This window comes from Mycobacterium arosiense ATCC BAA-1401 = DSM 45069, assembly GCF_002086125.1.
GTDB classification, from domain to species: domain Bacteria; phylum Actinomycetota; class Actinomycetes; order Mycobacteriales; family Mycobacteriaceae; genus Mycobacterium; species Mycobacterium arosiense.
In genome coordinates this window covers 1-56,318 of record NZ_MVHG01000024.1, presented here as the reverse complement: position 1 = coordinate 56,318, position 56,318 = coordinate 1, and the positions used below count along the sequence as shown (strand labels likewise).

General features: G+C 64.2%; 52 protein-coding genes and 4 pseudogenes (1 of these 56 running past the window's edge). 18 read left to right on the top strand and 38 right to left on the bottom strand.

The features are described 5' to 3' along the window. Positions 1 to 1,603, bottom strand: partial view of a fatty-acid--CoA ligase FadD5 gene (gene fadD5 / locus BST14_RS12430; protein WP_062887883.1) — the 5' portion only. The gene continues 2 nt to the left of window position 1, outside the view; only the first 1,603 of its 1,605 coding nucleotides appear in the window; its start codon is at positions 1,601 to 1,603; the stop codon is cut by the window's left edge — 1 of its three bases falls inside, at position 1. A 182-nt stretch (positions 1,604 to 1,785) separates the two neighbouring features. On the opposite strand from fadD5, the gene BST14_RS12425 reads away from it, so the two are divergent. Next, positions 1,786 to 2,469 carry a GntR family transcriptional regulator gene (locus tag BST14_RS12425; RefSeq protein ID WP_196760402.1) on the top strand — a complete coding sequence of 228 codons (684 nt, stop codon included), beginning with the start codon at positions 1,786 to 1,788 and terminating at the stop codon, positions 2,467 to 2,469. 87 nt (positions 2,470 to 2,556) lie between these two features. On the opposite strand, the gene BST14_RS12420 is transcribed toward BST14_RS12425, so the two are convergent. After that, positions 2,557 to 2,997, bottom strand: a complete 441-nt coding sequence (locus tag BST14_RS12420) for an SRPBCC family protein (RefSeq protein WP_062887872.1) — start codon at positions 2,995 to 2,997, stop codon at positions 2,557 to 2,559. Between the two features lie 30 nt (positions 2,998 to 3,027). Continuing rightward, positions 3,028 to 3,510 (bottom strand): acyl-CoA thioesterase, encoded by a 483-nt coding sequence (locus tag BST14_RS12415; RefSeq protein ID WP_142279380.1) that lies wholly within the window; start codon positions 3,508 to 3,510, stop codon positions 3,028 to 3,030. Positions 3,511 to 3,524: 14 nt separating this feature from the next. Here BST14_RS12415 and BST14_RS12410 point away from each other — a divergent pair, with 14 nt between their 5' ends. After that, a complete protein-coding gene (locus BST14_RS12410) occupies positions 3,525 to 4,637 on the top strand; it encodes an alcohol dehydrogenase catalytic domain-containing protein (RefSeq protein ID WP_062887881.1) in 1,113 nt (370 codons plus the stop codon). Here the strand turns inward: BST14_RS12410 and BST14_RS12405 are convergent. From BST14_RS12405 to BST14_RS29500, 6 genes and pseudogenes are all read right to left on the bottom strand, one after another. Beyond that, entirely contained in the window at positions 4,634 to 5,572 is a 939-nt protein-coding gene (locus BST14_RS12405) for an alpha/beta hydrolase (protein WP_062887871.1), read from the bottom strand. The two genes, BST14_RS12410 and BST14_RS12405, sit on opposite strands and share 4 nt — an antisense overlap. Further along, a pseudogene (locus BST14_RS12400) lies at positions 5,569 to 5,805 on the bottom strand (NAD(P)/FAD-dependent oxidoreductase); the annotation flags it as partial. The gene BST14_RS12405 and the pseudogene BST14_RS12400, both read right to left, overlap by 4 nt. 191 nt (positions 5,806 to 5,996) lie before the next feature. Then, complete coding sequence (locus BST14_RS12395) at positions 5,997 to 7,544, bottom strand: APC family permease (protein ID WP_231102971.1); 1,548 nt, start codon at positions 7,542 to 7,544, stop codon at positions 5,997 to 5,999. A 125-nt stretch (positions 7,545 to 7,669) separates the two neighbouring features. After that, a complete protein-coding gene (locus tag BST14_RS31420) occupies positions 7,670 to 9,067 on the bottom strand; it encodes a PPE family protein (protein ID WP_083064760.1) in 1,398 nt (465 codons plus the stop codon). Then, positions 9,064 to 10,446 (bottom strand): PPE family protein, encoded by a 1,383-nt coding sequence (locus BST14_RS12385; protein ID WP_081248234.1) that lies wholly within the window; start codon positions 10,444 to 10,446, stop codon positions 9,064 to 9,066. Before BST14_RS12385 ends, BST14_RS31420 begins: the two co-directional genes overlap by 4 nt. Before the next feature lie 183 nt (positions 10,447 to 10,629). Further along, positions 10,630 to 10,833 carry a hypothetical protein gene (locus BST14_RS29500; protein WP_142279379.1) on the bottom strand — a complete coding sequence of 68 codons (204 nt, stop codon included), beginning with the start codon at positions 10,831 to 10,833 and terminating at the stop codon, positions 10,630 to 10,632. A 462-nt stretch (positions 10,834 to 11,295) separates the two neighbouring features. Between BST14_RS29500 and BST14_RS12380 the strand changes: the two genes are divergently transcribed. After that, entirely contained in the window at positions 11,296 to 12,018 is a 723-nt protein-coding gene (locus tag BST14_RS12380; RefSeq protein ID WP_231103001.1) for a TetR/AcrR family transcriptional regulator, read from the top strand. Here the strand turns inward: BST14_RS12380 and atzF are convergent. From atzF to BST14_RS12315, 13 genes and pseudogenes are all read right to left on the bottom strand, one after another. Beyond that, on the bottom strand, positions 12,015 to 13,799 hold the full coding sequence (gene atzF / locus BST14_RS12375) for an allophanate hydrolase (protein WP_062888148.1): 1,785 nt from the start codon (positions 13,797 to 13,799) through the stop codon (positions 12,015 to 12,017). The genes BST14_RS12380 and atzF overlap by 4 nt on opposite strands. Next, positions 13,796 to 17,482: an urea carboxylase gene (gene uca / locus BST14_RS12370; protein WP_062888150.1), complete on the bottom strand. Its 3,687-nt coding sequence runs from the start codon at positions 17,480 to 17,482 to the stop codon at positions 13,796 to 13,798. Before uca ends, atzF begins: the two co-directional genes overlap by 4 nt. Beyond that, positions 17,479 to 18,132 carry an urea amidolyase associated protein UAAP2 gene (locus tag BST14_RS12365; RefSeq protein ID WP_062888152.1) on the bottom strand — a complete coding sequence of 218 codons (654 nt, stop codon included), beginning with the start codon at positions 18,130 to 18,132 and terminating at the stop codon, positions 17,479 to 17,481. The genes uca and BST14_RS12365 overlap by 4 nt, the downstream gene beginning before the upstream one ends. Continuing rightward, positions 18,129 to 19,004, bottom strand: a complete 876-nt coding sequence (locus BST14_RS12360) for an urea amidolyase associated protein UAAP1 (RefSeq protein ID WP_062888153.1) — start codon at positions 19,002 to 19,004, stop codon at positions 18,129 to 18,131. Before BST14_RS12360 ends, BST14_RS12365 begins: the two co-directional genes overlap by 4 nt. A 97-nt stretch (positions 19,005 to 19,101) precedes the next feature. Beyond that, a pseudogene (locus BST14_RS12355) lies at positions 19,102 to 19,233 on the bottom strand (NAD(P)-binding protein); the annotation flags it as partial. Further along, on the bottom strand, positions 19,230 to 19,958 hold the full coding sequence (locus tag BST14_RS12350) for an SDR family NAD(P)-dependent oxidoreductase (RefSeq protein ID WP_062888156.1): 729 nt from the start codon (positions 19,956 to 19,958) through the stop codon (positions 19,230 to 19,232). The pseudogene BST14_RS12355 and the gene BST14_RS12350, both read right to left, overlap by 4 nt. Further along, positions 19,955 to 20,356 (bottom strand): nuclear transport factor 2 family protein, encoded by a 402-nt coding sequence (locus tag BST14_RS12345; protein WP_062888158.1) that lies wholly within the window; start codon positions 20,354 to 20,356, stop codon positions 19,955 to 19,957. Before BST14_RS12345 ends, BST14_RS12350 begins: the two co-directional genes overlap by 4 nt. After that, complete coding sequence (locus BST14_RS12340) at positions 20,353 to 21,111, bottom strand: HpcH/HpaI aldolase family protein (RefSeq protein WP_062888160.1); 759 nt, start codon at positions 21,109 to 21,111, stop codon at positions 20,353 to 20,355. The genes BST14_RS12345 and BST14_RS12340 overlap by 4 nt, the downstream gene beginning before the upstream one ends. A 7-nt stretch (positions 21,112 to 21,118) precedes the next feature. Next, positions 21,119 to 22,087: a zinc-binding dehydrogenase gene (locus BST14_RS12335; protein WP_062888162.1), complete on the bottom strand. Its 969-nt coding sequence runs from the start codon at positions 22,085 to 22,087 to the stop codon at positions 21,119 to 21,121. Position 22,088: 1 nt separating this feature from the next. Next, positions 22,089 to 23,264: a cytochrome P450 gene (locus tag BST14_RS12330; RefSeq protein WP_062888172.1), complete on the bottom strand. Its 1,176-nt coding sequence runs from the start codon at positions 23,262 to 23,264 to the stop codon at positions 22,089 to 22,091. A 62-nt stretch (positions 23,265 to 23,326) separates the two neighbouring features. Next, complete coding sequence (locus tag BST14_RS12325) at positions 23,327 to 24,031, bottom strand: hypothetical protein (RefSeq protein ID WP_062888164.1); 705 nt, start codon at positions 24,029 to 24,031, stop codon at positions 23,327 to 23,329. Positions 24,032 to 24,034: 3 nt separating this feature from the next. After that, entirely contained in the window at positions 24,035 to 24,595 is a 561-nt protein-coding gene (locus tag BST14_RS12320; protein WP_062888166.1) for a hypothetical protein, read from the bottom strand. Positions 24,596 to 24,752: 157 nt separating this feature from the next. Further along, positions 24,753 to 25,931 (bottom strand): CaiB/BaiF CoA transferase family protein, encoded by a 1,179-nt coding sequence (locus tag BST14_RS12315; protein ID WP_083064759.1) that lies wholly within the window; start codon positions 25,929 to 25,931, stop codon positions 24,753 to 24,755. A gap of 96 nt (positions 25,932 to 26,027) precedes the next feature. Here BST14_RS12315 and BST14_RS12310 point away from each other — a divergent pair, with 96 nt between their 5' ends. Further along, a complete protein-coding gene (locus BST14_RS12310) occupies positions 26,028 to 26,714 on the top strand; it encodes a DUF427 domain-containing protein (protein WP_083064758.1) in 687 nt (228 codons plus the stop codon). On the opposite strand, the gene BST14_RS12305 is transcribed toward BST14_RS12310, so the two are convergent. Genes BST14_RS12305 through BST14_RS12295 form a run of 3 tightly spaced genes read right to left on the bottom strand, consistent with a single transcriptional unit; the run spans position 26,698 to position 29,713 of the window. After that, positions 26,698 to 27,879: an acyl-CoA dehydrogenase family protein gene (locus tag BST14_RS12305; protein ID WP_083064757.1), complete on the bottom strand. Its 1,182-nt coding sequence runs from the start codon at positions 27,877 to 27,879 to the stop codon at positions 26,698 to 26,700. The genes BST14_RS12310 and BST14_RS12305 overlap by 17 nt on opposite strands. A gap of 18 nt (positions 27,880 to 27,897) precedes the next feature. Further along, on the bottom strand, positions 27,898 to 28,818 hold the full coding sequence (locus tag BST14_RS12300) for an LLM class F420-dependent oxidoreductase (RefSeq protein WP_083064756.1): 921 nt from the start codon (positions 28,816 to 28,818) through the stop codon (positions 27,898 to 27,900). Positions 28,819 to 28,822: 4 nt separating this feature from the next. Further along, positions 28,823 to 29,713 carry an acyl-CoA thioesterase gene (locus tag BST14_RS12295; protein WP_083064755.1) on the bottom strand — a complete coding sequence of 297 codons (891 nt, stop codon included), beginning with the start codon at positions 29,711 to 29,713 and terminating at the stop codon, positions 28,823 to 28,825. A 564-nt stretch (positions 29,714 to 30,277) separates the two neighbouring features. On the opposite strand from BST14_RS12295, the gene BST14_RS31685 reads away from it, so the two are divergent. Further along, on the top strand, positions 30,278 to 30,511 hold the full coding sequence (locus BST14_RS31685) for a hypothetical protein (RefSeq protein ID WP_368731251.1): 234 nt from the start codon (positions 30,278 to 30,280) through the stop codon (positions 30,509 to 30,511). Between the two features lie 167 nt (positions 30,512 to 30,678). Here BST14_RS31685 and BST14_RS12280 read toward each other — a convergent pair whose 3' ends face one another. Next, the gene (locus BST14_RS12280; RefSeq protein WP_083064752.1) at positions 30,679 to 31,548 is read right to left on the bottom strand and encodes an amidohydrolase family protein; all 870 of its coding nucleotides are present in this window, start codon (positions 31,546 to 31,548) and stop codon (positions 30,679 to 30,681) included. Positions 31,549 to 31,745: 197 nt separating this feature from the next. After that, complete coding sequence (locus BST14_RS12275; RefSeq protein ID WP_083064751.1) at positions 31,746 to 32,516, bottom strand: IclR family transcriptional regulator; 771 nt, start codon at positions 32,514 to 32,516, stop codon at positions 31,746 to 31,748. A gap of 495 nt (positions 32,517 to 33,011) precedes the next feature. Between BST14_RS12275 and BST14_RS12270 the strand changes: the two genes are divergently transcribed. The 3 genes from BST14_RS12270 to BST14_RS31575 are packed head-to-tail and all read left to right on the top strand — an operon-like array spanning position 33,012 to position 35,772. Beyond that, complete coding sequence (locus BST14_RS12270) at positions 33,012 to 33,902, top strand: hypothetical protein (protein ID WP_211280715.1); 891 nt, start codon at positions 33,012 to 33,014, stop codon at positions 33,900 to 33,902. Continuing rightward, positions 33,899 to 35,107: a fumarylacetoacetate hydrolase family protein gene (locus tag BST14_RS12265; protein ID WP_083064749.1), complete on the top strand. Its 1,209-nt coding sequence runs from the start codon at positions 33,899 to 33,901 to the stop codon at positions 35,105 to 35,107. Before BST14_RS12270 ends, BST14_RS12265 begins: the two co-directional genes overlap by 4 nt. Then, positions 35,104 to 35,772, top strand: a complete 669-nt coding sequence (locus BST14_RS31575; protein ID WP_083064748.1) for an IclR family transcriptional regulator — start codon at positions 35,104 to 35,106, stop codon at positions 35,770 to 35,772. The genes BST14_RS12265 and BST14_RS31575 overlap by 4 nt, the downstream gene beginning before the upstream one ends. A gap of 194 nt (positions 35,773 to 35,966) precedes the next feature. On the opposite strand, the pseudogene BST14_RS32640 reads toward BST14_RS31575, so the two are convergent. The 5 genes and pseudogenes from BST14_RS32640 to BST14_RS12240 all read right to left on the bottom strand — a co-directional run. Beyond that, positions 35,967 to 36,142 (bottom strand): annotated as a pseudogene (locus tag BST14_RS32640) (IS481 family transposase); the annotation flags it as partial. Positions 36,143 to 36,239: 97 nt separating this feature from the next. Further along, positions 36,240 to 37,445, bottom strand: coding sequence for a 4-hydroxyphenylpyruvate dioxygenase (gene hppD, locus BST14_RS12255; RefSeq protein ID WP_083064747.1), 1,206 nt, complete (start codon positions 37,443 to 37,445; stop codon positions 36,240 to 36,242). Positions 37,446 to 37,508: 63 nt separating this feature from the next. Continuing rightward, positions 37,509 to 38,444 carry an NADP-dependent oxidoreductase gene (locus tag BST14_RS12250; RefSeq protein WP_083064746.1) on the bottom strand — a complete coding sequence of 312 codons (936 nt, stop codon included), beginning with the start codon at positions 38,442 to 38,444 and terminating at the stop codon, positions 37,509 to 37,511. A gap of 105 nt (positions 38,445 to 38,549) precedes the next feature. Next, positions 38,550 to 39,893, bottom strand: a complete 1,344-nt coding sequence (locus BST14_RS12245) for a phenylacetate--CoA ligase family protein (protein WP_083064745.1) — start codon at positions 39,891 to 39,893, stop codon at positions 38,550 to 38,552. 122 nt (positions 39,894 to 40,015) lie between these two features. Further along, on the bottom strand, positions 40,016 to 40,951 hold the full coding sequence (locus BST14_RS12240) for a LysR substrate-binding domain-containing protein (protein ID WP_083064744.1): 936 nt from the start codon (positions 40,949 to 40,951) through the stop codon (positions 40,016 to 40,018). Between the two features lie 492 nt (positions 40,952 to 41,443). Between BST14_RS12240 and BST14_RS12235 the strand changes: the two genes are divergently transcribed. From BST14_RS12235 to BST14_RS12225, 3 genes are all read left to right on the top strand, one after another. After that, on the top strand, positions 41,444 to 41,962 hold the full coding sequence (locus BST14_RS12235) for a VOC family protein (RefSeq protein ID WP_083064743.1): 519 nt from the start codon (positions 41,444 to 41,446) through the stop codon (positions 41,960 to 41,962). Positions 41,963 to 42,364: 402 nt separating this feature from the next. Next, entirely contained in the window at positions 42,365 to 43,303 is a 939-nt protein-coding gene (locus BST14_RS12230; RefSeq protein ID WP_083064742.1) for a fumarylacetoacetate hydrolase family protein, read from the top strand. A 163-nt stretch (positions 43,304 to 43,466) separates the two neighbouring features. Next, on the top strand, positions 43,467 to 44,657 hold the full coding sequence (locus tag BST14_RS12225; RefSeq protein WP_083064741.1) for a 4-hydroxybenzoate 3-monooxygenase: 1,191 nt from the start codon (positions 43,467 to 43,469) through the stop codon (positions 44,655 to 44,657). A gap of 28 nt (positions 44,658 to 44,685) precedes the next feature. Here the strand turns inward: BST14_RS12225 and BST14_RS12220 are convergent. The 3 genes and pseudogenes from BST14_RS12220 to BST14_RS30930 form a co-directional block, all read right to left on the bottom strand. Further along, positions 44,686 to 45,313, bottom strand: a pseudogene (locus BST14_RS12220) (MBL fold metallo-hydrolase). Positions 45,314 to 45,336: 23 nt separating this feature from the next. After that, on the bottom strand, positions 45,337 to 46,422 hold the full coding sequence (locus tag BST14_RS12215) for an S-(hydroxymethyl)mycothiol dehydrogenase (RefSeq protein WP_083064740.1): 1,086 nt from the start codon (positions 46,420 to 46,422) through the stop codon (positions 45,337 to 45,339). Positions 46,423 to 46,555: 133 nt separating this feature from the next. Continuing rightward, a complete protein-coding gene (locus BST14_RS30930) occupies positions 46,556 to 47,302 on the bottom strand; it encodes an IclR family transcriptional regulator (protein WP_083064739.1) in 747 nt (248 codons plus the stop codon). A gap of 84 nt (positions 47,303 to 47,386) precedes the next feature. Here BST14_RS30930 and pcaH point away from each other — a divergent pair, with 84 nt between their 5' ends. The 4 genes from pcaH to pcaC all read left to right on the top strand — a co-directional run bounded on the left by pcaH (position 47,387) and on the right by pcaC (position 50,398). Further along, positions 47,387 to 48,163 (top strand): protocatechuate 3,4-dioxygenase subunit beta, encoded by a 777-nt coding sequence (gene pcaH, locus BST14_RS12205; RefSeq protein WP_438502153.1) that lies wholly within the window; start codon positions 47,387 to 47,389, stop codon positions 48,161 to 48,163. After that, entirely contained in the window at positions 48,156 to 48,713 is a 558-nt protein-coding gene (gene pcaG / locus BST14_RS12200; protein WP_142279378.1) for a protocatechuate 3,4-dioxygenase subunit alpha, read from the top strand. The genes pcaH and pcaG overlap by 8 nt, the downstream gene beginning before the upstream one ends. Further along, a complete protein-coding gene (locus tag BST14_RS12195; RefSeq protein WP_083064737.1) occupies positions 48,710 to 49,939 on the top strand; it encodes a lyase family protein in 1,230 nt (409 codons plus the stop codon). Before pcaG ends, BST14_RS12195 begins: the two co-directional genes overlap by 4 nt. A gap of 69 nt (positions 49,940 to 50,008) precedes the next feature. After that, on the top strand, positions 50,009 to 50,398 hold the full coding sequence (gene pcaC / locus BST14_RS12190) for a 4-carboxymuconolactone decarboxylase (RefSeq protein WP_083064736.1): 390 nt from the start codon (positions 50,009 to 50,011) through the stop codon (positions 50,396 to 50,398). A gap of 223 nt (positions 50,399 to 50,621) precedes the next feature. Here the strand turns inward: pcaC and BST14_RS12185 are convergent, their stop codons facing one another. The 3 genes from BST14_RS12185 to BST14_RS12175 all read right to left on the bottom strand — a co-directional run bounded on the left by BST14_RS12185 (position 50,622) and on the right by BST14_RS12175 (position 53,877). Further along, complete coding sequence (locus BST14_RS12185) at positions 50,622 to 51,566, bottom strand: PDR/VanB family oxidoreductase (protein WP_083064735.1); 945 nt, start codon at positions 51,564 to 51,566, stop codon at positions 50,622 to 50,624. An 88-nt stretch (positions 51,567 to 51,654) separates the two neighbouring features. Then, a complete protein-coding gene (locus tag BST14_RS12180) occupies positions 51,655 to 52,761 on the bottom strand; it encodes a Rieske 2Fe-2S domain-containing protein (RefSeq protein WP_158085867.1) in 1,107 nt (368 codons plus the stop codon). A gap of 213 nt (positions 52,762 to 52,974) precedes the next feature. Then, complete coding sequence (locus BST14_RS12175) at positions 52,975 to 53,877, bottom strand: LysR substrate-binding domain-containing protein (protein WP_083064733.1); 903 nt, start codon at positions 53,875 to 53,877, stop codon at positions 52,975 to 52,977. 279 nt (positions 53,878 to 54,156) lie between these two features. Here BST14_RS12175 and pcaD point away from each other — a divergent pair, with 279 nt between their 5' ends. The 3 genes from pcaD to BST14_RS12160 are packed head-to-tail and all read left to right on the top strand — an operon-like array spanning position 54,157 to position 56,257. Next, on the top strand, positions 54,157 to 54,927 hold the full coding sequence (gene pcaD, locus BST14_RS12170; protein ID WP_083064732.1) for a 3-oxoadipate enol-lactonase: 771 nt from the start codon (positions 54,157 to 54,159) through the stop codon (positions 54,925 to 54,927). Continuing rightward, entirely contained in the window at positions 54,924 to 55,697 is a 774-nt protein-coding gene (locus BST14_RS12165; RefSeq protein ID WP_083064731.1) for a CoA transferase subunit A, read from the top strand. The genes pcaD and BST14_RS12165 overlap by 4 nt, the downstream gene beginning before the upstream one ends. Beyond that, complete coding sequence (locus BST14_RS12160) at positions 55,697 to 56,257, top strand: 3-oxoacid CoA-transferase subunit B (RefSeq protein WP_083064730.1); 561 nt, start codon at positions 55,697 to 55,699, stop codon at positions 56,255 to 56,257. Before BST14_RS12165 ends, BST14_RS12160 begins: the two co-directional genes overlap by 1 nt. Positions 56,258 to 56,318: the final 61 nt, after the last annotated feature.

Genomic DNA, 56,318 nt, shown 5'->3' with positions numbered 1-56,318 from the left:
AATCGATTTCTCCGACCCCGTAGCGAACTCGCAGTTCAGTCTTGAGCACCTTGCCGGCCGGGTTGCGCGGCAGCGCATCGACGATCTCGAGCGCCTTGGGGTGCTTGTAGCGCGCCAGCCGTTCGGTCAGGAATTCGTCCAGCTCTTCGAGCGTCAAATTGTCGCCCGTGACGGCGGCGACCGCGATCGGCACCTCACCCCACTTCTTGTGGGCCCTGCCGATCACGGCCACCTCGACGATGCTGGGGTGGCCGGCGAGAACGTTTTCCACCTCGGCGCAGTAAATGTTCTCGCCACCGGAGATGATCATGTCCTTCTTGCGGTCGACCACCCACACGTAGCCGTCGGCGTCCATGCGGACGAGGTCGCCGGAGTGAAACCACCCGCCCGCGAACGCTTCCGCCGTGGCTTCCGGGTTGTTCCAGTAGCCGCTCATCAAAGTTGGTGCGCGGTAGACGATTTCACCGACCTCACCGATCGGCACGTCATTCATGTTCTCGTCGACGACGCGGGCGGCCACGGTGGGTATCACCTTGCCGACCGACCCACGTTTGCGAATGGCGTCCTCGCCCAAGAGCATGCACGTCACCGGCGACATCTCCGTCTGGCCGAACGCGGCCAGTATCTGGGCGCCGGGGAACCTCGCCGACATCTCGCGCAGCAGCGCGTCGGGTGCCGGTGCGGCGCCCCAGGAGATCACCCGCAACTTCAGGTCGCGCGGGCGAGCGTGTTGTTCGGCGCAGACCGCCTGCCACTGGGCGGGGACCAAGAAGATTCCCGTGACCCTTTCCGCGGCGAGCACGTCGAGCAGTTGCCCGGGCTCGAACGCGCCCAGCGGATAGATCACCGTCGGGGTGCCCAGCAGCACCCCGGTGAGCAGGTTGCCGATGCCGGCGATGTGGAAGAACGGCACCCCGATGAACCCGACATCGTTGTTGATGTCGGCACCGTTGGTGTACAGCCCGGTCATGGTCTGGCCGGTCAGATTCGTGTGGGTCAGCACGGCGCCCTTCGGCCGCCCGGTGGTGCCCGAGGTGTACATGATCAACGCCGGCGAGTCGTTCGGGATGTCGACGGGTTGGTGTTCCGGGCCGGGCTCGTCGATCAGGTCTTCGTAGCCGAGCACGCCCGCCGCGTCATCGTGAGTTGAGCCGCCCGCCACCACGATCGTGCCCAGCATCGACTCGATGTCGCGGACCCCGATGGCCACCGGGGCCAGCACCGGTTCGGTGATGATCACGCGCGCTTCGCAATCCTGGACCAGGAACGCGATTTCGGCCGGGGTGAGCCGGAAGTTCAGCGGGACCGCGATGGCGCCGAGCATGTTGACCGCCAGCACCGATTCGACGAACTCGGTGCGGTTGAGCATCAAGATCATCACCCGGTCGCCGAAGCCGACACCCCGGCGGCTCAGCGCATCGGCCAGCGCCGCCACCCGCCGGCGCAGGTCACCCCACGTCAGGCTGTTGCCCAGGAACCGCAGCGCGGTCGCGTTGGGCTGCATCAGCGCGTGCCGTTCGAGTTGGTTCACCCAGTTCTGTCGCCGGGCCAGGTACGGCTGCTCGTTCGCCCGTGTCAAATGGTTCGCTAATTGCGCGGTCAAACTCGACACTTCCTTTCACTCGCGCACCGCTTGCGCCAGGTTGATATTTGATAAAACTTAGTGTTGTGTGGGTCACACTATGGCGTTGACGGTCCACTGACAAGTCCCCGTTAACACCCGTCAAAACATAAACCCCATCCCGCCAAGTCCACGAAAGCCCTGGCAGCCCCGTGAACGCACCGATGTCAATGCAGAAGAGGAGTCGGCGGCCGCTGCGCCGGGCGCAGTTGTCCGACGAGGTGGCGGGGCACCTGCGGGCGGCGATCATGTCCGGTTCGCTGCGGCCGGGGACGTTCATCCGGCTGGACGAGACCGCGGCCGAGCTCGGAGTCAGCGTCACCCCGGTGCGCGAAGCGCTGCTCAAGCTGCGCGGTGAGGGCATGGTGCAGCTCGAACCGCACCGCGGCCACGTCGTGCTGCCGCTGACCCGCCAAGACATCGAGGACATCTTCTGGCTGCAGGCATCGATCGCCCGCGAGTTGGCGGCGGCGGCCACCGACCACATCACCGACGCCGAGATCAACGAGCTGGACCGGATCAACGACTCGCTGGCCGCGGCGGTCGGGTCCGGCGACGCCGAAACCATCGCCGGCATCGAGTTCGCTTTCCATCGCGTCTTCAACCAGGCGAGCGGCCGGATCAAGCTGGCCTGGTTCCTGCTCAACGCCGCGCGCTACATGCCGGTGGTGGTCTATGCGGCCGATCCGCAGTGGGGTGAGGCCGCCGTGGACAACCACCGCCAGCTGATCGCGGCGCTGCGCCGGCGCGATACCGCCGCGGTGATCGAGCACACCGTGTGGCAGTTCACCGATGCGGCGACCCGGCTGACCGACATGCGCGACCGCACCGGGCTCAGCGCTTCCTAGGAGTCGCGAGCGTAAGCACGCCGCGAATTCGGGGGCCTTTTTTCGCAGTGGGCTTCCGCTCGCGGCGAGAACGGGGTACCGCGGGAGCTAGTTCGCGGCCAGCTGCTCGGCGCGCTGCTTGAGGCTTTCGGCCAGGTGGTCCAGCACGTTGTTGAGTAGTTGCTTCACCATGGGCGCCGGGACCGGCATCGAGGTCTCGACGTCCAGGTCGACGGTCAGCAGGCTCGAGGCTCCCATCGACACCACCGAGAACAGCTGTTCCTGCTTGGTGAACAGGTCGCCCTGCTGCAGGACGGTCTGGATCTGATTTTCGCCCGGGTAGTACACGGCCTGGATGAACATGCTCTGCATGCCTTGGTAGTCGGTGTCGAGCCGCAGCTGGCTGGGGCGCCCGTCGTCGTAGCGTGCCAGCACCCAGAGGCCTTTGATCTCCTCGTTCCACTGCGGGTAGGCCTCGAAGTCGCCGACGATCTTCATGATCAATGCGGCGTCGGCGTCCACTTCGACGGTCTTGCTCATCACTGGCATGCGCGAAGCATATCGGGGGCTTTTGAGCCCCTATCGGTCCACGGCAGCCGTCGCCAGCAGCGCTCGGACGGCGTCCGGAATCGGGACGGACTTGCGAGTTTTTCGGTCGACGTAGACGTGTACCCAATGCCCCAGCGCGGTGATCGACCGCGCCTGGTTGCCGGCCGGCCCGTTCTCGGCCCGGAACACGCCCAGCCGGTAGGTGACGCTGCTGCGGCCCAGCCGAGTGACGGCCAGACCCACCACCAGGCTTTGCGGGAACTGCAGTTCGGAGAAGTAGCGACAACCCGATTCGGCGACGATGCCCAGCGCGGGCGTGGCGGTCGGGTCCAGCCCGGTGCTGGTGTTGATCCAGGCGTTGATCGCGGTGTCGAAGAGTTGGTAGTACACGGCGTTGTTGAGGTGGCCGAACATGTCGTTGTCGGCCCACCGGGTTCCGACCGGCCACAGCACCGGAAAGTCGTTGCTGGTCAGCCCGTCCGGTGCGGGCGGAACCACGGAAGCCGACGCCATGGTTGTATTCCAACATGTCTGGAATTCGGGGCGCGGTCCTGGAGCGCATCGGGTCGCCCCGGCCCTACGCGCAGTCGCGGCCGATCGCCATCACCGACCTCGACCTCGCGCCCCCGGGCCGCGACGAAGTGCTGGTCCGCGTCGAGGCGGCCGGCATCTGCCACTCCGACCTGTCGGTGGTCGACGGCAACCGGGTGCGGCCGGTGCCGATGCTGCTCGGCCACGAGGCCGCCGGGATCGTCGAGCGGGTCGGCGAGGGCGTCGACGACCTCGCCGTGGGTCAGCGGGTGGTGCTTGTCTTCCTGCCGCGGTGCGGTCATTGCGCCGCGTGCGCGACCCAGGGCCTGACGCCGTGTGAACCGGGCAGCGCGGCCAACGGCGCCGGCACCTTGCTCGGCGGCGACATTCGGCTCAGCCGGGCCGGCCACCCGGTGTATCACCACCTCGGGGTCTCGGGTTTCGCGACGCGCGCGGTCGTCGACCGGGCCAGCGCCGTCCCGGTGCCGTCCGACGTGCCACCCGATGTCGCGGCGCTGCTGGGCTGCGCCGTGCTCACCGGGGGTGGCGCGGTGCTCAACGTGGGCCATCCGCGGCCGGGCCAGACGGTCAGCGTGGTCGGGCTGGGCGGTGTCGGGATGGCGGCGCTGCTCACCGCGCTCACCTACGACGACGTGCGGGTGGTCGCCGTCGACCAGCTGCCGGAGAAGTTGGCCGCCGCCCGCCGGCTGGGCGCCCACGACACCTACACGCCGCAGCAGGCCGCCGACGCCGGGGTGAAGGCGGCGGTGGTGGTCGAGGCCGTCGGCCATCCCGCCGCACTGGAGACCGCGATCGGGTTGACCGCACCCGGCGGGCGCACCATCACGGTCGGGCTGCCTCCGCCGGCGGCACGAATCAGCGTGTCGCCATTGGGGTTTGTCGCCGAAGGGCGGTCGTTGATCGGCAGTTACCTCGGCTCGGCGGTGCCCAGCCGGGACATCCCGCGGTTCGTCGAGCTGTGGCACTCGGGCCGGCTGCCGGTGGAATCGCTGGTGTCCTCGACCATTGCCTTGGAGGACATCAACGCCGCGATGGACAATCTGGCCGACGGTACCGCGGTGCGGCAGCTGATCAGATTCGACGGTTAGTCGCCGTGAAACGCGCTGGACAGGACGTGGCCTTGCAGCGCGAACAATTGTTGCGAGACCGGCCACTCGGGCAGCAGCGAATCGAATCCGTGGCAGGTGCGGGCGAAGACATGCAGTTCGGCCGAGACTCCCGCGCGCAGCAACCGCAGCGCGTAGTCGACCGCCTCGTCGCGGAACGGGTCGATCTCGGCGCAGGTGATCAAAGCCGGTGGCAGGCCGGCGAATTCGCCTCGGCGCGCGGGCACCGTGGCTGCCGATGCGGCAGCCGGCCCCAGATAGTAGCCCCACATCAACTCGGCGGCCTCGCCGTCGAACGCCGGACTGGTGCGAAATTCCGCCTTCGATCCGGTGACCCGGTCGTCGAGCACCGGTTGGTGCAGCAACTGGAACGCCACCGGCGGCAGTGCCCCGTCAGCGGCGCGCTGCGCCAGGCATGCGGCCAGGGTGGCGCCGGCGCTGCTGCCGGCGACGGCCAGGAGTGCCGGATCGACGCCGAGTTTCCCCGCGTTCGTGGCCACCCACCGCACCACGGTACCGGCGTCCTCCAGGGCGGCCGGATACGGGTGTTCGGGCGCCAGCCGGTAGTCCACCGAGACCACCGTGCAGCGCCCGCGGCGCGAAAGCTCCACGCACTGGTGGTGATCGGTGTCGAGGTTGCCCAGCGCGAAGCCGCCGGCGTGGCAGTACACCACTACCGGTGCCCGGTCGGAAGGCGCGCCGCGAAAGATGCGCACCCGAACGTCGCCGTCGTCGCCCGGCACGACCTCCTCGCCGATCCGGACGCCGTGTGCGTCGGTCTGTTCGGCGGCCAGGCGGCGGCGCTCGTCGAACGGCGCCCGGGTGAGTTCGATTGCGCTCAGGGAGAAGTCGGTTCGCGTTGTCGCGACGGCACGCAGTGCGGGATCGAGACGGTCGGCGCCGTCCAGCCGCGTCATCGGATACCCAGCTCGGGCACGGTGCATACCTCAGGCTTACAGGTGGCGGGCGCGGCGAAGCAAAAGTCGGCCGGCCTGAACCTGCGCGTCATGCCCCAGAAGGCCCGCGTGCTACGCGGCCAATGGGTGACGACCCGTCCGTTGGGAACGCGGAAGTAGTTGCTGCACTGGGCAATCCAGACGGTGCCCACCATCCACCGGTCGATCTTGGCGACGATGTCGGCCAGCGCTGCGCGAAAAGGCGATCGGATTCGACCCACGCGGTCGTCGAACGTCTCGCGCCATGGTTGGACCGACACCTGACAAATTATCCGACAGAACATAGGCGACTGGTCCGCAGCAACGCCATCTAGTACCTCCTACACCGCGCCCGCCGAGCCAAACAACTACTCAGCAACGCCGGGAAAGCACGCGTTCGGCGGGATCAACCTGACTCCGACGGTACGGCGTCAGCGTATGGAGCGTCGCTGTTGGCGTAAGCCCGGCTGCAAACCATGTACAGGATACCGAGGCCGACAACGGTCACGGACATCAGCAGGATGATGTAGTCGTCATACCAGGGTTGGTGGGAGTCGCGAGGCCAGGATAGGTTCACGATGGCTGCGACTCCGTAGATCAGCGCACCGATGTTCACGGGCAGGCCCCACCGGCCGAGCCTGTATTTGCCCTTCGGCACCCAGCCTTTGATCCGCGCGCGCAGGGCGGCCAACACCACCATCTGGAATGCGATGTAGACCCCGATCGAGCCGAAGCTGACGAGTTTGGTGAGCGCGTCGCTCGAGATGAGCGAACCGACGATCAGGAACGCCGGGATAACGACCGCAATCAGCAAAGAGTAGGGCGGCACGTGGCGTTTGTGGTCGAAGCGTGCCAGCAGTTTCGAACCGACGATCATGTCGTCACGGCCGTAGGCGTAGATGAGCCGGCTTGCCGCGGCCTGCAGGCTCAGCGCGCACGAGACGAATGAGATCAACACGATGCACAGCACGACCTTGGCCCCGAGCCTGCCGAACGCGGTCTTCAGGATGTTGTCGATCGGGTCGGCATCCTTGCCGCTGATCACCGCGCCGAAGTCCGTGACCGACAGGATCAGGCTCAAGCAGACGAAGGTAGCTGCCGAGCCTCCGATGTAGATGGTGCGGCGCATCGCCTTGGGAATTTGCACGCCGGGGTTACGGACCTCTTCGGCGACGTCGCCGCAGGCTTCGAATCCGAAGAACTGATACAGCGCGATCAGGCTGGCGGCCAGGAAGGCGTACATATAGCTGTGGTGACCTTGGGCGCCGAACCCGTGGAACAGCACTCGGAGATTGTGGTGGCGCTGGGTGCACAGCAGCCAGACGCCGACCACGATGGCGCCGATCAGCTCGGCACTGAAGCCGAAGATGGCGAAGTACCCCAGCATCTTTGTGCCGGTCAGGTTGATGGCGGTGGCGAGCGCCAACATGACGAGCGCGCACAGCACCGTGGAGCGCGGCGAAGGCCTGAAGCCAAACACGTCGGCCACGTATGGGCCCGCACCATAAGCCGCGTCGGCCAGCAGGGCCAGCAGCGTGAACATGTAGACCCACCCGGTCATCCACGCCCATTTTCGGCCCCACAACCGTCGCGCCCAGGGGTAGACGCCGCCGGCCACCGGGAACTGCGCGACCACCTCACTGAACACCAAGGCGACCAACATCTGTCCGGCGCCGGCAATAACCAGACTCCAGATCATCGGCGGCCCGGCGGCGGCGAACGCGAAAGCGAACACCGTGTAGATGCCGACCACGGGTGACAGGTAGGTGAATCCGAGCGAGAAGTTCGCCCACGGGCTCATGTCCCGCTTGAAGTCGGAGTGGAAGCCGAGGGCCTCGAGCTGGGCCTGGTCCTCGTCCTCGAGCGTGGCGATCCTGCCGACGCGGGCGTGGGTCTGGGGCTGGGCGTTTTCCTGGAGTGTTTCTGCGGTTCCATATGTCGTGTTGATAACCAAAGCTCCTTCCTCACTTCTCAAGTCGCGTGGACGGCCATCGGCTGACGTCCATCGCATGTCACAACTCACACCCAGGGGCTGTTGCGGTTCCTGAGGCGCGATGGGCGCGATACGCGACAGGGCTGTTATTTGTTCGTCGCCTCCTTGATCAACTTCGCGGCCGTGCGCTTCAGAACGTCTCGTTGCCGACGTACGTCGGCGATCGCCTTGCGCAGTTGTTTGAGCTCATCGCGTTCGCTCACGGCGGCGTCTTCGTCCGCATCGGCGCTCGACTTGACCCATCGGCCCGCGGGGTCGTCGTGCATGCCGGTCTCGGGGGCCAGTCCCGGAATCACCTTGTGGCGTGCGCCTGCTCGGATGCGGCCCTGATCGCCGCGCGGTGCGTTGACGACGCTGGCCATCGGACCCATCGAGGGCATGCCGCCGGACGGTGTCACCGCCCCGGCCTGCGGGACGCCCTCGAGCCCGGCGCTGGGCAACGCGGTTGCCGTGGCAGCCAGCCGAATCGCCGGCGGTGTGCCCCAGGACTGCGGCACCGACAGCTTGCCGACCGACGCCGCCTCGCCCACTCCCGCCGACATCCCCGGAACGCCCGGGCCCGCACCCGAGCCGGTATTCACCAGAGCCGACCCGGAGCTGCCCGCTCCGGCAAGACCTGCCGCCGCGGCCGATGGCGCAGAAAGCGAATTGACCAGCGGGTTCCAGGCCGCGGCGACCGGCGGTGCCATGGTCAACAGGGCACCGGAGGCATCGAAGTTGAGGCCCTCGGACAGGATCTGATAGCCGACGGTGTTCTCGCTGAAGTTGTTGAAAAGATCCAGCAAAGAACCCGACCCCGAAGTCCCTCCGGACGCCCCGGAGGCCGGACCCGCCGTCGCGTTCTGCAGCAGGCTGGGCACACTGGACAACGCCGACTGGGTACTCTGGCCGGTTGCTGACGCGGCAGCCCTGTTGACCGCCGTGGTCTGATTCGTATTTGCCGTCGAGTTGGTGGTCTGCGGCGGTGAGGTGAACGGCGTCAACCTCGTGGCCGCCGCCGAGGAGCTCGCGTAGCCGTACATGGCTGCGGCGTCTTGAGCCCACATCTCCGAGTACTGCGCCTCGGTGGCCGCGATCGCCGGCGTGTTCTGCCCAAAAGCATTAGTAGACACCAACGACGACAGCAGCGCGCGGTTGACCTCGATCTGCGCCGGGGGCACCGTGGCAGCAAAGGCCGTCTCGTAGGCAGCCACCGCCGACGTGAGCTGGCTGGCCGCCTGCCGGGCTTGCGCGGCGGTGGTGTTCATCCAGGCCACATAGGGGGCCACCGCCGCCACCATCGCCCCCGAGGACGGGCCCACCCACGGGTCAGCCGCAAGTTGCGACGTCACCGTTCGATACGACGTTGCCGCCGAACTCAATTCGACCGCCAATTTCTCCCAGGCCGCCGCGGCCGCAACCCACGGCTGCGACCCCGCACCTGCATACATCCGCGTGGAATTGACTTCGGGTGGCAGGCCTCCGAAATCCAAGGGCGCGGTCATAGCATGGCCTCCTTGATCAGGCGGGCCGCCGCGTCGCGTTCGGTCGCCACCTCGGCGATCTCCTTGCGCAGCTTTTCGAGCTCGTCGCGCTCACGTTCGCTCAATGCGCTGGCGATGTGCTTGCGGGTCTTTTGTGGAGCCGCCGCGGGCCGGGTCGCGGCACCCTCGTCAGCGCCCTGCTCGCCAGGCATTGCCGGGACGACGCGCGGGCTCGATCCGGAGCCGGTGCGGGACTGCTCATCCCTGGGTGCGTTGACCACGCTGCCTACCGGGGGAAGGCCACCGAAGAAGCCGGGGCTTGCCGCCTCGGCCGGTGGCACACCACCGAGTTCGGCGGCCGGCAAGGGTGATGCGCCGGCGGCAAGCCGAACGGCCGGGCCCTGCGCCCACGTTTGTGGCACCGACAGCTTGCCGACGGCGGACGACCCGCCCAGGCTCGCCGAGACACCGGCATTGCTCGGTACACCCGTCCCGCCTGGCGAACTCACCAGGGTCCCCAGCCCCGCGTCCGCCGGTGACACGTCCCCGGCGACCGCTGCCGCCGTCGGCAATGCCAGCCCGTAGAGCCCGCCCAGCAGGGGAGTGATACCTGAGGCCGTGAACAAGGGGCCACTGATGACCAACGCCCAGTTGCCGATGTTCTGCGTGAGCTCGTTGAGGCCTGTGGGGCTGCCGGCTGGTGGGTCGAACAGGCTTCCCAGCGCCGGATCCAGGTTCGATGAAGTGGCGATTGGTGTCGACGAAAGGTTTTGCAGCGTGTTCGGCACGACCGAGAGTGCGGATTGCGTGCTCGGGCCTGCCGAGGAAGCGGCGGCCTGGTTGACGGAAGTGGCCTGCATCGCCTTGCCCGACGGGTTGGTGGTCTGTGGCGGCGTCGTGAATGCGGTCAATCTGGTGGCCGCCGCCGAGGCGCTGGCGTAGCCGTACATGGCCGCGGTGTCTTGGGCCCACATCTCGGAGTACTGCGCCTCGGTGGTCGCGATCGCCGGAGTGTTCTGCCCGAGGACGTTGGTCGCCACGAGTGAGGCCAACAGCGCGCGGTTGACCTCGATCTGTGCCGGAGGCACCGTCGCGGCGAAGGCCGCCTCGTAGGCGGCCATCGCCGACGTGAGTTGGGCGGCTGCCTCTTGGGCCTGCGCGGCGGTGGTGTCCATCCATGTCACATACGGAGCCACCGCCGCCACCATCGCCCCTGACGATGGACCCACCCACGAGCCGCTCGTCAGCTCCGACAACACCGCCCTATAAGAGGCCGCCGTTGAACTCAGCTCAGCAGCCAACGCATCCCAGGCGGCCGTGGCGGCGACCATTGAGCCCACGCCCGCGCCGGCATACATCCGCGCCGAATTGACCTCAGGCGGCAACGCCGCAAAATCCATTTCGCTAAACCCCTGTCGAACCAGTCGTCCCAGACATCGCCCGTCCACCCGCATGCACTCGTAGATGGCTCAGCGCACGTTTAGAGACACCACCATCGGCTCACGGACAGTGGCCGCGGTAGATGCCGACATCGGCGAACCGACTACAAGAATGGATTACGTCTCTGCGACGGTGCTGATTGATTACTGGAAATCAGCTGGCAAATCTTGATATATCTCTAACAGACGGCGCTCCTTTACCTCGTCATGCGCCCATTCGGCGTCAGGAAAATTTTCTTGTTCTACATCGCACTTCTGTGGCGCGATCACGGCGGCGCAGGTGTAACCAGGGCCTGAGTCGAGCGGTGTTGGAGCTTGCGACCTGCGCGGAATTTTCTTATCCTGCAACGTCTTTACGCTGAATAGCAGAACTGTCAGTGGCCCAGATGCCGCACCGGACCACCACTACGACTGGGTGCGAACCGAGCGGATCAGCTCAATCCATCGAACACCTTCGATGCCGCCAATATCGGCCATATCCCGAAGCGTCAAAAATACGCACAACTATGTGCGTAGTTCCTGTGCAGCAACCCTCGTCTTAACCTTCAAGGGAACATTCCACAAAATTGAAAGGATTCTGTCTCAGTCATACCTCGCGCACATAATCCATTGCCGACGCGGTGATTTTGGTTCCGCCCGAACAGTGCCGCAGGACAAACCTGCCCAACTCTGTCTCGGGGCCGAACCGTCGTCACCGATCGCGGAAGGTTGCCGGCTCAATCGGTCGGCGCCGACGTACCGGTTGGCCTGGCACGCAATCGTCAATGGGATAGTCTTTAGCTCCGCCGTTAGACAGGAACATATGGTGCGATGGTTTCCGCCATCATGGTCCACGATGGGTACGCGGCTGTGACCCGGGCCGGACGCCCCCGGTTCAGCGATAAGCGGCGCCACGGGATCACTGCGCGCGATGAAATCCTCGACGCTGCCGGCGAGTTGTTCACGACCACGGGCTACGCGGGTACGTCGACGCGCGCCATCGCGGATGCGGTCGGAATACGGCAGGCTTCGCTGTATCACTATTTCAAGACCAAGGAAGAAATCCTGCGCGCGCTGTTGAGCCAGACGGTCAACCCGACGTTGTCGTTCATTTCGCATCTGCTCAGCGCCCAGCCTGCCCTGACTGCCGGTGAGCATTTGCATGCTCTGGCACTGTTCGACGGCAGACAACTGCTGTCGAGTCGGTGGAATCTCGGCGCCCTGTACCTCATGCCGGAGTCCCGCGGTGCCGGTGTCGAGCCGTTTTGGTCCGACCGAGAGCGGCTGCGGCAGCAATACCTGGCAGATGGCCGGGCCATCGTTGCGGAGACCGGTATCCACCCAGCGGCCGCCGACCTCCCGTTCCGGCTGGTCGAATCGCTGGTGAGCGTGTGGTCATCGCCCCCCGGCCCCGAGCGGTCCGACCTACCGGCCCACGTCGCCGATGCCTGCCTGCGAGTGGTCGGCATTCCGGACAGTGCCATCCCGACATTACGCATACGCAGCCTCGCTGAGCTGCAGCGTTACCAAGCTGACCAATCGGTGACTCCTTAGCCCGGCACAACACCGGCAACGGGTGCAGTGTCGGTAGTCGGCTGTTCCAGTGACCGCAAATAGCTCGGCCAGTCTCCGTGACTCGAGATGTCTTCGCCTGCCTGCCAGGCATCGAGGCCGCAGCCGAATCCGACCACCTCGGTCTCGTCAGACAGGGTGACTGCGCCCAAAGTCATGGGTGCGGGCAGGCTCGCCAAAAAACCGCCTAGCATCGCGGTACCCACCAGCCATACTTCACCGCGGATTGCTACGCCGGTGTCGGCGCCGACCTTAGCCAGTCCAGGCTTGGGTGGCGAAGTGTTCAGACGCGCGAGCCGGTACAACGGCGCGGTCACAGCGTGTCCCACCCATCGGGCGCCACGGTCGGTGAGCTGATGCGCGAGCGGCTGGCCTCGCAGGTGTGCGCCCACGACGAAAAGCTTGGTCGCTGCCAGCCCGGTCCGAGTCGGCCATGGCGCGGGCGCAGCGCCGTCCGGCGAAACCCCGCGAGAAACCGCGCCCGGCCTGGCCACCCCTGGTGTGGGCGCGGTGACCGCGCGGGCCAGGTCCAGCGCGACAGCGTCAGCTCCCATTCGCGCGACCACGGTGACGCCGAACTGCGAGCCGTCCGCGGTCCCGGAGGGCACCGCGACCGCGCACAGGTCCATGAGGTTGCAGAAGTTGGTGTAGGTGCCCAGCGCTGAGTTGGCGCCGACGGGGTCAGCTACGACCTCCTCGATCGTGGGGTGCCCGGTGGTGGTCGGGATCAGCAGCGCATCGCTATCTCCCAGCGCCGCTAGTGCGATCGTAGTCAGCTCGTGCACCCGCACGCGGTCGGCCAGCAGACGGGTTGCCGACACCTGACCCGCAGCCGACACGATTTGTCCGACCGTCGGGTCGACCTCGGCGGGGTGCGTGTCGACGAACGCCCCGACGGCTTCGTGCCGTTCGGCGACCAGGCCGCCACCGTAGAGCAGACGCGCGGCGTCGAGGAACGGGTCGAGGTCGATCTCTTGTAGTCGGACGCCGGTCGCGGCAAGACGATCACATGCGTCGCGGAACGCGAACCGCCATGGCTTGGACAGCCCGGGCAGTTCACGCGGGATTGCCACAGTCGGGTTCGGGGGCGCGGCCAGCGGCGCGTCCGGTGGGAACGGGCGCGCCCCTCCAGCCATCACCCCCATCGCGGCGTCGGCCGTGTCGATGTCGCGCGCGAACACCGTGACGCAGTCGTAGGAGCGGCATGCCGGGACAACGCCGTTCGTCGGAACCACGCCGACAGTCGGCTTAATGCCGACGACACCCTGTAGCGCGGCCGGCACACGACCCGACCCCGCAGTGTCGGTGCCCACACCGATGTCGACGAGGCCGAGCGCGACCGCAACGGCCGACCCGGAACTTGAGCCGCCCGAGATGTAGTCGGGGCGGCGAGCATCGCGCACCGCGCCGTAGGGGCTGCGAGTTCCGACCAGGCCGGTCGCGAACTGGTCGAGATTGGTCGCACCGAGAACGACGGCACCCGCCGCCCGCAACCGCGCGACGACGACGGCATCGGCGAACGCGGGCGCCGTCGCGTAGCCGGGACACGCCGCCGTGGTCGGCAGACCCGCGACATCGATGTTGTTCTTCACCGCCGCGACGAGGCCGGCCAGCTGCAAATCAGCGCCCGCAGCGACCTGAGCATCGACGGCGGCGGCTTCGGCCAGCGCATCGGCCATGGGGCGCAGGAAAATCCAGATCTCCGGGCGGTCAACCGCTTCGATTGCCGCATACGCGGCGCGCACGCGTTCGACGGCTTTCACGCGGACGCCTCGGCGAGGTCGAGGTCTGCAGACGGCGGGGACTGCGTCCGCACCACCGCCAACGGCGTGCCGGGTTTGACCTGGTTGCCTGCCTCAACCAGCAGCCGGGTGACGACGCCATCGGACGGCGCCGCGATCACGGTCTCCATCTTCATGGCCTCGAGCGCGAGCAGCGGCTGGCCCGCCACCACGTGCTCGCCCACTTCAACGTCAACCTTCCACACGCTGGATGCGAACGGCGCGTCTACCCGCTGTTCGCCGTCGTCGAGCACCAGGTCGGCCGTAACCGCGACAGCCCTGGATTCGGCCCGCTCCGCGCGATCGAACTCCCCCGCAGCCGACCATGCCGCGCGTTCGGCTGCGAACGCCGCGGTCTGGGTGGCCCGGAAGTCGGCGATCGAAGCGGCGTTGTCGGCCAGGAACCGTTCGTGGTCGGCAAGCGAGAACGTGCCGGGGGTAATAACCACCGAGCCGCGGCCCGCGGCGAGGTCGGCGCGGAGGTCCAGCAATTCTTCGGGCGATACCGGGTACCAGCTGATCCGGTCAAAAAACCTTAGCAGCCAAGGTGTTTCGGGCTCAAACGGTGCCGTGTGGTTGTATCGGCTCCACACCTGCGTGGTCCGTCCGACTAACTGGTAGCCGCCGGGGCCCTCCATTCCGTAGATGCACAGGTATGCCCCACCGATGCCGACGGAGTTCTCCGCGGTCCACGTGCGCGCCGGGTTGTACTTGGTGGTGACAAGCCGATGGCGGGGATCCAACGGCGTCGCCACCGGCGCGCCGAGGTATACGTCGCCGAGCCCCAGGGTCAGGTACTCGGCCGCGTACACAATGTCTCTGACATCGTCCTGCGACGCCAAACCGTTGACCCGCCTGATGAATTCGATGTTGGACGGGCACCAGGGCGCGTCATCACGCACGCCCGACATGTAGCGCGCGATGCCCTCGCGAGTGGCCGGGTCGTCCCAGCTGAGCGGCAGTCTCACCGACCTACTGGGTACCACCACGTCCGCGGTCGCGGGCAGGGCGTCCTCGATTTCGTTGAGCAGTCCCAGCAGCCGATTGATCGGCAGCACGTCGGGGTCGACATGCACCTGCAGCGAGCGAATCCCTGGTGTCAGATCCACGATTCCGGATACCCGGCCTTCGCGCAGTTCCTCCGCGAGCCGTTGGTGCAGGGCATGGACGCGCACCCGCAGCGCGAGATCCAAGACGATGTCGCCGTATTCGACCAGGACATTGTCGTCGCCGCTGCGGCGGTAGGTGACCGACGGCACACCGTGATCGGTGCGGCGGGCAAGCACGCCGTGGTCGCCGTCGCCACCGGTCCGCGGGACAGACCACGCCGCCCGACGAGCGACGCCCAGCTCGGTGCGCGACGGCACGTCGGCGGCGCGCACCGGCACGAAACGCACGGTATCGCCCGGGCGTAGCTGGCCCAGTTTCCACCGGTCGGCCGAGGTGACGGTGACGGGACATACGAAGCCGCCCAGGCTTGGGCCATCCGGACCCAGCAGGATCGGGGTGTCGCCCGTGAAGTCAAGCGAGCCGACCGAATACGCATTGTCGTGGATATTGGACGGGTGCAGTCCGGCCTCTCCGCCGTCGGACCGCGCCCATTGCGGCTTCGGGCCTTCCAGCCGCACCCCGGTGCGGGCGGAGTTGAAATGCACGCGGTAGCGCGAGCTGAACAAGGTGTCGATGTCGGCCGCAGTGAAGAACTCGGGCGCGCCGTGTGGTCCCTCGGTGACGGCGAGTTCCCAATCCGACCGCATCGTCGGCCGTTCCTCGGCCGGTACCGGCGCGGCGGGCGCGCGAACGCCGGAAACGTTGACGCGCAGGACATCACCGACCACCAGCTGTCGTCCGCCGTGGCCGCCGAATCGTCCCAGCGTGAAAGTCGACGCGCTGCCCAGATAAGCCGGCACGTCGAGCCCGCCGGCGACGAGCACGTAGGTGCGCAATCCTGTCGTCTCGGCGGCGCCGACGTCGAGCAGGCCGCCCGCCGGGATCTCGACCGGCTCCCACATCGGAACGGCCACCCCGTTGACCGTGACCGGGCACTCGGCCCCGGTGACGCAGACCGTGGTCGAATGGGTCACGTGCAGCGCCGGGCCCGACGAGGTGCACTCGAGCCCGGCAGCCCCGACGTCATTGCCGAGCGCGCGGTTGCCTAGCCGGAACGACAGGTCGTCCATCGGCCCGCTCGGCGGTACGCCGACATCCCATTTACCCACCCTTCCGGGCAGGTCCTGGACGGTGGTCAGCAAGCCGGGGCGTTCGACGGTGATCCGAGGGCGTGGATCCTTGATGCCGGCCAATGTGGCGGTGCTGTGGCGGGCCTCGCGCACGTCGGGGTAATTCAGTGCGGCGCACGCGGCCCCGATATTGACCTCGATGCCGTGTATGACCGTGGCGTCCAGCGCGAGGCTTAGTCGGTCGAATGCCAAGTCCCGGCTCGGCCCTTCGGTGATGACCTTGGCGAGCAGCGGATCGTAGGACGCCGAAATCTCGGTGCCGTCTTCAACCCAAGTGTCGACGCGCACACTGGATCCGTCGTCGAGTCGGTCGGGGAACCTCACGGCGGTCAGCGTTCCCGTGCTCGGTCGGTAGTCCCGCGCGGGGTCCTCAGCGTATACGCGCACCTCCACCGCATTGCCCGTAACGGGCACCGCGCCAGTGCTGACACCCGGCGCCAGGCGCCCGGCTACCATGTCCCGATCGCCGCGCGCCAGCCGAAACATCCACGCCGCCAAATCAATTCCGGTGATCGCTTCGGTTACCGGGTGCTCCACCTGCAGGCGCGCGTTCACCTCGAGGAACGACGCCTGGCGGCGTTTCGGGTCGTAGACGAATTCGATGGTGCCCGCTGACCGGTAACCCACAGACGCGGCCAAGGCGCGCGACGACGAGTGCAGGCGCTTGCGTAACTCGTCCGGAAGTGCCGGTGCGGGCGCCTCCTCGATCACCTTTTGGTTACGGCGCTGCAGTGAGCAGTCGCGGTCGCCAAGCGACAACACCCGACCGGTGCCGTCGCCGAAGATCTGCACCTCGAGGTGGCGCGCGTGGTCGATGAACCGTTCGACGAAGACGCCCGCCGAGCCGAAGCTGCGCTCGGCCAGGCGAGCAACGCGCTCGAACGCGGAGCGCAGCTCCTGGGCATTCCGGCAGACCTGCATACCGATCCCGCCGCCGCCGCCGGTGGCCTTGAGCATCACCGGATAGCCGATGTCCTCAGCCGCACTGATCGCGGCCGCGGCGCTGTCCAGCAAAGCGGAGCCGGGGGACACGGGCACACCGGCAGCGACTGCGGCCTCGCGCGCCGTGTGCTTGCTCCCGAACACGCGCAGCTGTTGGGGGGTCGGGCCGACGAATGCGATGCCGGCCTGTTCGACAGCAGTGGCGAATTCGGCGTTCTCGGAGAGGAATCCGTAACCCGGGTGGATCATGCCGGCGCCGGTCGCCGCTGCTGCCTCCAGGACCGCGTCGACCCGCAGATAGCTTTCGCTCGGCGCGGCCGGCCCCAGGCGTACCGCTTCGTCGGCCAACCGGACGTGGGGCGCCCCGCGGTCGGCATCGGAGAACACCGCCACCGTGCGGAGGCCGAGCTGCCGCGCCGAGCGCAGCAGCCGAACGGCTATCTCCCCGCGATTGGCGACCAGGACCGTGTCGAGCGGGTTCATGTGCCGCCCGTCTGGGCCGGCCGGGTCACGAGCATCTGGATCGGGGTGGGTTCGAACCCGTTGCAGGGGTTGTTGATCTGCGGACAGTTCGACACCAGGACCAGCGTGTCTATGTCGGCGCGGAGCGCGATTCGCTTGCCCGGCGCGGACAGCCCATCGACGATCCCCAACGCGCCGTCGGGGTCGACGGGCACGTTCATGAACCAGTTGATGTTGCTTGACAGGTCTCGCGCGCTGAGGCCGTGGCGGGCGCCTTCGATCAGGAAATTCTCTTTGCATCCGTGCTGGGCCCAGGTGTGCGGACCGTAGCGCAGCGTATTGGATTCCTTCGAGCAGGCACCGCCCAGCGTGTCGTGCGCTCCGACTTCGTCGTCGACGACGGTCATCAACGCCATCCCGGTGTCGGCGCGCAGCACTGACCCGGTGGTCAGGGTGATACGGCCCTGCCGCCTGATGGTCTCCGGCGCGGAGTAGCGGACCGAGGTGTCCGCCGCCGAGTAGAGCAGACAGTCGACGGCCTGGTTGCCGCAGAGGTCGACGATCGTCAATACGTCCCCGGCGGCGACCACCGCGGACCACGATGCGCGTGCGGCGACGGTCTGGTCGAGGATCACGGCCCCGGGAACGAGGGCGGCCGCGGCGATAGTCACAGGACTCCTCGGGCTGCAAGGTCGGCGTTGGTATTCGCGATGGCTTGGCGGTGTTCGGGACCGAGCGGTCCGACCAGTTCGCCGGCGAACAGCAGGTCAAGTTCGCCTGCGGCGGGCCAGGCGTGAATTCGTAAGGGAGAGCAAGTGAATTCGGGCCGGGGATCCAGCGGGTGGGCTGTGTTGACGAGCAGAACGATGCAGTCGACATGCAACAGGAGGTCGATGTGAGTACCCGGGCCTTTTGACCCCTGCCACTGAAAAGTGCCGTCGGGCTTCACGCGGACCCCCTGGAAGAACGAGAGTGAGGGTGGCAGATCGCGTTGGCCTAGACCGTGCTTGAGTGCCCCCAGCAGAAGAAGCTGTCGTCCGGCCGGGGATGGCGACTCGGGCGTGCCCGCCCCATACTTCTCCACGTTCCCCGCCAGCGTCGTGGTTCCGGTGAGGGCGTCGTGGGCCCCGGAAGTGTCGGCGACGACCGTCGCCAGCACCCGACCGAAACCGCTCAACAACGGGTGCCCGGTGGTGACATAGGCCTGCCACGGCACTTTGACCGTGTCAGCGATGTTGAGCCGTTCATGGGTGGCGCCGGCGCGGTGTAGCAATAGGCTCGCGCAGGCATTGCCGTCTGGATCGGACAGTCGGATGCGTGTGCCGCGAGCCAATTCGGCGGTCGTGTACCCGCCCGGCGCCACGGTCTCCGACCAGACCAGACGCTCGGCGGGCACGTCATCGGGAGCGGTCGGGCTGCTAGCCGGGGGCACGTGCCGCATGTACTGCGCAGATCGCCCGTGTTGGGCTCGTGCGTGGTCCCGGGCTCCAGCCGTGGTGGCGGTATTTGAGCTGCTCGCTTCAGCGATCACGGGAACCCCCATTCAATAACGCTGTCGGGCTAATTTCTATCAAACGACAGGTTCAGCCCGCAACCTGTCCTCGGTGCGTCTCTGATAAACCGCTAGCCTCGACAATGCCGCGTCGGGTTCCCCCGCCGCCGTCTTCCCGGTCGAAGATGGCGAAGTTGTCAAACCCGGCTCGTGACAGCATGATTGCCAGCGCCAGGCCACCGGGCCCGGCGCCGATGATGCCGATCGAGGTGTCGCTCATCGAATCTGCAGGCCTTGGCCACCGTCGATGACCAGTTCGGAACCGGTGATGAACGAGGCCTCATCGGAGACCAAGAAGGCCACTGCGTCGGCGACTTCACCGGCCTCGCCGATCCGCCCGAACATCGACGCCGCGGCCAGCCGCGTCTGGGTGACCTCGTCGAGCATCGACGTGGCGATCGGTCCGGGAAATACGGCGTTGACCCGGATGCCGGCGGGTGCGAGTTCGGCCGCGACGGTCTGGGTCAGGCCGCGCAGCGCCCACTTCGATGACCCATACGCGGCGTGTTGCGGGAAGGGGCGGATGGCGCCGGTGCTGCAGATGTTGATGACGGACGCGTTCGGCGCCTCGCGGAGGTGGTCCAGCGCTGCGCGCATCCCGAGGAACGGGCCCAAACAGTTGACGCGCCAAGCGTTTTCGAATCCTTCGGCCGTCTCGTCGGCCAACGACGCCCGGTGCAGCGCGCCGGCGCAATTGACCAGCGTGCTCAACGACCCGAACCGGCCGACGACCTCCGCGACGGCGGAGTCCCACTGCGCGGGTGAGGTGACGTCGAGCTCGACGGCGAACACGCCGTCGTCGCCCGCGTCGCCGACCGCCGCGCGCAGTTCGTCGGCCCGCCGGTCGCACGCGGCGACCGAGAAGCCCCTGTCGCGAAGGCGTTTGGCGATGGCCCAGCCCTGCCCACCGGCGGCGCCGGTCACCAGTGCGACGCGTTGGTTCATGCTCGGCTCACCTCGGGGCTGTCGGCCAGTCCGGCGCTGGTGATGAAGCGGCAGCGGCGCCGCGTGAAGCGCCACCGCCCGCCGATGCGGGTCAACTCGTCGTCGTAGAGCGCGGGCCGCAGTTGCAGGTCGCCGGCGCGGACGAACAGCACCTGCGATCGTGCGGTGGCGACTTCACCGTCGACCTCGATCCGCGCGCTTCCGGTCAGGTGCAGGCCGCGGGCCGCGTCGCGGAACATTCCCGCGATCGCGTCGCGACCGGCAAAGGTCGTGCCGTAGACCAGAAATTCGCCGTCGGGCGCGAAAAGCTCGACGCAACCGTCGAAGTCGCCGGCGTCAAGCGCGAGAGCGTAGCCGGCCAGCAGCTCACGGATCAGGGCGTGGTCGTCGTGCGTCATTGCGTCGCCTCGCGCAGGTGCTCGGCGGCCCCGCGCCGCAGCGCTTGCGACTCGGCGGCCAGGGTGATCATTCCGAACCCCAACTGCGCCATGGCGTGGCCCGTCTTGCCGTCCCCGGCGTGAATGCCGGTGACCAGGCCCGCCTCGGACGCCGCCCGGTGGATGCGCTTTATCGCGTCCAACACGTCCGGGTCCCGGGTGGCACCAACGACACCGGCGCCCAGTGAGATGGCCAGATCGGCCGGGCCCACATAGATCCCGGTGAGGCCGTCGACGGCGCAGATCTCGTGGATGCCGGACAGCGCCGCCGCGGTCTCGATCATCGCGAACACGCTGACGCGCGACTCGTGGGCGGCGGGGTCGTGCCCCAGGCCGGCGCGCAGCGGGCCGAAGCTGCGCACGCCCCTGGGCGGATAGCGGACGGCGGCCACCGCCGCGGCGGCCTGATCCGCCGATTCGATCATCGCGATGACGACGGCGTCCGCGCCGGCGTCCAGCACCCGCCCGATCGGTGCGGCGTCGGCGTTGGGCAGGCGCACCACGGTTCCCACCGGGAGGTGCTCGGTGCGGCGCAATGTTTCGGCGATGCCGGCGTCATCGAGATAACCGTGTTGGGCATCGAAGCCGACGTAATCGTAGCCGGCGCGGGCGAATTCCTCGGGGCCAAGGGCCGTCGGGCCGGTAACCCAGCCGCCGAATATCGGGGTCGTGCGGCCCAGCGCCAGCTGCAGATTGCTCGGCGAAGCGTGCGTCATGGTCGGCTCATTCGGCGATCGCAATCTTGACACGTTCGGGATCCGGCCGGCAGGCCAGGTCGAAGGCGTCCTGCACCTCGTCGATGCCGAACGCGTGGGTGAGGTAGGCCCCCAACAGCCATGGGTGTTCGGCCGCGAACTTGCCCGCGAGTTCCAGCATCCGCCGGCGGTCCTGCGTCACACCGGATTTCAGCGTCAGGTTGTTGCGCAGCATCACCCGCATGTTGATCGGATACATCTCGTCGTCGGCCACGCCGAAGTAGAACACGGTGCCGCCGGGGGCGGCGGCGTCGATCGCATGGGTCAGGGTGGCGACCTGGTGCCCGACGGCCTCGATGACGACATCGGCGCGGTCGGCGGGACCGAGCTGGCTCACCCACCGGTCACTGGTGGCGCGCACCGGGTCGTCGACCCCGAACGCCGTTGCCAGATCGCGGCGGTCGATCGGATCGATCCCGGTGACGCGCCGCGCACCCACCGCCTTGGCGACGTAGGAGAACAACAGGCCGATCGAACCCTGGCCGATGATCGCGACGTGCCGGCCGGCTAGGTCGCCGAGCTGTTCGCAGGCGTATATGACACAGGCCAGGGGTTGCAGCCCCACCGCCTGGGCGGGGGTCAGCGCGGGGTCGTACGGCGCCAGCCCGTCGCCGTTGCTGACGATGCATTCCATCAAGCCGTCGAAGCCGGACGCCCAGCCGACCACATGATCGCCGGGACGGTGTGCGGGATGCCGGCTGGCGATCACCTCGCCGGCTACCTCGTGGATGGGAAAGCCGTCCTTTTCGGGGCCGCTTCGGCCGTCGTCACCCGGGATCCGGCCCTTGGCGCCGCGAAAGGCGGGCAGATCGCTGCCGCAGACGCCCGCGGCCGAAAACCGCAGCAGCACCTGTCCGTCGGCCAGGCCGTCGGGTGTCTTGTCGTGAATCGTGGTGCGCTCGAACAGGTACGGGGCGACGATCCGGTAGGACCACACGTCAGACCTGCACCGGGATGTTGTTCCAGCCCCATTGAAAGCTGGACGGCAGCCGGGTGGCGGCTTCACTGGTGATCGCGTAGTCGGGGACCCGGCGGAGCCATTCCTGTAGCAGCACAGCCACTTCCAGTCGCGCCAGGTGATATCCGATGCAGAAGTGCTGGCCCCGGCCGAACGCCAGCGAGCGGCGGATGGGCCGATCCCAGATGAATTCGTCGGGCTCGGGGTACTCGCGCTCGTCGCGGTTGGCCGACGCGAGCAGGGTGATGACGCGCTGGCCCGGCTTCAGGGTCGCGCCGTGAATCTCGTAGGGCTTGCGCACCGTTCGCGCGAACCACTGCGCCGGCGCGCAGAACCGGATCATCTCGTCGCGCGCGACGAGGACGTTGTTCTCGAGGTCGGCGCGCACGGCGGCCAGCTGGTCCGGCCAGCGGCGCAGCTCCCAGAGGCCGTGGGCGACGATCTTGGGCACCGTCTCGGTTCCCCCGATGAAGATGCACAGCATCTGGGTCGCGACTTCCACATCGTCGAGCGCGCTGTCGTCGGGCAGGCGATAGCCGAGCAGGCCATCGACGACGTCGAGCGGTCCGCCGGACGAATCGGCGCGGCGGCGCGCGACGGCGGGCAGCAGGTATTCGAAATAGTTGGGCCGCGCCTGCCCGGTGTCCACTCCTTCGCCGGGCTGGGCGAGGCTGCCGGCGTTGACCGTGGCGAGGACTCGCGGCGCGAGATCGGCTGGGATACCGCACAATTCGCAGACAATGGCGGCCACGACGATGCCGCCGTAGTCCTGGGTCAGGTCGAACGACCCGCCCGGTAACAGGGCGTCGAGGCGCTCGTTGGCCAGCGCGCGGATGCGGCCCTCGAGGTCCGTGACCGCCCGCGGCCGAAACGGCCGGGAGTGGGTCCGCCGGATCTCGCCGTACAGGTCGGCGTCGAACATGGCGTGAAACGGCAGCGGGTGCAGGGGCGGGTCGTCGACCGGGCCGCTGTTGTGTTGCGCCAGAACCGATGCCGGCGGCAGCGTCCCTTCCGAAGCGACGAAGGTCCCGTTGTTGATTTCCAGCACCGTCCAGATGTCCTCGAAACGCGACAGCGCGAAGGTGTCCCACTGCGGCATGTAGTACACCGGGTGGTGGTCGCGCAGGATCCGGTAGTACGGCAACGGGTTCGCCATCACCGCTGCGTCGAAGGGATCGTAGCTGAAGTCCTTGGCTTCCACCAAGTTTCGTTGCCTCGTCACTGCAGCGGGGATGGCGGTAGGGCCTGCAGGATGGAATCCTCCCAGCCGTCGCGCAATGCGGGGGCCACGCTCATCCAGGTGACGATCTCGGCGGGCGGGCTCTCTTTCCAGGACGGGTAGTGCTCGGCGAAGCAGTCCCAGCCGCCGTCCAGCGCCCAGTAGTGGATGACTTCGTTGTAGCGGAAGGTCGTGGTGAACGAACCGAGCCAGCGCTTACCGGTGCGCTCCGACCACGGAACGTAGAGCCGCTCCAGTTCGCGGATGTAGTCGTCCTGGCGGCCCGGTTTGGTCTGCATGATCTCTTGAATCACCAGCGGCGCGGTGAAATTGGCCTCACGCAGCTGGGCGAGCGTCTTGTTACTGGGCCCGGCGTACATGATGCGGCCCTCGCCCGAGGCGCCGATGTCGGCCAGGAATGCCGCCCACTTACCCGACGCGGCCTCGTGGCTGCCACCGCGGGCCTGCGCGGCGCCGATCCTGGCGTAATCGGCGAATCCGTCGATTTCCCAGATGATCGTCGCCTGCGGCCAATGGCCGTTGTACGGAGTGGATTCCCAGATCGCGAACAGCCGGGCGCCGAGCTGTTCCATCACCGGTTGGTAGATGTCGGTGAAGGTCTCGGTGAACCGGTCACTTCTCCCGGAGCCCAGCGAAATCGTCTCGTGCAGGTAGAGCAGCGTGTGTCGAAAATGCTTCTTCATGGCCTAGTCGAGCCGGATCAGATCTGAGTCGAAGCCAGATCCCACGTCGCACAGCAGCGCCTCGGTGGCGCCGACCGTCGGAGCCGAAATGCCCGCGGCCGCAAGCGCATAGCCCTTGAACATCCGGGCAGCACCGCTGAGCAGATGCTGCGCCCGGATGGTCGCACGGTCCACGCCCAGGGGCCACCCGTCGCCCCACAGCGCGACCTCGGTCAGCCGGTTGTCCAGCGACTCGAGCACCACGGCACGTACCCGCGCGTCGGCGGCAAACGCCTCGGCGCCAACGGCCAGGCTCGTCGAGCCCGCCCCCAGCCCGGCGAGCTCCGGCTCGAGGTCTGCTGCCCGCACCCCGAGGATCCGCAGCGAGCGGGTGTCGCAGCCACGCGGGAGCAGCACGGTCACCTCCCAACCGGCCATCGCCCGGTCGTAAAGCCAGCCGCCCGCCGATTGCACGACATCGACGGCGCTGGCCGCCACCACGTCGAGTCGATACCGCAGACCCTCGCCGTTCGCGCGGGTTGCTTTCGCAGCGCTGGTCTTCATGTCGAACGTCGGAGCGACCATCGATCCATTCCTCACCACCACCCGCCGCGGCCCGCCGGCGGATCTCACGCGCTTGTCATGGGCTTTCCCATGGGCTGAAGCCGCATCGCACCGGGCGACAAGGCTCACCGGACAGCGTGACACTTCCGGCGATACTTGTAAAGCTCCGGTCCGCCCGTCAGGAACCGCGGCGCGCTTCGAGGTCGGCCAGGACTTCCTCGGTGTGCTGCCCGAGTTCCGGTGCCGCAGAACGCGGTGCCCAGGGAGTCCCGTGGAAGTCCGCCGGCGTGGCGACCATCGGCACGGCGGCTTGTTCGTCAGTGCCGCCGGGCACATAAACGATTCCGCCCGCGGCGTGGAACTGCTCGTCGGCGACGACGTCGTCCAAAGTGTTGATCGGCGACCAGAAGAAATCCGGTTCGCCGACGAACACCTGCGCCCACTCGTCGAGCGACCGCGTCGCGAAGATTTCATCCAGCGCGGCGATCAGCGCTGCCGAGTTCGCCGCGCGGGACCGGGCATCGGCGAAGCGCGGGTCGTCGCGCCACTCGGGGCGGCCCACCGCGCGGCACAGCGCCGGCCAGTGCCGCTCGGGCTCCAGGCCGACGATCCAGAACCGCCGCCCGTCGGAGGCGGCGTAGTTGTTCATGCAGGGGTTGCCCATCGTTTCGCGCTGTCCGATCGCGATCGGCTGCCCGCTCATCAGATAGGTGTTGAGGTCGAAGCTCACGGTGTAGGCGCCCTGCCGGTACAGCGAGGTCGTCACCAGTTGGCCCGTCCCGGTGCGTTCCCGCGCGAGCAGCGCCGCGCACACCGCCGCGGCCATCGTCATCCCGGCGGAGTGGTCGCCCATGCCGCCGCGCTGAAACGGGGGCGTGTCGCCCGGCCGGGTGAGCAGGTGCGCCACCCCGGCCCGGGACCAGAAGGCGGCCACGTCGAAGGCGGCGCGGTCGGCGTCGGGCCCGGCGTCGCCGTATCCGGTAATGAGCCCGTAGACCAGGCGGGGGTTGGCCGCCGCCACCGACTCGAAGCCCAGCCCGAGACGCCGCAGCGCGCCGGGGCGCACGTTGGTCAGGAAAACGTCTGCGTCGGAAAGCAATTCGAAGGCGGTGTCGCGGCCCGCGTCGGTGCCCAGATCCAGTACGACGCTGCGCTTGGACCGGTTGTCCATCTCGAACGGTGGGTTTAGGCCCAGGTCGCAGCCCAGCATGCGGCCGAACATTCGCGCCGGATCACCCGTCGGCGGCTCGATCTTGATCACGTCGGCGCCCCAGTCCGCCAGGATGCCGCCGGCGGCCGGCCCGGCCACCCAGACCCCGAGTTCGACGACCTTGACGCCTGCTACCGGTCCCGCCATGGGTTTACCCTAAGCGCCGAGTGTGGGCCCTATGCGCAGGAACTGCCCCAATTCGGCCCATAGGCACCACGCTCGACGGCTTATAGGCTTGGACACATGACTCTGGTGGCCGGGCGGGGCCCGCTCAGCAGCGATCCCGCGGGACGCTTCTCGCCCGCGATCCCCGACGACGTCGTCTACGTCGAACCGCATCCGCGGCGGGTGCAGGCCGTCAAGGACGGGCGGGTGGTGATCGACACCGAGCGGGCGCTGATGGTGCACCGGCGGGGCCGGCCACTGAGCTATGCCTTCCCCGCCGACGACGTCGGCGACCTACCGAGCGAGCCCGAACCCGAGGCGCCCGGTTTCGTCCAGGTGCCCTGGGACGCGGTTGACACCTGGCTGGAAGAGGGGCGCAGGCTCGTGCACTACCCGCTTAACCCCTATCACCGCGTCGATTGCCGTCCGACCCAACGGCGCCTGCGCGTGCGCGTCGAGGGCACCACGCTAGTGGACACCGACGACACGGTGATCGTCTTCGAGACCGCGCTGGCCCCGCGGCTCTACGTCGATCCGGCCCACGTTCGCACCGATCTGCTGCGGCGCTCCGAGACGGAGAGCTACTGCAACTACAAGGGCTTCGCGACGTATTGGTCGTTCGCCTTGGGCGACCATGTCGTGCCGGACGTCGCCTGGAGCTACCCCGGTCCGCCGCCGGAAAGCCTGCCCATCAAGGGGTTCCTGAGTTTCGACGAGACCCGCGTCGAGGTGACGGCCGAACTGCCGGTCAGCGCCCGTAGCTAGGGCGCCCGAGCCCCAGCTCGTGCTGGGCGATCATGTTGCGGAACACCTCCATGGTGCCGCCGTAGATCCCGGCGGGCACGGCGTGCCGAAAGATGAATTCGATGGCACCGTCGTCCGCCGAACCCGTTGTGTCGGTGGGCAAAGCCGATGCCGTCCCCAGCAGGTCCATCAGTTCCTGGGATACCTCACGCATGGTTTGAATGAGCGCCACGCGCCCGTACATCCCGGGGGTCGACATGGCCGCCTCGATGCGGGCCATGCTGCGCCCCAGCCGGTATTTGACCGCCTCGTCATCGATCGGGCGCCGGCCGGCCGCATCGGATGTCGACAGGATCGCAGCGGCTCCATCGGCCGCCTCGGCCATCAGGTGGCCGTGCTCCGACAGCATCGAAATGTTCTGCAGGCCATGGTTTTGCGTCTCGGTAATGCCATGTTCGGCGTCGAGGGCAAACCGCATCACCGTCCAGCCGCCGTTGACCTCACCGATCCGGTAGAGGTCGTCGACCCGCACGTCGCTGTAATACACGATGTTGGTGCGGTCACCGTCGAGCGTGCGGATGCCCTGGATCTCGATGCCTTCCGAATCCAGCGGCACCAGGAACATGGTGAGGTTTCTGTGTTTTGGTCCCTGCGGATCGGTGTTGGTGAGCAGGAAGACGTACTGGGCGTTTTGCGCGTTCGAGGTGAACATCTTGGAGCCGTTGATGACCCAGCTCGATCCGTCCGCGTCGCGCACGGCCCGGGTCTTGCAGGTGGCGACGTCGGAACCGCCCTCGGGCTCGGTGTAGCCCAGGCAGAGCCGGATCTGCCCGGACAGCACGCCCGGCAAAATCGCGTCGGCGAGTTCGGGCGCCCCGAATTGCTTGACCAACCGCGCGACGACCGCCGTCGTGCCCCAGTGAAACCACGGGGTGTGGGCACGACCGATCTCGAGGTGGAAGATTCGCCGGCGCACCGGATCGAAACCGCCTTCGGACTCCAGCTTCCAATCCAAGGTCAGATAACCCGCGTCGCCCAACGCCAAATGCACGGGCTCACTGAAGTTTTCACCGGTCTCACGGTCACGCCGCCGCACTTCATCGGTGACGTGTTCAGTGATGAACTCCCGGAACTGATCATAGAAGTCTTGATCCTCGGGCGAGAGCACCACGCGAGAGAAGTCCATCTGACGCCTTCAGTCCGACTAGGCCGCGTCGACGACAAGGGTGCGGAACCGGTCGAGCGTTTCGAGCGCGTGCGTCATGCTGTCACCGGGCAGGTGAATGCTGACCCACGTCACGCCCAGCTTCGCCAGTTTGTCCAAGCCCTCGAGGTAGGCGTCGGCGTTGAAGTCGTCGGCTGCGGGGCTGCCGCCCTCGAAGTTGGTGAACGTGATGTCGACCGCCGACCAATCCCGCTGCGCCGCATCGCATCTGCGCCGCAGATCGTCGATGCCGTCGGCAAGCTTCTGCACGGAGTCGATGACGGCCGTGCCGGCCGTTTGGGCCAGCTGTGGCGGCGCGGGGAATGGGCACCACCCGTCGCCGTACTGCGCCACCCGCTGCCGTGACGACGACGTGTTTCCCCCGATCCAGATCGGCGGGTGCGGATCGCTGACCGGGCGGGGATGTGCGGTGATGCCGCGCGCGCTGAAATGCTTGCCCTCAAAGGAGATATCGTCGCCGGTCCAGATGGCCCGGATCACCTGCAGCGACTCCTCGAACAGCTCGGCACGCTCGTCGTAGCTCACCCCCAGCGCCGCGAACTCGCGCTTGAGATAACCCACACCCACCGCGAGCGTGAACCGCCCACCGGAGAGCAGATCCAGCGTGGCGCCGGACTTGGCCACCACGAACGGGTTCCGGTACGGCAGCACCACGATGTTGGGAATCAGCCGCAGCGTGGACGTCGTCGCCGCCGCGAAACCCAAAGCAACAAAAGGATCCAACGCGTCGTGCCCGCCGGCCTGAAGCCACCGCTGCGAGGGCGCCGGATGGTCGGTGAAGCCGAAACCGTGAATCCCGGCCGCCTCGGTCGCGGCGGCCACCTTGCCGATCCCGTCCCCACTCACCAGCTCCGGGTTGTACGGATGGCTGTGCATCGGGTGGGTGATGGTGAAGCGCATGGCCTTAGAACCGTGCGCGGGAGTCGATCGCCGTGTCGCTGGTGCGCAACGGTCGGATCAGCGCTTCCTGGGCGAACGAGGCCAGCAGTTCGCCCTCTTCGGCGTGCACTGTCCCGCGCACATACGACATGCCCGCGCCGACCTGCGTGCTCTCGTGGGTGTAGAGCAGCCACCCGGTCCAGTCCACCGGTTCGTGGAAGGCGACCGAGATGCTCATCGGCGCGGTGGACACGGTCAGATGCGCCTGGGCGGTGCCGATGCCCTCGTGCGCCCGCATGGTGGTGGAGATCCCGAGATGGCCGGTGAAGTATGCCAGCAGCGCCTTGGCCAACTCGTCGCGGGTCGGGATCGGGTCGTAGTGCAGCCACGCATAGAGCTCCGGCGGGCCGACCTCGTCGGGACTGTTGACGTCGACGACGTCGACGAGGCGCAGCTCGCGGCCGACCATCGGCATCGGCGAGTGATGCGCGTCCGCCGGGGCGGCGACGTCGGGGCGCGGCAGGTGGTGGCGGATCACGTCGTCGGTGGGGACGTCGGCCAGCACTGTGATGCTCAGGCAGCGCCGGCCGTTCTGATGCACGGCGACCACAGCGGTGGCCGTGGAGCGGCCCTCGGCCACGACGTCGAGAACCAGTTCGATGGGCGGGCCAACGGTGACCGCGCGCGAGAAGACCGCGTGCGCCGAGCGCACCGACTTGTCGGGGAAGCGCTTCGCCACCGCGACGATCGCCTGCGCGAGCACCTGGGTGCCCTCCACCACCTGGCGTTCGTCGCCCACCGCGATGCCGGTCTCGCCGGTGAACCGGTCGTCCCCGTCGGCCTGCACGTCAAACAAGTCCAGCAGGCCCTGCACGGTCCACTCGGTCTGCGCGGATTCCTCAGACGCCTTCGTCAATCCCGTTCACCTCTCGCGCTCGCAGCTCAGCGCCCAGCGTGACACTTTGAGCGGGATTTGTAAAGCTGTGCTAATAAGATCGCGGCGCGGGCCGATCCGGCCAAGATCGAGGGGAACTCGCAAATTGCGCACGAGGCGTTGATCGTCCCAGAGAACAACGATGCCGACACCGTCCTCGCCGACACTTTGCCCGCGGATTCGCTCAACAGCAACGGAATCTCCGCCACAGCGAGCCCGCCTAGCGCCGCGCCAACCATAGCTGAACAAGCTAAGCCGAAATCGATACAGCGGCTGCCCCGCCGAACCGACTTCCCACTGGCTGAAATGACTCGCTTATTGCCGCCCTTACGAGGGTGGCATTCCTGATCGGGCATTAACTGTTTCGGCGCTCGCAACCCCTCGCAGTCCACCGCACCTCCCGTTCGGCCCTCGCAGTCCGGCGGGCCTTCCTTGCGCTTGTCGCAGTTGGAGCTGCCATTCGTAGGGTAAGAGAATCATCAGGCCCGACAGCGTAGCCGGGACATCGCAGGCGATGTATTTGTCACCGACTTCATCAACGACCGGGTGCTCAATTGCCTGCGGGGTCGACCACCGCGGTTCGACTCCCGTCAGCAGCTTGGGCAACCGCCGGAGCGAACTCTTGTGGGAGCGCTCCCTTGTGGAGCTGGCGGTGTGGCGGTTAACACGGACGGCAATGTCTACGTCGCCGACTTCAACAACAACCGGGTGCTGAAGTTAGCGGCGGGGGCAACCGCCCCCGCCGAGCCACCGGTGAGGGCTCGCCTTCGGTACCCATGAAGTCGCCCTCTTGGAGGACAACGATTCTCGCGTCAGCTTCGCGTCCCTTCGTCTGGTAGAGATTCATATCCCGCCTATCAAATCGACCTGATGCGCTCGCCGGGCTTTGCTGCGGATAGATGCTGGCCGCACAACGCACTACGCGAGGTAGCGCGGTTTCAACGTACTTAGGCCTGCTGCAGTCGCAATATCCGGGCGGCGTTATCTTTTAGGATTTTCGGCAGTACGGCAGGCTTGATGTCTAGGCCTGAGAAGTCGCCCAGCCAACGGTCGGGGGTGATAAGAGGATAGTCCGACCCGAAAAGAACCTTGTCTTGTAACAGCGAGTTGGCATAACGAACGAGCTGCGGCGGGAAATATTTCGGCGACCACCCAGAGAGATCGATGTAGACATTGGGTTTGTGGGTCGCGATGGCGAGTGCCTCGTCCTGCCAGGGAAATGACGGGTGGGCCATGATAATCGTCAAATCAGGGAACGTCACAGCCACGCTGTCGAGAAGCATCGGGTTCGACAACGCGAGTCGAATACCCCCGCCGCCTCTCATGTTGGCGCCGATTCCCGTTTGGCCGGTGTGAAACACGGCGGGAATCCCATACTCTTGCGCGACCTCGAGCAACGGGTCGGCGCTGCCGTCGTCCGGGGAAAAATTCTGCAGACTCGGATGAAACTTAATTCCACGCACGCCGTGTTGCTCGATCAGTCTCCTTAGTCGGCGTGCTCCGGCGCGGCCCTTAGCGGGGTCGATGCTGGCGAACGCGAGGAGAACGTCTGGATTTTTCGCGGCGGCATCGGCAATTTCCTCATTGGACAGCGCGGGATGACCGGTGAACGACTCGATGTCCACGCTGAAAATCACCGCGCCGATCTCGCGTTGCCGGTAATAATCGGCGATCTCGTCAATGGAGGGCTTGTAGCGATCGGCGGCAAAGTAAGCCGTCGAGGCTTCGACAAACTCACCCGGCAACGAAAGGTGCCCGCAACCGTCACGTTCCACGTGCACATGCACATCGATCGCAGTCAATTTGGTAACATCCATTCCCATCTGCGACCTCCTCAGATATCGATCGCCGGCGCGGGCCGGTACCAAACTCACATCTGGCCTGACGTGACGTCGTTAGCGTGTGCCGCCCACCGTGGAGCGACCCTAGAGATTCGGGCCATTGCAGTCATAGCCAAAGACGGTGCGACACGGTTGCAAGAGCCACAATGCGGTTTCCATTCAATGGAAATCGATCAGGGGATTTCAACACCCCGGCTCGGCCTCGCTATCGCGCGGTGGATACCCAGCGCGGCTGCCTGCAACGCAGGGATTCGGCTAGACTCATGCCCGTCGGTCGGGACGATTACCGAGAGCGCTGCAACAACGCGATCACGCGAATCACGCACTGGCACAGCGATCCCGGTGGCAGCGGGGTGAATAAACCCGCGGCAGCATGCTACACCGGTGTAGCGCGCTTGAGCCAGAAAGCGACGGAGTTCGCCTGGCTCGCCAATGGTGTGGTTCGTATACACAGTCAGCGGGCTCGCCATGATACGGTTTTGCACCGCCGCCGGCGCGTGTGCTAGCAAAATCAGACCAGACGATGATGCGCATAGCGGAAGGCGGCCCGCGATGCGTGTGAGATTGATGACGGCTACAGGAGCGCTTAACCGTTCCAAAAACAGCACCTCGTCGCCCTCGCGCACCCCGAGTTGTACATGATGTCCAACTACTGCGTGCAGGTCCTGCATAAACGGCATCGCAGCGTCGCGCAGGCTTCGGGTGGGCGAAGCACGTGTCCCTAGCTCCCAGAGGCGCAAGCCAATTCGTATCTGATGCGTGGCATCGCGCCGTAGTAGACCGTGCTGAGCCATCTCATCTACTAGTCGCGATGCAGTGGACAACGGCAGGTTGGCTCTAGTAGCAACCTCGGTGACCGTGACGGTCATCGTATCGGAATCAAACACCTCCAAAATTCGCACGACGCGCTCCAGCACCGATTCCCCTGTCGCAGAACGTGCCATGTATGGACGGTCCCATACCGCACTCCGCCTTACACCGCGTTTGACCTGAACTGGTTGCCCATATTCCGTCCAGCGGAACCCATTGAACTGGCCATGATCGCTTGACCGGCATCGCGCTGTCACACGAGGGTTGCGAGCCAAATGCGATCGTGTTCATCGCGGAGATGCACGGCATGGCGAATGCTGACCGCATGTTCATTAGACGATCACCAGCTAAACCCCGCCGTACGAAGAAGTGCTCAGGCTGCGGCCATTCCACGTCCCACGGCATCGAGGGGCCCGACCAAACGCGCCGCGTTCGCGCTTCGAGGAGAGCACTGAGCCAACCGATGCGCTTGCCGTGCGGTCTTCGCGGCGGATAGGAACCGCCACCTCTCGCGGCCCGTCGGCACCAAGGCGGTTCGGATGAACTGCGCGGGAAGACCGCCCTTTCGCCAGTTCGTCCGATATTTAGACATATTTGTGCGATTTCCGGATAAGCGTTACGGTGTAGATGTGCAGCCAACCGCGAAGATTGCGCCATCTGACCTGTTCACAAGGGTGCCGGCCCTATTTAAGCGCCTGATCGATGATGCAGCGTTGTTCCCGCCTGGGAATGCCACCATGCAGGATGCCGTGCGCGAACATCTCCAGGTCAAGGCGAGACGGTACGCGGACATTACCGGCCTTTTTCTCTGCCCCGCAGACCGCGTTGAAGAACTAGTCCAGGAACTCGCGGCTATGGCCCCTGCCAGTCCTATTGAGCTTTCGTTGGTGGTCGACGCCGACCTCAGCGGGTTTCGCGATGCGTTAGCGTTGCTGCGCTCCCACCGCGCATTGGCTCGCTTGCAGATGGTCGAGATGGCGGCACCCACCGCGATGGATTCGTCCTGGCTCGTTGACGCGGGACAAGTGATACCCGTCGGTGTGGTTAAAGTTGTTGAGCCGCAACGGCCTCCTGGCGATCTTGCGCGGGAACAGTCTGAATGGTTACACAGTGTGCGGCGTGTGGCCGAGCACGGCTACTGGCCGAAACTACGTTGCGGCGGACTCACGGCGGACGCTTTTCCCTCCAATGATCAGGTCGCCGAATTCCTCCGCGTGACGTGTGCACTTCAGGTTCCATTCAAAGCAACAGCTGGTCTGCATCATGCAGCGCACTACACCGACCGTGGAACCGGCTTTAGCCATCATGGGTTTTTGAATCTGCTCCTGGCCGTAGCGCAGACGTTGCGTGGACAAAGCCCACTTGCGGCTCTGAGCAATACGGATGGCCGCTCCCTTGCCCTAGAAGCCAAAGCAATGTCTGATCAACTTACAAATGCGGTGCGCGCCCGAATGGCCTCATATGGGTCCTGCTCGTTGGCCGAGCCACTGGCAGATCTCACTGATCTCGGACTCCTATGACCACCTGGATCGACGACCCAGAGTTCGTAAACGACCGCCCGTTCGGTCCACAGACCCTTCCTTACGGCGTCGTACGGCACTCCGGCGGAACGGGCGTCGCGGTGCGGGTTGGTCAACACGCTATGCCGCTTCGCCCACTGGCGAAATCACTAGGACCGCGACTTGCAGCGCTAGCTGACGCCATATCGCTGGACCCCCTGTTGGCCACTGGCAAGGAGGTTTGGGATGAATTGCGCGAACGGCTCATCGACATTGTGAGTCACCCGGCCGCGCCCGCAGGCGCTGAGTTGATACCCCTGACTCACACCCGTGCACTGCTGCCGTTCACAATCCGCGATTACGTCGACTTCTACTCGTCACAGCACCACGCCAAAAATGTCGGAAGTATCTTCCGGCCAGACCAGCCGCCGCTGCTGCCAAATTGGACTCACTTACCCGTTGGCTACCATGGCCGTTCGGGCACCATCGTTGTTTCTGGCAGCGACATCAAACGACCTCATGGCCAACGCAAAACGGCTACGGACCCCCTGCCGACGTTCGGTCCCAGCTGCCGACTCGATATCGAAGCAGAAGTTGGTTTCGTGTGCGGCGGCGCCGTTGCCACGCACATAGCAACGCGAAGTTTCGATGAACATGTTTTCGGCGTGGCCCTAATGAATGATTGGTCTGCGCGTGACATCCAGTCTTGGGAATACGTGCCTCTTGGCCCGTTTCTCGGCAAATCCTTTGCCACGTCTATCAGCGGTTGGATTACCCCGCTGTCGGCGCTTTTAGCCGCGCGATGCAGCCCGCCGCCGCCCGAACATCCGCTGCTGCCGTACCTGTGCGAGGTCAATCCTTGGGGTCTTAATCTGCAATTGTCGATAAAGTGGAACGGCACGCTGGTGGCGAACCCGCCATTCGGCCAGCTGGCATGGAGCCCGGCGCAGCAGCTAACTCATATGACCGCGAACGGAGCAACCGTGGGACCAGGTGATCTCTTCGCCTCCGGCACCGTGTCGGGCCCCAAGAAAACTGAGCGTGGTAGCTTTCTGGAACTCTCTTGGAACGGACAGGAGCCGATCCAACTGGATGACGGCACCACACGCACCTTCCTGGAGGACGGCGACTCAGTAGTAATTTCGGCGTCCGCTCCCGGAGATGCTGGTTCACTGATCGGGTTGGCCGAGGTGGAGGGCCGAGTGGTCGAAGCGAAGTATCCATGATCGACTTAGCCCAACGCCGGCCACGACACGGCAACCGCTCGAAAGACGCCTCATTGATGCTCGAACGGGGGTTGGTATTGCTGAATGCGATTGCTAACCACGAAGAAGGGGCACCCACGATAAGCCAACTCGCGTCGGAGACCGGCATCAGTCGGGCAACGGTGTACCGGTTGTTGGGTCCCTTGCAAGATGAGGGTTTCGTACGCAGAGATGGTCCCGGAGTTCGGTTGGGACTTGGCTTGATGAGGCTGGCTAGCAAGGTGTTGCCTCACCTGCGTGCCATCACCACGCCAACACTGCGCAACTTGGCCGAGCGCGTAGGAGCCACCGCACACCTGACCGTTGCAGACGGGTCAGAGGCGCAGGCGGTTGTCGTTGTTGAGCCGTCGCAGACGACGTTTCACGTGGCCTACCGGGTCGGCTCACGGCATCCACTCGACCGGGGCGCTGCCGGTCACGCGATGTCGCTCCCACCGGGCGGGCAGGCGTGGGCAACGTCGGCTGGTGAGCTGGAACCTGGAGCTTACGGCGTTGCCGCCCCGGTACATGGCGTTACGTCACTGCGGGCGAGTGTGGGGGTCATCGCTCTTTCATCGTTCGATACCGACGTAATAGGCCCCCTCGTCCTCCACGCTGCCGCTGAGATTTCGAAGGCTCTTAATTGATTCGACAACCCTGTGACGGTCTCTCCATTTCGCTTCCTGGTACCAGCCACGGGTTGCATGCGGCCGAAGCGCTCGCAGAGCGCAACCACATGGGTCTTTAGGAGCCACTGTCAAGGCGCGCTGGTCCGGCCGGTCGTCGGCGCTGGCTTTTGTTGTGGCACAGGTCTATACGTCTGCGCCCATGAACGCGCGCGCTGGCTAACTAATACCTTGCCGTTATCGGCCAGAAGCAGCTCGGGTACCCCGTAGCCGGCCGGGCGCGCGTAATCCGTTGTAGACCGCACGGGGCCATCGACCGCGCACACGCACATCCGCGAGTGTCGTCGATCAGGGCTTTGGCGCTGGTGTCATCGGCGAGCGGGAACCGCCCACGATGTCATACACTTTACCCAGAAGACAAAAGTGTCAAGTACAGCCGACGTTCATACAAGAGCCACTTCCATGCGCGGTACCGTCATTTCGTATCGTTAGAAGTTGCCTCGCCTAGCCTGTTCACGTTCAATCGCCTCGAATAGCGCCTTGAAGTTTCCCTTGCCGAACCCCAGCGAGCCATGCCGTTCTATGAATTCAAAGAACACCGTCGGTCGATCTCCGATCGGCTTAGTGAAAATCTGCAGCAGGTAGCCGTCCTCGTCGCGATCGACGTTGATCTTCCTTGCTTGGAGCTCCTCGATCGGCACTCGGACCTCTCCAATGCGCGACCGTAGGGCCGGATCGGTGTAATAGGTGTCAGGCATGTCGAGGAATTCAATCCCGCGAGCTTTGAGGGTGTCCACGGTGGAGAGAATATTGTTGGTTGCCAGAGCGATGTGCTGGACCCCCGGACCTCCGTAAAACTGAAGATATTCGTCGATCTGTGAGCGTTTTTTACCGACCGCTGGTTCATTGATCGGGAGCTTAACACGGTGATTCCCGTTAGTAACCACTTTGCTCATGAGCGCGGAGTATTCGGTGGCGATATCGTCGCCGATAAACTCCTGCATATTGGTGAATCCCATCACCCGATTGTAGAAATCGACCCAGGTGTTCATTGCCCCTAACTCGACATTGCCGACTACGTGGTCTATTGCTTGAAACAATCGCCTGGGGGTCGACGCGTGCCGTTCGGTTGGGCGAGCGATCCCGACGTAACCCGGCAGGTAAGGCCCGTGGTAGCGGGATCGGTCAACCAGTGTGTGGATCGTGTCGCCGTAGGTCGCTATCGCCGCAGAGCGGACGGTGCCGTGTTCGTCGCTGCTGTCGTAGGGTTCGATAACGACAGTGGCACCCTCGGCGCGTGCATGAGCGACACACCCGTCAACGTCGGGCACCTCAAGTGAGATATCGGCGATTCCATCACCGTGGCGGCGGTGGTGTTCTGCAAGCTGGCTGTCGGCGGTTACAGCGCCGGTAAGCACAAAACGTGCTGCGCCACTACGGAGTACGTACCCGACCTGGTGACGACTGCCGGTCTCCGGCCCGCGGTAGGCGACGAGGTCCATGCCGTAGACGGCTTGAAACAGAGTAGCTGCCTGCTTCGCGTTGCCGACAATCCACACGAGCGCATCCCAGCCGATCACCGGAAACCGATCGGCCGATCCATCGTATTCGACGAGGCCGACGAGTTGTCGAAGTTGATCGCCGTCGAGCCCGGCGGTGCGTTCCTCACTGGTCAATATCTGATCTGTGCCCATGACGTAACTCCTAATTGGTGAGGTAAAACGTGGATGCCGATTTTTGTTGTGGCGCATACTGATTCATCTCAGCGCGACCGCTAGCTTGCCGGTTTTGCCGCTCGCGAAGTCTGACAAAGCCTCGCCAAGTTCGTCGAACTGGTAGGTCCGCGTAGCCGGCACACGGAAATTGCCGCGGTTGAATTCGGCAGCAAGCCATTGCAGCAACTGCCGGTCAGGCTGAGCCGTCACCGACTGAATATCGATGTCGCGCCTGCGCATCTGCATCGGTTCAATGTGCATGGGCGATGCGAGAACTCCGCCCTCCACGATCAGCTCAGCAAGCTCGACAGCATCACCGGCAAGGTGCACGACAGCGTCGACCCCACTGGGCCGCAACTTTTTTACTCGGGCACTCATATCATCGCGATAATCGACAGCCGTCTCGGCGCCCAATTCGCGCACCATGTCCGCTCCGGCCTCGGATGCGGCGGTGGCGATTACGCGCGCGCCGCGAGCTGCGAGCATCTGCACCACGAAGACTCCGACGCCGCCAGTCGCACCACTAACCAACACGCTGCCCTCAGCGTCCTCGCCGATGGAGTCCACGGCAACCGCCGCCGTCGACCCAGCCAGACCGAGCACCCCGGCTACGTCTAGGGACAGTCCTTCGGGCACGGTGGCCACTCCGAACGAGGCAGACGTTATCGCGTATTCGGCGAAACCCCCTCCGTCAGTGAGGCGCGGCCTGACAACCACTCCGAAAACCCGGTCGCCGACCTGGAATTCGTCGACGCCTTTGCCCAGTTTGGTCACCGTGCCAGCGAAGTCCTTACCGAGTACCACGGGGAACTCGTGCGGGTACATCGTCTTTAGCCAGCCCGCCACGAGCATGCTGTCGAAACTGTTGACCGAAGATGCCTGGACATGGATTTGGATCTCGCCCGTTTGCGGCATCGGCACAGGCATTTCGGCAAGCCGAGGCGGCACCCCGAAGTCATCAAGGACGAATGCGCGCATTCAACTGCTCCTAAATCCCAGACGTGCGCTTTGCAAATGCTTTTCCGGACGACTACTTTCGGCTCACTTCGGCCGGCAAACCCACTTTGCCGCTGCCGGAAGCGATCACCGCACATACGTCAGCGCATTCTTGTACGTTTGCGCCGCAACTGTGCCTGGCGGCAGGCACTCGACTGCGATTCGTACCCGCAGTGTTTGGTGCACGGCGCTCTCGATTCGATGTCGCAATGCCTCCGCGTCCGTGTCGTCGAGCGCTCGGCGGAGCTGGACTTCGACCGGGATTGGCTCATCGAAACGAACCTGTTCGTGTCGCTCCTTGCGCACACGCGTCAAGCCGTCCAGGTATTCACCGCCGATAGCGAGCGCAATTTCGCGGATGGCCGACGGAAAAACGTTCATCGCCTTATAGATCAGCATGTCGTCGGTACGGCCGATGCAGCGGATGCGTGGAGTTGCTCTGCCGCAGCGGCATCGGGTCCCCAGCACGCGAATATGATCGCCGGACCGGTAGCGCAACACCGGGGTCGCCTCGCGAGTCAAAGTGGTATAAAGCAATTCCCCTTCTGCGCCCTCGCTCCAGGGGACTGGCTCTGCGGTGGCTGGATCGATGAGCTCCGCGAGCACGTCGGGACCGCCAATGAAGTGCATCCCCGCGCCCTCCTGGCATTCACTCCATATGCCGGGCAATACATCACAAAGGCCCATGATCTCGCTGACCCGTTGGGCGCCCCAGCTGTCCTGAATGGCTGCTCGCGTTCCTGGTTCGCCGACACCAGGCTCACCTCCGGTAACGATTGTGCGAACGCCTACAGAAGACGCCGGCCGGCCAAGGTGTTCGTCCACCCTGGCAGCAAAAAAGTTCGCAAACGAGACCGTCGCGACTAGCGCATTCACTTGCAGGTTTGCCAGGGTAGAAACCATCCGAGGGGTCGGTTGACCCCCCAACCACACCAAAGTTGCTCCAACAGCGCGAATCCCGTCCGCGTAGGGCAGTCCGCCAGCAACCATGGGCATACCCGTCGATAGCGCCGCGACCGATCCGGCGCGCAGACCTGCAGTGAAAAACATCGCTGCCGCCGAGTCGAGCCATGACTCCTTATCGGCCTTCGTGAGTCCGAAATAAACGGGTTGGCCGGTGGTGCCCGACGAAGACAAGATCTGAACGATGCGATTAGCGGAGACGGCCTGCTGCCGGCCCAAGATCAATCCAGGCTGCTTAGTCTCTTGACCGCGGCGCAAATCATCCTTGCCGGTCATAGGAAGTTCGGACAGCGCGCTCAGCGAGGCCACCCGATCGGGTTCTACCCCGGAAAGGGCGTCGGCATACAGGAGCGACTCGTTGCGCAGACGCAGCAGCAGTGAAGGCAGCTGTTTCGCCTGCCAGCGTTGGGTTTCCTCCCAGGGCCGGCACTCGAACTCATGGTCCCAAAAGCGCGCTGAATCCGTCATATGATCCTTTCTTCCGGCGACCGACCAGGGACGCCAGACAGCAGCTCTCCCTTGTTCATAGTGTTCTGCTGGGGGACCGTATAAGTAAAGAAGAACAAATAGATGTAACTGTTGAGTTAATCTCAACTTGCGCCCGGCGCGTGGGCCCCCATCGCGCCCAAATACCGATGACAGAAATTCGCAAACGCCTCAGCTCGGTGTGTTAGCCGCGAGTTGGCGTGCCGCACAAGTTGGACCTGCACAGCGTCGACGTCATCTTCGATCTCGCAGGCGGCAAATGGTCGACCCACGTAACTTATCCTGGCGGCCGAGCGTTGCAGAAGCACTGAATATCCCGCGCCGCTGGCGACTAACGCTCGCACGGCCTCGACACTGGCTGTCTTCATTCGGACATTAGGCGTCACGCCCGCGCGCGCGAATATTGATCGGAAGAGCTCCTCGCTGGGCGGCATATCCAGCATCACCATCGGCTCGTCTGCCAAATCGGAGAGCCGCACCGCGGTGCGGTTGGCCATTCGGTGGCTGATATCAAGCACCACATGAGGCCGAATGGAGTACAGCGTGCGCGCCTCCAAATCGGGCCCCAATGCGATGTCATACATTAAGGCCACCTCGCAGGTGCCGTTGCGCAACAGTTCATGCAAATCGGCGACCGAGCCTTCGACAAAGTCGATTCTTATGCCCGGCTCCGCCTTGCCGAACGCTTCCAACATCATGGGGATCAGGTACGGGGTCAACGTCGAGTAGCAGCCAACGACTAAACGTCCGCTAAGTTCTTGCCCGAGGTTACGCGCCGTGACCTGAAGTTCGTCAGCCTGCTGCAACAGCCGGCGCGCATCAGTTAAGACGCGCCGTCCGGCGTCGGTAAGCGTCAACCCTTTCGACCGTTGCCGTAGGAACAGCTGAACGTCGAGGATGCGCTCAAGCTGCGTGACGGCCAGCGAAATCGCCGATTGGGAAATTAGGCAGTGCTCGGCTGCCGCAGCCATCGTCCCCTGTTCCGAGACGGCGACAAAGTATTCCAACTGACGCAGGGAAACGCGCAGCAATGCAGACACAACCGGAGCGTATCAGCCACATCAGAAAAACTCATGACCACAGTCGCCCTGATTTGCTATCTTGAGTGCAGCGCCGCTTGCGTCTCACGCCATTTCAACGACAGACGCGAAGCAAGATCAAATCGCAGAAAACATCGGCGCAGCGGCGAATACAGTCAACACCAGCCTGATGAGGGGCCGCGCGGATCGGGAGGCAGTTCGATGCTGACGGGCGCTTGCACGACCATCATGCTTGTCCCTCTCGTTATGCATAAACGCCGGACGACTCTAGACACAGTCGCACTCCCCCCGCCGCCATCAGTAGCAACGCACGACCAGCTCGCCGCCGTCATTGGAGCCAAACTGGCCGACCGTGGGACAGGCTCGATTCTGCCGGCGGCGGCACCGAACTCCACGTACCGACAGGTCCAAAGAGTCTTGGGACTACGTCGCCGCGTGGTGACGCGGAAGACCTCGGCGCCCTATATCCACCGCCAAAGATCGGAGACTGATATGCAATCCCCAAGCAAGCTCTCACATATTGTCTTGCAGACCAACAGGGTTCGCGAGATGCGCGATTGGTACACCAACGTGCTCGCCGCCAAGGTGGCCTTCGAAAACGACGCCCTGTGCTTTCTGTCCTACGACGACGAGCACCACCGGATCGGCCTGGTGTCATTCGGCGATTACACCGAACGCAGTGACGACGCCCTCGGGCTACATCACGTGTCTTTCACCTACGCGTCTCTGGCGGCTTTATTGGAGAACTTCGAACGACTCGCTGCAGAAGATATCCAGCCGGTGATGAAAATCAATCACGGACCCACCATCTCGTTGTATTACTGCGACCCCGATCGCAACCGCGTGGAACTGCAGGTCGACGTCTTCGCCAGTAACGAAGAAGTCAACGCGTTCATAAACGGGCCGATCTATCAAACCAATCCGATCGGAACCGAGTTCGATCCGGCGGAGATGCTCGCGAACTTGAGAGCCGGCGTGTCAGTGGCCGAGCTCGTTCAGCGCACGGAATAGCAGCCGTGGCAACGCTTTACGGTTTGGGGGGCGAAAGCGCTGAAGCTCCCAAGTCACGCAGACACAGCGCGAAGCCGCCATCGGAGCTCGGTCACGACTTCCATTGACAACGAACGCGTGCGGCCCGATTACGCGACAAGCCGTCGGCGCGCTGGATATTCACCATCGAGCAGGCCGCATGCAGAGCAAGCCGTCCCGCATCGAAATACACAAGCGGTCGTCAAGCGACTTCCTTCCCCTGCACCCCCCGACCACGCAGGAGGCTTACGGCCACGCGTCGACACAAGAAACTACGTCGTAGAAACAATCGTGTTGGGTCACCGAACGATTCCGCAGGGGGCAAGGCAGGGTAACCCAGCGCACGGTCGAAGATCGACCAGTCTAACCCGGTGGAAGGTGAACATGAAACTTGTCAGCTTCGGTGAGCGCGGCAAAGAGCAACCCGGGGTTCTGTCGAACCAAAACATGATCATTCCCCTCAGTGCTGCAATGCAACGTTGGGGTTGCCCGGACGCCACGATGAACGACGTTCTCCGCGTGCTGGCCGACGTGCGAACGAGGATCGCCGAACTTACGGTAACTGGCGCAGATGCGATCCCTATGGACGGCGTCCGACTCGGGCCGCCCGTTCCTCATCCTGGCGCCGTCTTTGCCGTGGGCGCCAACTACCCTGCCCACTTAGCCGAACACGGCGCAGCTGAGTTGCCCACCAAGCCTATACTTTTCGCGAAGCCAACATCCTCGATAACTGGCCCCTTCGACGCTATCGAAATTCCTCACGAGACCGCGATGCTCGACTACGAGATCGAACTGGCTGTCGTGATTGGCCGCGCGGGACGGCGCATATCCGTCAACACCGCGCTGCAACATGTCGCCGGGTACATGATCGCCAATGACGTAACGGCCCGGGACGTCTTCCTTGGCGAGGCGGACAAAAATCCGTTGTACCTTCAGGTCCTGCGCGGAAAAGGATACGACACATTCTGTCCTACGGGTCCTTGGCTCGTCACGGCCGATGAAGTCGGCGATCCGCGGAACCTTCGACTGCGCCTCTCAGTCAACACCGACTTGCGCCAGGATGACGTCTGCGCCCATATGATTTTCGATGTCCCAACACTCCTCGCGTCGGTTAGCGAGTTCGTCACCCTTCGGCCCGGTGACGTCGTGCTTACCGGCAGTCCAGCGGGTGTCGGCATGAGCCGGCAACCTCCAGAGTTTCTAAAAGCGGGAGACATACTCCAACTTGAAGCCTCGGGGCTGGGGGTAATGCGAACACCAGTCATCGACGAGCCGGCGGTGTCGGTGCCTGAGGTCACAGAGCTAACACCAGGTAGAGAATAGAAAATGTCGGTGATCGTGCGCTTCGAGCGGCCCGCGTTTTCTACACTCGAAAACCGGGAGTGCAGCACCTGCTGGCACGCGCGGCAACGAGGAGTCATCTGATTCCGCCCAGCGGAATTCACTGCTCAGGTTGTCGTACCCGAATATAAGACACTTAGGGCCTATGCGCGCCCAAGTCGCAATCATCGGAGCTGGGCCAGCCGGTATGCTTTTGTCGCACCTGCTGGCCGCAGAAGGCGTCGAGTCTGTCATCGTCGAGACACGCTCGCAAGAATATGTTCTGGCCCGCATCCGCGCCGGCATCCTGGAGCATTCAGCGGTTCAGCTGCTACGCACCGTCGGGTTAGGTGGCCGCCTCATTGAGCACGGCATGGAGCATAGAGGTATCTACCTTCAGACCCCAGGCGAACGTCACCACGTGGACTTCGTCGATCTGGTGGGCCGCTGCGTGTGGGTGTACGGACAGACCGAACTTCAAAGGGATCTCGTGGCCGCGCGGACGGCCGCCGAGCAACAAATCTATTATGAAGTAGACAAAGTCGCCGTGCATGACCTGACGACCGAACGTCCATTCATCACCTTCACATCCAGCGACGGGTCGTCGCAACGCCTAGTCGCCGATGCCGTGGTCGGCTGTGATGGCTCTTTCGGCCCAAGCCGAGCTGCCATTCCTGGCGAAGTGAAACAGGTGTGGGAGCGCGCTTACCCATACTCCTGGCTCGGCGTGCTGGCCGATGTTCCCCCCTCGACTGACGAACTCATCTACGCGTGGCATCCGGATGGTTTCGCGATGCATTCGATGCGCTCCCCAGACGTGAGCCGACTATACCTGCAAGTGCCCAACGACACAGACATCAACGATTGGACCCATGAGCGCATTTGGGATGCGCTGGCGCACCGACTGGGCGATGGCGTGAACGGCTGGTCGCTGCAACAAGGACGGGTTAGTGCGTGCAGCGTGCTGCCGATGCGCAGCTATGTGCAGACACCGATGCGCTATGGCCGACTCTTCTTAGCAGGCGACGCCGCCCACATCGTTCCCCCGACCGGGGCCAAGGGGCTCAACCTAGCGATTGCCGATGTCGCACTGTTAGCTCCTGCGCTTGCCGCCCTGGTGATCAAGGGGGATAGCGAGCTGGCCGATAGGTACTCCGCGACCGCACTGCGCCGCGTCTGGCGCTGCACACACTTCTCGTCATGGATGACGAGCATGCTGCACATCAATGGCGACCCGTTCGACGCCGAGCTGCAGCTTGCGCAATTACGTTCGATCTTCTCTAGCCGGGCCGCGTCGGCGGCACTCGCCGAAAATTATGCGGACTTATCTCTGGTGGAAATCGGTAGTGATATCTGACCGCAACACCAAAGCGGCCCACGCGTTTTCAGTAGCCTCGCGCGATCCACTCTTCGAGGAACGGCGCTTCTCCTCCTATGCGCGTCGACGGGCCATGCCCGGTGTGGACCCGCGTTTCGACGTCCAGGCTGAAAAGCCGTTCGCGTATCGAGGAAATGATCGTTGGGAAGTCCGAATATGACCGGCCTGTTGCACCGGGGCCGCCTTCGAACAAGGTGTCACCCGAGAAGATTGCCCCAGCCTCGGGCAGATGCAGACAGACTGAGCCCGGTGAGTGGCCCGGAGTATGGAGCACGCTAATTTCAGTGCCGGCAAAGCCGATACGCTGGCCATCGTGCAACGGCATGAACGCCGCGTCACCGTGCACGGTCTGCCATAACATGGTGTCCGCGGGGTGAAGCAAAACTGGCGCGTGCACCTTTTTTGCTAGCAATTCAGCAACGTTGACGTGATCGTTGTGCCCGTGGGTGCAAATCACAGCCGTCACTGCACGTGTTCCGACTGCCGCTCATGACGTCAGCGTCATGAGCGGCGTCGATGATCACAACGTCGTGATCGCTGCCCAAAATCCAGACATTGTTCTCCACTTCCCACGTGCCGCCGTCCAGGCAGAATGTGCCAGCGGTAACAAGTTTTTCAATGCGAAGTCCAGCCAGCTCGGCCACGACGGTGCTTGGGTTCACAGCACAACCACCGAACGCAGGACCTGTCCGGAATGCATTGCCTTAAAAGCGGACTGGATGTCGTCGAGCCCAATCCTCTCACTCACAAACTTTTCGAGCGGCAACCTACCCTGCAGATACAGATTTACCATTGTGGGAAAATCACGCTCGGGCAGGCAGTCGCCATACCATGACGACTTCAACGAACCGCCACGAGAGAAAAAATCGACTAACGGGATGTCAAGTCGCATGTCCGGAGTAGGCACGCCGACCAGCACGACAGTCCCGGCCAGATCGCGCGCGTAAAAGGCCTGCTTCCAAGTTTCGGGTCGCCCCACCGCATCTATAACGACGTCGACGCCGTATCCGTCGGTAATCTCCCGAATCGCGTCGATGGTGTCCATGGCGGCCGCGTTGACAGTGTCCGTGGCGCCGAAATCTTTTGCCCACTCCAGCTTCTTCGCGTCTCGGTCGATTGCGATGATCGTTTTCGCGCCGACCAGGCGGGCACCCGCAATCGCCGCATTACCCACACCGCCGCACCCGATCACCGCTACAGAATCGTCGCGGTCCACCGCGGCGGTGTTGATCGCAGCACCCAGCCCTGCCATCACTCCGCAACCAAGCAATGCAACCACCGCGGGGTCGGCGACCGGATCAACCTTTGTGCACTGGCCTTCGTGCACCAGCGTCTTCTCGGCGAATGCGCCGATGCCCAACGCCGGCGTGACCGCCGTGCCGTCTGTCAATGTCATCGGCTGAGAAGCGTTATAGGTATTAAAGCAATACCGTGGCCGGCCACGCTTGCAAGCACGACATTGTCCGCATACTGCCCTCCAGTTCAACACAACGAAATCGCTTGGTGCTACATGGGTTACGGCATCACCCACGGTCTCGACAACTCCGGCAGCCTCATGCCCCAATAGGAACGGATACTCGTCATTAATGCCACCTTCGCGATAGGTCAGGTCGGTGTGGCACACGCCGCACGCCTGTACGCGTATGACGACGTCGTTCCCGACCGGGTCGGGAACGACGAGTTCGACACGTTCAGTGGCGGAACCCTTAGATCGGGCGATGATTCCCGCGACGGTGCTCGGCATAGTGATCCTCTGAGAGAGCTTGCGTTCGATCAGTGAACGCAAGCACTGTCGCCTGGTATCCCTCCCAGCGCAAGATGGGCTTTCCGCTGGTTGAAAACAGCCTACGACGATAGCTCTACCCGCGCCGCCACCGTCATCGCACTGTGCGCGAAATACCCCGTGCGGCAACATGTAACGCAGCTACCAGACGGGCACGATCACGCTTGAGTGTAGGTACCACTAGCCCCAGTGCCGCCACGACATCGGCGCCTTGGAATACCGGTACTGCCACCGAACACGCGCCCATTGTCATCTCCTCCGACGTTGTCGCATACCCATCTCGGCGCACCCGCACCAACTGATTGCGCATGATTCCGGTGTGCACGACAGTATGGGGTGTCACACGCACTAAATGCGCAAGAACGTATTGCTGCACTTCCTCCGGAGCGTAGGCCAACAGCACCTTACCCACTCCGGTGGCGTGCAGGGGTAGTCGTGAGCCGATGTAGCTGACGACGGGCACTGAGGCATGTCCGGACAACCGATCCACATACAGCACCTCGTGTCCATCACGGACTGCCAAATGTACGGTAGCCAAAGTCGCGCCGTAGAGGTCGTGCAAGAACGGTGACGCCACCTCCCGCAACCCCGTCTGCAGCGGCGCCAAAAGTCCTACGTCCCAAAGCCTTCGGCCAATCACATAATGCCCAGACGGCAGGCGCGCTACGGCACCCCAGTCGTACAGTTCACCCAGCAACCGGTGGGCGGTGCCGATCGGGAGGTCTGCGCGGCGAGCCAACTCCGTCAACGTCAGCTGCCGGTGGCGGCTGTCGAACGCGGCGAGCAGCGCCAAGGCTCGCGAGGCCACGCTTATCCCCGGCCGCGAACTATTACCCGCCATGGCTGCCCGTCGCGCCTGCTCGATCTTCCACTGAGCAGAATAATACTCTCGGGTCGATGCAGGCCGATGGCTACCTTGGCGTGCATGCAAATGCAGGTCAAGATGACGGGACTCGTTACGCAAGAGGACATCTGCGAAGAGATCAGCGCCATCGCCACGATGGATCACTCTGGGCCAGCCGAAGCGCAACCCCGGCTAAACTATTGGCCCTACCGGAGCAGCGTCTTGCGTCACCCCCGCAAAAACCTACCGATCGTCGATCCCGAGGGGGTTGAGCTGTGCGCGCCGTGCTTCGGTGCCGGCGACGTCAGCCCGCTTGATGCGGACCTCACAATCGGTCATGCAGGAGCGCCCATCGGCGAACGCGTTGTAATCACCGGATCGGTCACCGACAGCAGTGGCCGCCCAGTCGCCAATCAACTCGTCGAGATCTGGCAGGCCAACGCCGCAGGCCGTTACATTCACCAGCAGGACCAGCATCCAGCACCCCTAGATCCCAACTTCACCGGAGTTGGCAGATGCATCACTGGCCCCGATGGAAGCTATCAATTCATCACCGTCAAGCCCGGGCCCTATCCCTGGCGCAATCACATCAACGCGTGGCGGCCTGCCCATATCCATTTCTCGGTGTTTGGCACGCGGTTCACCGAACGACTTGTCACTCAGATGTATTTTCCCGGCGACCCGCTGTTTCCGCTGGACCCGATTTGTCAGGCGGTCACTGATCCGGCCGCCCGAGCCCGCCTCATCGCGGTGTACGACCACGCACTTTCGCGTCCCGAGGTCGCGACGGGCTACCGCTTCGACATCGTCCTGGATGGAAGTCGTCGCACACCGATTGAGACCACCCACCGTGATTGAATCGAACGCAACCCCCGGTCAGACCGTCGGACCGTTTTTTCACTGCGCTCTCCCCTACACCGGTGATAACCTACTACTGCCCGCAGGGCACCCGCACGCGATCCGCTTATACGGGACCGTCTATGACGGTGAGGGCCAAGGGATTCCCGACGCACTAATCGAGCTGTGGCAGCCCGACACCGATGGCGCAGTCGTCCAACAGACGGGATCGTTGCGCCGCGACGGCTGGGAATTTACCGGGTGGGGCCGGTCGGCCACCGACGCGGCTGGAAACTACAGCTTCACCACGAAGGTCCCGGGAGTCTGCGGCGACGGCCGAGCGCCGTTCTTCGCCCTCACCGTGTTTGCGAGAGGCTTGCTTGACGCCCTTTTCACCCGCGCCTATCTGCCACACGGCGACATTGGTGCGGACCCGCTGCTAAGTGATCTCGACGTAAAGCGTCGCCAAACGCTCCTTTGCGCCGCGCAGCCTGACGGCTACCGCTTTGACCTCCACCTCCAGGGTGTCGCTGAGACGGTATTCCTGCGATACAACGCAACCCACTCATGACCAATCTGCTGTGGCCGGGAGATGATCGTGCAGGGCTGATGGTCAGCGATGCGGCGGTTTGGGCTGCGATGCTTCGTTTCGAGTCGGCGTGGCTGGCAGCGCTGGCCCAATGTGGCCTAATTCCCGCAACCTGCACAGACTGCAAATTGGCTTCACTGGTTGACGACAACGACCTGGAGCACATCGCCAGGTCCGCTGAACGCGGGGGCAATCCGGTGATTGCCTTGGTGGCGCTCCTGCGCCGACGCGCACCTGAACCAACCCGAGCATGGATTCACCGCGGCTTGACCAGTCAAGACGTCATGGACTCAGCGCTTATGCTGACGCTGCGGGATGCCTTAGCGCAACTACGCGCCGGTTTGGGTAGCCAGCTCAGCCGCCTCCATGATCTGGCTTTCGAGCATCGCCGCACCCCGATGGTCGCACGCACACTTACCAAGCACGCCGTGCCGACCACCTTTGGCGTCAAGGCAGCGGGCTGGCTATCCGGGGTCTGCGACGCCGCCCGCCGCGTCACACGCCTGTCCACACCGGTTCAGATCGGCGGAGCCGCTGGGACATTGGCCGCAAGCACCGAACTCGCCGCACTATTGCGTGGTTCGGAACATGCGACCGATGTAGCGATACGGCTGTGCGTGCTTACGGCCGATGCCGTCGGATTACAGCACCGTCCCCCTTGGCACACCAGTCGCGGACCCATCACCGCAATCGGCGATGCGCTAGTCAGCTGCACCGACGCCTGGGGTCGCATCGCGACCGATGTCCTCATCTTGAACCGGCCCGAAATCGGCGAAGTCGCCGAAAAAGTTGTTACTGGCCGTGGCGGTTCATCCACCATGCCCGAGAAGCACAATCCCGTGCTCTCGGTGCTTATTCGGCGCGCTGCGCTGACAAGCGCCCCCCTCGCGTCGGTCCTGCATAGCGCAGCCGGGCTCAGTGAGGACGACCGATCCGCCGGCGCATGGCACGCGGAGTGGGATACCTTGCGCACCCTGGCCAGGCGGACCCTCGTCGCCTCATCCCAGGCGACCGAACTGCTGAACGGCCTTGAGGTCAACGCTGAGCGAATGGCTGCCAACCTTGAAATGGCGGCGGTTTCCGGCGAGCAGAATGCCATTGCCGCACTAACCGAGAAGCCACCATCGCCAACATACTTCGGCACTGCCGACCAGCTAATCACCGCAGCGCTGGACCGGGCTCGGTGTAATCTCAAGGAGCTTGCGTGAAGCTATCGCCGATGCCGCGCACTAACCCCGGCGAATCACCTCCACTGCATCCATACAAAGGAAGCCGCAATGACTGACCTTAACGATCGCTACATCAACGGAATGCGGATGCGCCGCACTGTATTAGGCGACGCCCACGTCGATAACGCCATCGCCCATACTGTCGAGTTCACTGATGATTTCCAACGGCTAATCACCGAATACGCGTGGGGATCCATCTGGACGCGGCCCGGCTTGGATCGGCGGTCTCGGTCGATCATCACCCTTACGGCGTTGATCGCCCGTGGGCATCAAGACGAACTGGCTATGCATCTTCAGGCCGCACGCCGAAACGGATTGACTGCCGACGAAATCAAGGAAGTCCTTTTGCAGACGGCCATCTACTGCGGCGTGCCGGACTCTAACATTGCCTTCCGCATTGCTCAAAAGGCCCTCTTTTCCGACGAGGGCAACGTATGACAATGCTGTGCGGCCACGCCGGGCCATCCAGATAACCAAGCGATTCATTCGAATTCTTAACCAGCACAGGCAAAGCCGATCTGGCGACAAATTGAGTTAGACGCGTGCCGATGCCGTCCGGTCGGGAGCTCAGTCTCGCGCAGCCGACTAAAATCAAGGCACTATTGGTGTTGGCCGATCACGTTAGGTGCCGCGAACCCGGCTCGTGGCCCGCATGTCCAAGCTATAAGTCGAGAACGACCGTCTCACCAGACGCGGCCCGGGAAACGCAGACCATCATGGTCGAGTTCTCATCTTTCTCTTCGTCGGTGAGCAAACTGTCGCGATGGTCTATAGCGCCGCTGATGACACGTGTCTCACACGTTCCGCAGACCCCCTCTTCACAGGAGGACAAGACATCTATCCCATTCTCCCGCAGCACCGACAGAGCCGACCGATCCGCTGGGACACTGAACCTCTCGCCAGTAGATCCGATCTCGATGAAAAACTGCTGCGCCTCACCGGCAGTTGGTGACGGGTCGGCCTGAAAGCGTTCCACATGCAAGGCGCCTTCGGGCCAAGCCCGGCACCGCTCTTCGACGGCGGTGATCAGCGAAGACGGACCGCAACAGTAGATTAAGGTATCCGGCGTAGGGTCCCCAATCGCGCTGTCGAGGTTGAGGTACCCCAGGGAGTCCTGCGGGTGGACTACGACACCCTGCCCGTTCTTGGTGAGCTCGTCGAGGAATGCCATCGATTGGCGGGTGCGCCCACCGAAATGCAATGTCCAGTCCGCGCCTGCATTCTCAACAGCGGCGATCATAGGCAGAATCGGCGTGATACCAATTCCTCCCGCGATAAACCGGTACCGCGGCGAGGGTTCAAGTGCAAAATTGTTCCGCGGGCCACGTATACACAGCTTGTCACCAGCACGAATCTGAGTGTGAACATAGCTCGATCCACCTCGCCCGTCTGGCTCCAGCAAGACAGCGATCCGCCATGTTCGGCGATCGCTTGGGTCGCCACATAGCGAGTACTGCCGGATAAGTTCCGCCGTAAGCACAACGTCGATATGGGCGCCGGGCGCCCAGGTTGGGAGGTCGGAGCCATTGGGATTTTGTAGCAACAACGTCACTACACCGGCAGCAGCGTCCTTCCGTTCGGCGACCACAACTTCGAATTCGTCCACAAAAACCTCTCACCGTCGGGACGTAGCGCTTGAACGATACAAACATGGCCCGACGCCGTCGCAATACGATATCCAGCGGCTACCCGAACTACGATCTCTCCGCTTTGGCTTTCCGCTCGGTTGCGGCGAGTCGATGCAGTGTTCGGCGGATGCGTAGAGCCGCAACATCTCCCGCGCAACTGTGCTCCCGCACCCCAGAACGATCGTCGGTCTCTGCGTACTGCTGAATCTTCCCTACAGCGAACTCGTCATCGAGGAAGATAGTGGACATAGTGTTAGCCCAAGCCTCCTCGCCGGAGATTATCGGTGTGTTCTGCCAATACGCCCACCACTGGTGCGTCTCGTGGCCATTGGCCGGCGTAATGGCGTGAGGGACAATGACTTTGCGAAGCTTCGTCTCAGTCCCAGCATCGAGCGGGTCGTAGAACTCGATACCGCAAGCGTAGCCCGGCGTTAACACACGCGCTTCCGTCCGCCGGCGGATCGGAACCTCAGGATCATCACCTCCATTGCCCGCGAACATCCCCATGACATCGTCCCACTCCTTGTAAAAGCCCACCGCCGTGTCCTTGAACTGCGCTGGAAAGTCGCTGGGCTTGAGCAACTCAAGCTTCGCATTGGTAAAGCCTTCGCCTCCAACGCCATGGAGGAACTGAAGGTGAGTCAGATCGAGCAGATTCTCCAAGACCAGCGAGTAGTTCCCATCGTTGTGGTAATAACCCGACACGATCGCTCCACCCTCAAGCTCCGGCCACGCCACCAAGTCCTCATCGGCATCCTCGGGGTTGTCGCCTGTCCAGATCCACACAAACGGGCCACGATGGACCGCCGGATACTTGCGCACCCCGACTCCCCGCGGCTGACCGCCACCGGGCATCAACGTGCACCGCCCCTCAGAATTAAACGTAAAGCCGTGGTACTTACACCTGATGCTGTCGTCATCTAAAAGCGTGCTCGCCGACAGCGGGAAGCGCCGATGCGCACAGCGGTCATCGAGGACAATCAACTCGCCCTCGCGGGATTCATAGAAGCACAGGGGTTCGCCCAGGATCCACCGCTGCTTAAGAGTCCGATCGAACTCATGACGAAAACCAATGACATACCACGAATTACGCACCAAAGGCGCCAGCGCGTCTTCGGTACTCCGTGATGCAGACGTTTGCTGGGATGATCCCGCAGCAGATGTGATAGTCAACCTACCGTCCCTTCTATGTGTTTTGCCGGCAACGGTCAAAGTCCAACCGGCACGACATCGACACCCCGGAAGTGTGTGTAGGCCTCAGATTAATTACGTGATGCGATTTGGAACACAGCCTCTGTTCCGCCCAGCGGAACCTTACCGAAATTCGTTCAAAGGTTGGTCACGCCGCCAATGAGGGGCGCTGCCGACCTTTTCTCGCGGTGTGGCTCAATTTCTGCTTCCGTCCTGTCTCGCGACCCGCCTGAGCATTGAAAGCGTATTCTCGAGCAGCGGCGAGTTCGCGATAGCCAACCACCCCGCCGCCAGGTCCACGCCAAGGAGATCCGGTAGCAACGGTCGGTAACAAACCCCGGCGATGCCGAGCGCCTTCGTCGGCCCGGGAACGATAGCCACGCCGAGGCCGGCGGCGACAAGTGTTACCAGTGTCGACGTCTCCGCTACCTCGTGGCGAACCCGCGGCACGAAACCCGCATCCGCACATACCGCCGTCAGGACGCTGTTCATCACCGATCGGCCGCGGCCGGCGTGGGCGATGAACCACTCATCACCGAGGTCCGCAATAGTGAGCACCTCGCGCGCAGCTAACCAGTGTCCTTCGGGCAAAGCCGCGATCAGACGATCACGCCGGATCATCTCCAACTGCACGCCCGGCTGCTCGACCGGCGGGCGCAAAAGCGCGAGATCGATGTCGCCGGCTAGCAGTGCGGTGACCTGAGCGGGCGCCAGCATGTCGCCGCGCACGCTCACTTCGATGCCCGGCAATTCCTCACTGAGGACGCGGACCAGCCGCGGCAGAAGCGAGTATGTCGCCGAGCCGACGCATCCAATGGCCAGGTGACCTTCCTCTCCATTAGCGATGCGGCGCGCTTGTCCTTTCGCCTCTTCTACCGCATCGAGGATCCCCGCTGCTCGCTTTAGGTAAGCCTGGCCGGCCCGGGTGAGCTCGACTTTGCGGGTGGTGCGGATTAGCAGGTCAACTCCGAGCTCGGACTCGAGTTGACGAATCTGCTGGGATAGCGGCGACTGTGCGATGTGGAGCCGCCGGGCGGCTCGGCCGAAGTGGAGTTCCTCGGCGACGGCCCGAAAGTAGCGCAGATGCCGCAACTCCATATATTAGGATCCTAGGCCTCTCAATCAGCAACAAATATGTATTTCTACATGTTATGGCAGGTCACTAGATTGATGGAATGGCCGCTGGCTTGGATGTCGTGGGAACCTCCCATTCGGTGCACCCTCACGTGGGAGTGAGGTCGCGGCGCACACCGCATTTTCGGCGCCTGCTCTGCTGCGATGAGGCTGTATCAAACCCTTTCGCGCAGCTGGGCGGGGTCAGGGCAACGTCGACGACGTGATCCTGGGCAATCGTTACGGTAAAGGCACGACAGCCTCATGAGCGCGGTCGAGGTCGAGGCGGTCGTCACCGGCCGTGTCGAATCCCCTGTGGTGGTGCTATGCAACTCGCTTGGATCGACATACCACATATGGGATGCTCAGCTCGCCGCGCTTGCGGACCGATTCCGTGTCATCCGGTACAACACTCGCGGGCACGGCGACTCCCCAATTCCATCGGGGCCGTGGGTGCTTGACGACCTGGCCGACGACCTTGTTGCCCTGCTCGACCGGCTGGACGTCGCAAAGGGGCACCTCGTGGGACTGTCACTGGGCGGGATGACAGCTATGCGCGTCGCCGCGCGTAACCCCGAGCGGGTCAACCGGATGGCAATCCTATGCAGTGCTGCTCGGCTGCCGCCTGCCGCCGGTTGGACCGAGCGGGCCGCGACGGCCCTTAACTTGGGGACCGTCGCCGTCGCGCCGGCCGTCGTGGCACGCTGGTTCACTCCTGCGTATCTGGCAGCGAATCCCCGCATCCGGGAGACACATGAGGCGATGGTCGCAGCCACCCCGTCCTGCGGTTACGCCTTGTGTTGCGAAGTGATCGCTGCGCTCGACCTGCGTGCAGACCTCGTTGCGATCAAGGCGCCGACGTTGGTCATCGCCGGGGCGGACGACCTGGCTACTCCGCCGGCCAAGCTCCGGGAAATCGTCACTGCCGTGCATGACGCACAGCTGCTGGTGGTTCCTCGCGCGGCGCACCTAGCCAACGCAGAGCGACCCGACATCATCACCCCCGCACTGATTAACCACCTGGAGCGGTCATGACCCTCAACAAACTGATCGGATCGGCCGCTGAGGCGGTCGCAGATGTCCCGGACGGGGCGAGTCTAGCCGTGGGCGGTTTCGGACTCGTAGGCATCCCGATGTTCCTGATTGAGGCTCTGCTAGAGCAGGGCGCCTCGAACCTAACGACCGTGTCAAACAACTGCGGCACTGACGGCGCCGGGCTGGGCCGGCTCTTGGAAGCGCGGCGGATCAGCCGGGTGGTCGCGTCTTATATCGGAGAGAACAAGGAGTTTGGAAGGCAGTACCTGGGCGGCGAGCTGACGGTGGAGCTCACACCGCAGGGCACCCTGGCCGAACGTTTGCGCGCCGGCGGCAGCGGGATCGGCGCGTTCTTCACGCCGACGGGCATCGGCACGCTAGTCGCCGACGGCGGCCTACCGTGGCGGTACCACCCGGACGGACACATCGCAATAGCCTCCCCGCCGAAGGAGGTGCGAACGTTTGGAGGTAAGCAGATGGTTCTGGAGGAGTCGATCGTCACGGACTACGCCCTTATTCGCGCAGCGGTGGCCGACCCGGCCGGAAACTGCCAATTCCACGCCGCCGCGCGCAATTTCAACCCGCCAGCGGCCATGTCTGGGCGAATCACAATCGTCGAGGCCGAGCGGGTCGTCGAGGTCGGCGACCTGCATCCGGACGCAGTCCACTTACCTGGGGTATTCGTTCAGCGCATTGTCCCGCTCACTCCGGAACAGGCCGCCCAGAAAGACCCCGAGAAGCTTACAACGCGGCAGAGGAAGAAGGCGTGATGACCTGGACTCATGACGAGATGGCCATGCGAGCTGCGCACGAGCTGAGTAACGGCGCCTATGTCAACCTCGGGATCGGCCTGCCGACGTTGATCCCCGACCACCTTCCCAACGGGTCTGACGTCACGCTGCACGCTGAGAATGGCATCCTTGGCGTGGGCCCGTTCCCCTACCCGGACGAGGTGGATCCTGACTTGATCAATGCCGGCAAGCAGACAGTGTCGGTAATCTCTGGAGCGTCGTTCTTCGACTCCGCGACTAGCTTTGCGATGATCCGCGGTGGCCACGTCGACGTTGCGGTGTTGGGTGCGATGCAGGTTGCGATGAACGGTGACCTGGCCAACTGGATGGTGCCTGGGTCGATTGTCAAAGGAATGGGTGGGGCGATGGACCTAGTTAGTGGCGCACGCCGGATAATCGTGCTGACTGAGCATGTGACAAAGAAGGGGGAGGCGAAACTGGTGTCAGCCTGCGACCTGCCGCTTACCGGCCGCGGCGTGGTCACCCAAGTGATCACCAACCTTGGAGTTTTCGAGGTCGCTGGTGACCGCGCTCGCTGAAATTCCCCTCTGACGCTTATCGAAATTCCCCACCCGTGTGGCTCCGCCGAGAAGGGCGGGC

What these genes read in the sequence shown, in the direction of transcription:
- BST14_RS12275 (WP_083064751.1), bottom strand. Translation starts at nt 32,516, where the DNA reads ATGGCACGTTCTGCGACAGGGGAATCGGTGCTGGAGCGCGTCGTGCGA.
- BST14_RS12315 (WP_083064759.1), bottom strand. Translation starts at nt 25,931, where the DNA reads ATGGCGGGACCGGTAGCAGGCGTCAAGGTCGTCGAACTCGGGGTCTGG.
- BST14_RS31575 (WP_083064748.1), top strand. Translation starts at nt 35,104, where the DNA reads ATGATCGACTTAGCCCAACGCCGGCCACGACACGGCAACCGCTCGAAA.
- BST14_RS12420 (WP_062887872.1), bottom strand. Translation starts at nt 2,997, where the DNA reads ATGCCAGTGATGAGCAAGACCGTCGAAGTGGACGCCGACGCCGCATTG.
- BST14_RS12230 (WP_083064742.1), top strand. Translation starts at nt 42,365, where the DNA reads ATGAAACTTGTCAGCTTCGGTGAGCGCGGCAAAGAGCAACCCGGGGTT.
- BST14_RS12225 (WP_083064741.1), top strand. Translation starts at nt 43,467, where the DNA reads ATGCGCGCCCAAGTCGCAATCATCGGAGCTGGGCCAGCCGGTATGCTT.
- uca (WP_062888150.1), bottom strand. Translation starts at nt 17,482, where the DNA reads ATGAACCCGCTCGACACGGTCCTGGTCGCCAATCGCGGGGAGATAGCC.
- BST14_RS30930 (WP_083064739.1), bottom strand. Translation starts at nt 47,302, where the DNA reads ATGGCGGGTAATAGTTCGCGGCCGGGGATAAGCGTGGCCTCGCGAGCC.
- BST14_RS12235 (WP_083064743.1), top strand. Translation starts at nt 41,444, where the DNA reads ATGCAATCCCCAAGCAAGCTCTCACATATTGTCTTGCAGACCAACAGG.
- BST14_RS12405 (WP_062887871.1), bottom strand. Translation starts at nt 5,572, where the DNA reads ATGACGCGGCTGGACGGCGCCGACCGTCTCGATCCCGCACTGCGTGCC.
- pcaH (WP_438502153.1), top strand. Translation starts at nt 47,387, where the DNA reads ATGCAAATGCAGGTCAAGATGACGGGACTCGTTACGCAAGAGGACATC.
- BST14_RS12280 (WP_083064752.1), bottom strand. Translation starts at nt 31,548, where the DNA reads ATGGATGTTACCAAATTGACTGCGATCGATGTGCATGTGCACGTGGAA.
- BST14_RS12360 (WP_062888153.1), bottom strand. Translation starts at nt 19,004, where the DNA reads ATGGGGGTTCCCGTGATCGCTGAAGCGAGCAGCTCAAATACCGCCACC.
- BST14_RS12175 (WP_083064733.1), bottom strand. Translation starts at nt 53,877, where the DNA reads ATGGAGTTGCGGCATCTGCGCTACTTTCGGGCCGTCGCCGAGGAACTC.
- BST14_RS12340 (WP_062888160.1), bottom strand. Translation starts at nt 21,111, where the DNA reads ATGACGCACGCTTCGCCGAGCAATCTGCAGCTGGCGCTGGGCCGCACG.
- BST14_RS12345 (WP_062888158.1), bottom strand. Translation starts at nt 20,356, where the DNA reads ATGACGCACGACGACCACGCCCTGATCCGTGAGCTGCTGGCCGGCTAC.
- pcaC (WP_083064736.1), top strand. Translation starts at nt 50,009, where the DNA reads ATGACTGACCTTAACGATCGCTACATCAACGGAATGCGGATGCGCCGC.
- BST14_RS12410 (WP_062887881.1), top strand. Translation starts at nt 3,525, where the DNA reads ATGTCTGGAATTCGGGGCGCGGTCCTGGAGCGCATCGGGTCGCCCCGG.
- BST14_RS12330 (WP_062888172.1), bottom strand. Translation starts at nt 23,264, where the DNA reads ATGGCGAACCCGTTGCCGTACTACCGGATCCTGCGCGACCACCACCCG.
- BST14_RS12300 (WP_083064756.1), bottom strand. Translation starts at nt 28,818, where the DNA reads ATGCGCTTCACCATCACCCACCCGATGCACAGCCATCCGTACAACCCG.
- BST14_RS12310 (WP_083064758.1), top strand. Translation starts at nt 26,028, where the DNA reads ATGACTCTGGTGGCCGGGCGGGGCCCGCTCAGCAGCGATCCCGCGGGA.
- BST14_RS12165 (WP_083064731.1), top strand. Translation starts at nt 54,924, where the DNA reads ATGACCCTCAACAAACTGATCGGATCGGCCGCTGAGGCGGTCGCAGAT.
- BST14_RS12425 (WP_196760402.1), top strand. Translation starts at nt 1,786, where the DNA reads ATGTCAATGCAGAAGAGGAGTCGGCGGCCGCTGCGCCGGGCGCAGTTG.
- BST14_RS12305 (WP_083064757.1), bottom strand. Translation starts at nt 27,879, where the DNA reads ATGGACTTCTCTCGCGTGGTGCTCTCGCCCGAGGATCAAGACTTCTAT.
- BST14_RS12250 (WP_083064746.1), bottom strand. Translation starts at nt 38,444, where the DNA reads ATGCGCGCATTCGTCCTTGATGACTTCGGGGTGCCGCCTCGGCTTGCC.
- BST14_RS12325 (WP_062888164.1), bottom strand. Translation starts at nt 24,031, where the DNA reads ATGAAGAAGCATTTTCGACACACGCTGCTCTACCTGCACGAGACGATT.
- BST14_RS12215 (WP_083064740.1), bottom strand. Translation starts at nt 46,422, where the DNA reads ATGCCGAGCACCGTCGCGGGAATCATCGCCCGATCTAAGGGTTCCGCC.
- BST14_RS12320 (WP_062888166.1), bottom strand. Translation starts at nt 24,595, where the DNA reads ATGGTCGCTCCGACGTTCGACATGAAGACCAGCGCTGCGAAAGCAACC.
- BST14_RS12380 (WP_231103001.1), top strand. Translation starts at nt 11,296, where the DNA reads ATGGTTTCCGCCATCATGGTCCACGATGGGTACGCGGCTGTGACCCGG.
- BST14_RS12160 (WP_083064730.1), top strand. Translation starts at nt 55,697, where the DNA reads ATGACCTGGACTCATGACGAGATGGCCATGCGAGCTGCGCACGAGCTG.
- BST14_RS12350 (WP_062888156.1), bottom strand. Translation starts at nt 19,958, where the DNA reads ATGAACCAACGCGTCGCACTGGTGACCGGCGCCGCCGGTGGGCAGGGC.
- BST14_RS12195 (WP_083064737.1), top strand. Translation starts at nt 48,710, where the DNA reads ATGACCAATCTGCTGTGGCCGGGAGATGATCGTGCAGGGCTGATGGTC.
- BST14_RS12265 (WP_083064749.1), top strand. Translation starts at nt 33,899, where the DNA reads ATGACCACCTGGATCGACGACCCAGAGTTCGTAAACGACCGCCCGTTC.
- pcaD (WP_083064732.1), top strand. Translation starts at nt 54,157, where the DNA reads ATGAGCGCGGTCGAGGTCGAGGCGGTCGTCACCGGCCGTGTCGAATCC.
- BST14_RS12415 (WP_142279380.1), bottom strand. Translation starts at nt 3,510, where the DNA reads ATGGCGTCGGCTTCCGTGGTTCCGCCCGCACCGGACGGGCTGACCAGC.
- hppD (WP_083064747.1), bottom strand. Translation starts at nt 37,445, where the DNA reads ATGGGCACAGATCAGATATTGACCAGTGAGGAACGCACCGCCGGGCTC.
- BST14_RS31420 (WP_083064760.1), bottom strand. Translation starts at nt 9,067, where the DNA reads ATGACCGCGCCCTTGGATTTCGGAGGCCTGCCACCCGAAGTCAATTCC.
- BST14_RS12385 (WP_081248234.1), bottom strand. Translation starts at nt 10,446, where the DNA reads ATGGATTTTGCGGCGTTGCCGCCTGAGGTCAATTCGGCGCGGATGTAT.
- BST14_RS12245 (WP_083064745.1), bottom strand. Translation starts at nt 39,893, where the DNA reads ATGACGGATTCAGCGCGCTTTTGGGACCATGAGTTCGAGTGCCGGCCC.